Annotated in this window: 44 protein-coding genes (2 of these 44 cut by a window edge); 15 read left to right on the top strand and 29 right to left on the bottom strand. The window is 35.1% G+C overall.

Annotated features, from left to right (window positions below):
• Both Q7C23_RS03000 and Q7C23_RS02995 read left to right on the top strand, forming a co-directional pair.
• Window positions 1–51, top strand: the final stretch of a protein-coding gene (locus tag Q7C23_RS03000) for a hypothetical protein (protein ID WP_375031108.1). Its footprint begins 210 nt before the window's first position; 51 of the gene's 261 nt are visible here — the last part of the coding sequence; the start codon falls outside the window, past its left edge; the stop codon is at window positions 49–51.
• 50 nt (window positions 52–101) lie between these two features.
• Window positions 102–476, top strand: coding sequence for a ComF family protein (locus Q7C23_RS02995; protein WP_375031107.1), 375 nt, complete (start codon window positions 102–104; stop codon window positions 474–476).
• An 89-nt stretch (window positions 477–565) separates the two neighbouring features.
• On the opposite strand, the gene Q7C23_RS02990 is transcribed toward Q7C23_RS02995, so the two are convergent.
• Window positions 566–3,238 (bottom strand): reprolysin-like metallopeptidase, encoded by a 2,673-nt coding sequence (locus Q7C23_RS02990; protein ID WP_375031106.1) that lies wholly within the window; start codon window positions 3,236–3,238, stop codon window positions 566–568.
• A gap of 195 nt (window positions 3,239–3,433) precedes the next feature.
• Between Q7C23_RS02990 and Q7C23_RS02985 the strand changes: the two genes are divergently transcribed.
• The 4 genes from Q7C23_RS02985 to Q7C23_RS02970 all read left to right on the top strand — a co-directional run bounded on the left by Q7C23_RS02985 (window position 3,434) and on the right by Q7C23_RS02970 (window position 7,130).
• Window positions 3,434–4,363, top strand: a complete 930-nt coding sequence (locus Q7C23_RS02985) for a bifunctional riboflavin kinase/FAD synthetase (RefSeq protein ID WP_375031105.1) — start codon at window positions 3,434–3,436, stop codon at window positions 4,361–4,363.
• 118 nt (window positions 4,364–4,481) lie between these two features.
• Window positions 4,482–4,919, top strand: a complete 438-nt coding sequence (locus tag Q7C23_RS02980) for a hypothetical protein (RefSeq protein WP_375031104.1) — start codon at window positions 4,482–4,484, stop codon at window positions 4,917–4,919.
• Between the two features lie 172 nt (window positions 4,920–5,091).
• Window positions 5,092–6,180, top strand: coding sequence for a biotin synthase BioB (gene bioB, locus Q7C23_RS02975; protein ID WP_375031103.1), 1,089 nt, complete (start codon window positions 5,092–5,094; stop codon window positions 6,178–6,180).
• Between the two features lie 83 nt (window positions 6,181–6,263).
• Entirely contained in the window at window positions 6,264–7,130 is an 867-nt protein-coding gene (locus Q7C23_RS02970) for a cupin-like domain-containing protein (RefSeq protein WP_375031102.1), read from the top strand.
• Window positions 7,131–7,190: 60 nt separating this feature from the next.
• On the opposite strand, the gene Q7C23_RS02965 is transcribed toward Q7C23_RS02970, so the two are convergent.
• The 3 genes from Q7C23_RS02965 to Q7C23_RS02955 form a co-directional block, all read right to left on the bottom strand.
• On the bottom strand, window positions 7,191–10,742 hold the full coding sequence (locus tag Q7C23_RS02965; protein ID WP_375031101.1) for a T9SS sorting signal type C domain-containing protein: 3,552 nt from the start codon (window positions 10,740–10,742) through the stop codon (window positions 7,191–7,193).
• Between the two features lie 443 nt (window positions 10,743–11,185).
• Complete coding sequence (locus Q7C23_RS02960) at window positions 11,186–14,116, bottom strand: T9SS sorting signal type C domain-containing protein (protein WP_375031100.1); 2,931 nt, start codon at window positions 14,114–14,116, stop codon at window positions 11,186–11,188.
• Window positions 14,117–15,020: 904 nt separating this feature from the next.
• Window positions 15,021–20,144, bottom strand: coding sequence for a LamG-like jellyroll fold domain-containing protein (locus Q7C23_RS02955; RefSeq protein WP_375031099.1), 5,124 nt, complete (start codon window positions 20,142–20,144; stop codon window positions 15,021–15,023).
• 733 nt (window positions 20,145–20,877) lie between these two features.
• On the opposite strand from Q7C23_RS02955, the gene Q7C23_RS02950 reads away from it, so the two are divergent.
• The gene (locus Q7C23_RS02950) at window positions 20,878–21,348 is read left to right on the top strand and encodes a regulatory protein RecX (protein ID WP_375031098.1); all 471 of its coding nucleotides are present in this window, start codon (window positions 20,878–20,880) and stop codon (window positions 21,346–21,348) included.
• A 105-nt stretch (window positions 21,349–21,453) separates the two neighbouring features.
• On the opposite strand, the gene Q7C23_RS02945 is transcribed toward Q7C23_RS02950, so the two are convergent.
• The 15 genes from Q7C23_RS02945 to Q7C23_RS02875 all read right to left on the bottom strand — a co-directional run bounded on the left by Q7C23_RS02945 (window position 21,454) and on the right by Q7C23_RS02875 (window position 39,706).
• Entirely contained in the window at window positions 21,454–22,623 is a 1,170-nt protein-coding gene (locus tag Q7C23_RS02945; RefSeq protein ID WP_375031097.1) for a beta-ketoacyl synthase N-terminal-like domain-containing protein, read from the bottom strand.
• 187 nt (window positions 22,624–22,810) lie between these two features.
• Window positions 22,811–24,082, bottom strand: a complete 1,272-nt coding sequence (gene bioA, locus Q7C23_RS02940; RefSeq protein ID WP_375031096.1) for an adenosylmethionine--8-amino-7-oxononanoate transaminase — start codon at window positions 24,080–24,082, stop codon at window positions 22,811–22,813.
• Between the two features lie 98 nt (window positions 24,083–24,180).
• Window positions 24,181–24,798, bottom strand: a complete 618-nt coding sequence (gene bioD, locus Q7C23_RS02935; RefSeq protein ID WP_375031095.1) for a dethiobiotin synthase — start codon at window positions 24,796–24,798, stop codon at window positions 24,181–24,183.
• A gap of 70 nt (window positions 24,799–24,868) precedes the next feature.
• A complete protein-coding gene (locus Q7C23_RS02930; protein ID WP_375031094.1) occupies window positions 24,869–25,483 on the bottom strand; it encodes a hypothetical protein in 615 nt (204 codons plus the stop codon).
• Window positions 25,473–25,976, bottom strand: coding sequence for an RNA polymerase sigma factor (locus Q7C23_RS02925; protein WP_375031093.1), 504 nt, complete (start codon window positions 25,974–25,976; stop codon window positions 25,473–25,475). Before Q7C23_RS02925 ends, Q7C23_RS02930 begins: the two co-directional genes overlap by 11 nt.
• A 7-nt stretch (window positions 25,977–25,983) precedes the next feature.
• A complete protein-coding gene (locus tag Q7C23_RS02920) occupies window positions 25,984–26,847 on the bottom strand; it encodes a TraB/GumN family protein (RefSeq protein ID WP_375031092.1) in 864 nt (287 codons plus the stop codon).
• A gap of 57 nt (window positions 26,848–26,904) precedes the next feature.
• Complete coding sequence (locus Q7C23_RS02915) at window positions 26,905–27,099, bottom strand: hypothetical protein (RefSeq protein WP_375031091.1); 195 nt, start codon at window positions 27,097–27,099, stop codon at window positions 26,905–26,907.
• Window positions 27,100–27,306: 207 nt separating this feature from the next.
• Window positions 27,307–28,449 (bottom strand): aminotransferase class I/II-fold pyridoxal phosphate-dependent enzyme, encoded by a 1,143-nt coding sequence (locus tag Q7C23_RS02910; protein ID WP_375031090.1) that lies wholly within the window; start codon window positions 28,447–28,449, stop codon window positions 27,307–27,309.
• Between the two features lie 113 nt (window positions 28,450–28,562).
• Window positions 28,563–28,844: a F0F1 ATP synthase subunit epsilon gene (locus tag Q7C23_RS02905; RefSeq protein ID WP_072970561.1), complete on the bottom strand. Its 282-nt coding sequence runs from the start codon at window positions 28,842–28,844 to the stop codon at window positions 28,563–28,565.
• Between the two features lie 96 nt (window positions 28,845–28,940).
• Entirely contained in the window at window positions 28,941–30,452 is a 1,512-nt protein-coding gene (gene atpD, locus Q7C23_RS02900; protein ID WP_072969875.1) for a F0F1 ATP synthase subunit beta, read from the bottom strand.
• Between the two features lie 234 nt (window positions 30,453–30,686).
• Window positions 30,687–32,171, bottom strand: coding sequence for a G-D-S-L family lipolytic protein (locus tag Q7C23_RS02895; protein ID WP_375031089.1), 1,485 nt, complete (start codon window positions 32,169–32,171; stop codon window positions 30,687–30,689).
• 82 nt (window positions 32,172–32,253) lie between these two features.
• Window positions 32,254–35,100 (bottom strand): TonB-dependent receptor domain-containing protein, encoded by a 2,847-nt coding sequence (locus Q7C23_RS02890; RefSeq protein ID WP_375031088.1) that lies wholly within the window; start codon window positions 35,098–35,100, stop codon window positions 32,254–32,256.
• 304 nt (window positions 35,101–35,404) lie between these two features.
• Window positions 35,405–37,252: a glutamine--fructose-6-phosphate transaminase (isomerizing) gene (gene glmS / locus Q7C23_RS02885; protein WP_375031087.1), complete on the bottom strand. Its 1,848-nt coding sequence runs from the start codon at window positions 37,250–37,252 to the stop codon at window positions 35,405–35,407.
• 9 nt (window positions 37,253–37,261) lie between these two features.
• Complete coding sequence (locus Q7C23_RS02880; RefSeq protein WP_375031086.1) at window positions 37,262–38,878, bottom strand: DUF4270 domain-containing protein; 1,617 nt, start codon at window positions 38,876–38,878, stop codon at window positions 37,262–37,264.
• A gap of 21 nt (window positions 38,879–38,899) precedes the next feature.
• Window positions 38,900–39,706 carry a glycogen/starch synthase gene (locus Q7C23_RS02875; protein WP_074660269.1) on the bottom strand — a complete coding sequence of 269 codons (807 nt, stop codon included), beginning with the start codon at window positions 39,704–39,706 and terminating at the stop codon, window positions 38,900–38,902.
• A gap of 78 nt (window positions 39,707–39,784) precedes the next feature.
• Between Q7C23_RS02875 and panC the strand changes: the two genes are divergently transcribed.
• From panC to radA, 4 genes are all read left to right on the top strand, one after another.
• Window positions 39,785–40,663, top strand: coding sequence for a pantoate--beta-alanine ligase (gene panC / locus Q7C23_RS02870; protein WP_375031085.1), 879 nt, complete (start codon window positions 39,785–39,787; stop codon window positions 40,661–40,663).
• 14 nt (window positions 40,664–40,677) lie between these two features.
• Window positions 40,678–41,028, top strand: coding sequence for an aspartate 1-decarboxylase (panD, locus tag Q7C23_RS02865; protein WP_026984155.1), 351 nt, complete (start codon window positions 40,678–40,680; stop codon window positions 41,026–41,028).
• 203 nt (window positions 41,029–41,231) lie between these two features.
• Entirely contained in the window at window positions 41,232–42,386 is a 1,155-nt protein-coding gene (locus Q7C23_RS02860; RefSeq protein WP_375031084.1) for an alpha/beta hydrolase, read from the top strand.
• A complete protein-coding gene (radA, locus tag Q7C23_RS02855) occupies window positions 42,386–43,747 on the top strand; it encodes a DNA repair protein RadA (protein WP_194659189.1) in 1,362 nt (453 codons plus the stop codon). Before Q7C23_RS02860 ends, radA begins: the two co-directional genes overlap by 1 nt.
• 81 nt (window positions 43,748–43,828) lie before the next feature.
• Here radA and Q7C23_RS02850 read toward each other — a convergent pair whose 3' ends face one another.
• Window positions 43,829–44,305: a hypothetical protein gene (locus Q7C23_RS02850; protein WP_375031083.1), complete on the bottom strand. Its 477-nt coding sequence runs from the start codon at window positions 44,303–44,305 to the stop codon at window positions 43,829–43,831.
• A gap of 256 nt (window positions 44,306–44,561) precedes the next feature.
• Here Q7C23_RS02850 and Q7C23_RS02845 point away from each other — a divergent pair, with 256 nt between their 5' ends.
• Window positions 44,562–46,526: a transglycosylase domain-containing protein gene (locus Q7C23_RS02845; RefSeq protein ID WP_375031082.1), complete on the top strand. Its 1,965-nt coding sequence runs from the start codon at window positions 44,562–44,564 to the stop codon at window positions 46,524–46,526.
• A gap of 126 nt (window positions 46,527–46,652) precedes the next feature.
• Here Q7C23_RS02845 and Q7C23_RS02840 read toward each other — a convergent pair whose 3' ends face one another.
• The 3 genes from Q7C23_RS02840 to Q7C23_RS02830 form a co-directional block, all read right to left on the bottom strand.
• On the bottom strand, window positions 46,653–47,690 hold the full coding sequence (locus Q7C23_RS02840; protein WP_375031081.1) for an aldo/keto reductase: 1,038 nt from the start codon (window positions 47,688–47,690) through the stop codon (window positions 46,653–46,655).
• 168 nt (window positions 47,691–47,858) lie between these two features.
• Window positions 47,859–48,803, bottom strand: coding sequence for an OmpA family protein (locus Q7C23_RS02835; protein ID WP_375031080.1), 945 nt, complete (start codon window positions 48,801–48,803; stop codon window positions 47,859–47,861).
• Window positions 48,804–49,012: 209 nt separating this feature from the next.
• Window positions 49,013–49,774: an exodeoxyribonuclease III gene (locus tag Q7C23_RS02830; RefSeq protein ID WP_375031079.1), complete on the bottom strand. Its 762-nt coding sequence runs from the start codon at window positions 49,772–49,774 to the stop codon at window positions 49,013–49,015.
• A 120-nt stretch (window positions 49,775–49,894) separates the two neighbouring features.
• Here Q7C23_RS02830 and Q7C23_RS02825 point away from each other — a divergent pair, with 120 nt between their 5' ends.
• Window positions 49,895–51,697, top strand: coding sequence for a GNAT family N-acyltransferase (locus Q7C23_RS02825; RefSeq protein ID WP_375031078.1), 1,803 nt, complete (start codon window positions 49,895–49,897; stop codon window positions 51,695–51,697).
• A 59-nt stretch (window positions 51,698–51,756) separates the two neighbouring features.
• On the opposite strand, the gene Q7C23_RS02820 is transcribed toward Q7C23_RS02825, so the two are convergent.
• The 4 genes from Q7C23_RS02820 to Q7C23_RS02805 all read right to left on the bottom strand — a co-directional run bounded on the left by Q7C23_RS02820 (window position 51,757) and on the right by Q7C23_RS02805 (window position 53,984).
• Entirely contained in the window at window positions 51,757–52,020 is a 264-nt protein-coding gene (locus Q7C23_RS02820; protein WP_375031077.1) for a TM2 domain-containing protein, read from the bottom strand.
• A gap of 83 nt (window positions 52,021–52,103) precedes the next feature.
• Entirely contained in the window at window positions 52,104–52,382 is a 279-nt protein-coding gene (locus Q7C23_RS02815; protein WP_375031076.1) for a TM2 domain-containing protein, read from the bottom strand.
• Window positions 52,383–52,398: 16 nt separating this feature from the next.
• Entirely contained in the window at window positions 52,399–52,824 is a 426-nt protein-coding gene (locus tag Q7C23_RS02810; protein WP_375031075.1) for a DUF805 domain-containing protein, read from the bottom strand.
• Window positions 52,825–53,036: 212 nt separating this feature from the next.
• Window positions 53,037–53,984, bottom strand: a complete 948-nt coding sequence (locus Q7C23_RS02805) for a 2-hydroxyacid dehydrogenase (RefSeq protein ID WP_375031074.1) — start codon at window positions 53,982–53,984, stop codon at window positions 53,037–53,039.
• A 255-nt stretch (window positions 53,985–54,239) separates the two neighbouring features.
• Between Q7C23_RS02805 and nhaA the strand changes: the two genes are divergently transcribed.
• Both nhaA and Q7C23_RS02795 read left to right on the top strand, forming a co-directional pair.
• Entirely contained in the window at window positions 54,240–55,412 is a 1,173-nt protein-coding gene (nhaA, locus tag Q7C23_RS02800) for a Na+/H+ antiporter NhaA (RefSeq protein WP_375031073.1), read from the top strand.
• Window positions 55,413–55,430: 18 nt separating this feature from the next.
• A complete protein-coding gene (locus Q7C23_RS02795) occupies window positions 55,431–55,604 on the top strand; it encodes a hypothetical protein (RefSeq protein WP_375031072.1) in 174 nt (57 codons plus the stop codon).
• Between the two features lie 244 nt (window positions 55,605–55,848).
• Here the strand turns inward: Q7C23_RS02795 and proC are convergent, their stop codons facing one another.
• Together proC and mgtE are read right to left on the bottom strand one after the other, a co-directional pair.
• A complete protein-coding gene (gene proC, locus Q7C23_RS02790) occupies window positions 55,849–56,625 on the bottom strand; it encodes a pyrroline-5-carboxylate reductase (RefSeq protein WP_375031071.1) in 777 nt (258 codons plus the stop codon).
• Window positions 56,626–56,829: 204 nt separating this feature from the next.
• On the bottom strand, window positions 56,830–57,671 hold the 3' portion of the coding sequence (gene mgtE, locus Q7C23_RS02785; RefSeq protein ID WP_375031070.1) for a magnesium transporter. Its footprint extends 508 nt past the window's final position; only the last 842 of its 1,350 coding nucleotides appear in the window; its start codon lies beyond the right edge, outside the window; the stop codon is at window positions 56,830–56,832.

Genomic DNA, 57,671 nt, shown 5'->3' with positions numbered 1-57,671 from the left:
AGAGGAATGGTTCAGGAACTCATTCACAATCTAAAAATACAAGGGTCATGAAGAAATTGGTTTTCTTTTAGGAAATTAGTAATGTAGAAAATCTAAAAGAATTGTATTTAGAAATTCCATTTGATGTTGTCATTCCTGTCCCGCTGCATAAAAGAAAATTCAGGGAAGGCGGTTACAATCAAGTTACTACTTTTGGAAAAGCTCTGGCCGAAGGTTTAAACATTACTTTTGATGATGCTGTTTTATATCGAAAGAAATACTCCAAAACACAATCTAAAAAGAACCTATTGGGAAGATCTGAAAATATCGAAAATATATTTGACGTTCATTTTTCCGAAGAAAATCAAAACAAACATTTTCTAATTGTTGATGATATACTTACAACCAGCGCTACGCTAGAAGCCTGTTCACGGGCATTATTAAAAATTCCGGGAGCAAAAATTAGTATTGTTTGTATGGCGGTGGCGAACTCATAATGTGTTAAATTCCAATAAAAAATTCCAAATTCCAAAACCTCAGCGAAAGTTTTGGAATTTGGAATTTTTTTATTGTTTTTTTCTAAATTTTAGTTGACTATTATTTTCTTAACTGTTCTTCTCTCTCCATCGATAACTGTTACCAGATAGATTCCGGCAGAAACATTTTGCAATTGAATATTTTGATTAAAGTTTGATGTACTTTCAAAAGTGTTTTCATAAACTTTCTTCCCTAAGATATCATGCACAAAAACTTTAACTCCGGTATTAGATTTACTTTCAAATTGAATAATAAAACTCCCTTTATTTGGATTTGGAGACAATACAAAATCAATATTTTCAAAATCAGGTGTTCCCAAAGTATAATTTTGGCCACAAATATTTATGGAAGCTGAATTTACAGTCCCGAACATTCCTGTCACAGCATCACGAACTCTTAAGGTCCAGGTTCCCTCAGGACTCTGACCACTAAAAACACTTAACAAATCAACTGGTAAAACGATTTGCTCTGTTGTTTTATTACAATCTAAAGCATTACCGGCATCATCAAATTGCATGGCTAAAGTTGAATTTGTTGATCCACAGTTTTTATTAAACAATCGCACAATAGTACCTTGTGGATTTACAATTTGAATTTCAATATCAGAAAATCTGGCGTGTGTTACATTAACCGAAACATTTACATCTGAAACTGTTGCTGTAGTTGCTGGAACTGTAATGGTTTTTGTAACAAATGTCGTGGTGTTTGGAATAGAGAAAGAACTTCCAAAACTATAGGAATCACAAGTTGTTGTCGAAGTATATCCTACCGCAAAAGGCTTAAGATTTAATGCATAATAGATATTACCAGTTGGTTCGATCAGGATTCTGCAATTTTTAGAAGAAGGAACACTTGTTGGAAGCGTAATCACTTCAGAACCATCATTTGGTGTATTTGATGCCAGAACTATCGGAAAAGTCAAACCACCATCTGTAGATAATTTAATATTAACCGCTGTTGAACCCTCCAGTGTATTGGTGTTATTAACACTCCATGTTACCGTTTCACTAAACCCCTGCCACCAGCTTACATTATCATTTAGGTGTGATGTTACGGTAAATGGGCCGGCAAAAGAAGCAACAGTTACAATCTTCTCAGCTGTATTAGTCTGGGCTTTCCCTAAAGCTGCATTGTCTCTGGCTGTTAATGTAAAATGCAATGTCCTTGCTATAGAAGAAACGGATTCCCATTTTGTCGTTAATTGATTCTGAATAACAGAATTCAGTTCCGGCATATAACGAACCGGACTTGAATTAGGAATTACTGATCTAAACAAAGGTCCGTCTGGTTTTGTAGGGTAGGCTATACTGTTTCCACCTGTAGTTGTTGTGGCACTATCGTATTGCTCCCAATTATACGTTATGGAATCACCTTCAGGATCAGAGCCTGTCCCTTTTAGTACAAAAGCTGTACTTATTGGTATGGTGAAATCTTTGCCAGCATCAACTGTAGGTGGGTTATTTATTATTGCTGTATTTACCGGACAACTCTTTGTGGCAAGATTATTTTGAATTTGAATTATACTGGCATACGCAAAATAATCATCTGAATTATTCTGAACATCAAAATCTGTTATCCCTGCATAACCCATAATAGTTGATCCGCTTCCCGGCTCGACATGAGTTCCCGATCCCTCCATTTCTTCAGAAGAAAAGGTATGTGTCGCACCTAATTGATGCCCCATTTCATGGGCAACAAAATCAATATCAAATGTATCTCCCTCAGGTCTTTCATTTGAAGGTGAAGTATAAGCACTTCCCTTACCAAGAGGTTCATCACTTGTTGGATTTGTACAAACACAACCAATACATCCAGCATTTCCACCACCACCCGAAGCACCAAATAAATGCCCAATATCATAATTAGCATTACCAATGACAGCTGTCAAATTCTCTTGCAAATCTTCGTTCCACTCGCCGTCATCAACTCCTTCTTTCGCATTTGCATATGGATCTGTTGCAGCATCTGTATAAATTAAAGCTTCAGTATTGGCAATTAACACCAATTTTACTGCCAGGTCTTTATTAAAAACACCGTTTACTCTTGTTAGTGTTGCATTCATTCCGGCTAATGCAGCTGCTTTTGTGCCTCCAAAATAAGTAGTATACTCTGCTGTACATGATAATGCCAGGCGCATTGTTTTAAAAACTTTTGTATTTGATTGCACTTTGGCTGTTTTCGCTGTCGCCTTAGTATTTGCGATATCATTAGTTGTCGCGCAAATCAACTTTTTAGAACTCAACCCATTTTTAGCAAATAGCACATATTCGGTTTTGTCGTCAGGATTCACTTCAATAAATTCAGTTACTTTATTGGCACGAAAAACCATCGTTTGTACTCCCAATGGCGAAACACTAAAATGAATTTTTGCCGATTTATCATCCAATCCGCTTCCTTCATAAGCTCTGATTTCAGGATATTTTGCTTGTAATTCCGGTTCGAAATTAGATGACTCCCAAACCGCAAAGCGCTCTAAAACACCATCCGGGTTTGGAATTGTAATTTCTGAATTAATTTCTCCGGAAGTCTTTCCAGTTGTGGCAGCAAGTTTGCTTTTTAAGAAATCCGAATTCAGCTTATAATATAACCTTCCGGAATCGGATGAATTTGCCCTCTTATTTAAAATAGAATTTGAGGTTGTTCTTTGCCATAAATCATCATTTTGAGCGTGAATTTCAACACAGCAAAAAATAACAAATAAAAAAAGTAGTAGTTTTTTCATACTCAACGGTATTTGAAAAATCAAAATTAAGAGAATTAAATTAAATTCTTACATATAAAAGACATTTAATCGTTTTTAGTCGACCAGTTAACCATTATTCACAAAAAGAAGCCAAATCTCTTCAAAAAATCAATTGTGGGTAGTATAAAATTTCAAATAGATAGTATAAATTTGCACCATCTTAAATTATTTGTTTTGAAGCTCTTTCATTCTATAAACGATTTCCATTCGACCAAGAAAACTATTTTAACTCTTGGCACCTTTGACGGTGTGCATATTGGTCATAAAAAAATATTGGAACGAATCACTCAAAACACTGAAAACGGAAAATACGAGAGTCTGGTTCTTACATTTTTTCCGCATCCCAGAATGGTTTTACAAGAGAAATCAGAAATAAGACTTTTAAATACAATTTCTGAAAAATCAAAACTTCTAGAACAAACAGGAATCGAAAATTTAGTAATTCATCCTTTTAATGAAAGTTTTTCAAGATTAACTGCCGAAGAATTTGTGCATTCTATTTTAGTCGATCAATTTCACATTCAAAAAATAATTATTGGTCATGATCATCGTTTTGGAAGAAACAGAACGGCCAACATTGATGACCTTATTGCTTTTGGAGCTGAATATGGTTTTGAAGTCGAGCAAATTTCAGCACAGGAAATTCAGGATGTTTCAGTTAGTTCTACCAAAATCAGAAAAGCCTTAAATGAAGGAAATATGAAATTGGCAAACGATTATTTGGGTTATAATTATTTTTTAACCGGTGAAGTTGTAAAAGGAAAACAATTAGGACGAACTATTGGTTTCCCAACAGCCAACATTCAAATTGCGGAAGATTATAAATTAATTCCGGAGAATGGTGTTTATGTGGCCAAAGCCTTAATTGGTCAAAAAGAAGTTTTCGGAATGATGAATATTGGTTTTAATCCGACGGTAAACGGTGAAAAACAAACAATCGAAGTGCATCTTTTTGATTTTGATGCTGACATTTACGGCGAAAAAATCGAAGTTTCATTATTACACTATCTTCGTGACGAACAAAAATTTGGCTCAGTTGATTTGCTAAAAGCGCAATTAAATCAGGATAAAATTGATGCTTTAGCTTTTGTTTCTCAGCTTTAGAAAGCTTTCAAACATACTTTTCACCAAATTTAAATCATCGTAGTTATTTTTTTAGTAAATTTGATATACAACTCTGTTTGTCAATCATTTGCTATTAACTTCTTTAAAAATAACCACTATGAATTTACCTAAAGAAATTACCAACGGTTTTTTGATTTTCCTCGGAATAGGAATTTATTTTTTATTGATGAATCTATTAGGACTTGCAGACTTGTTTTATCTGCGTACACTAAATGTATTCTTTATATTTTATGGCGTAAACAGAACCATGCAAATGAATCTTCGCGAGGGTGAAACCAACTTTGTATCTAATGCTGTATCAGCAATGACAACCTCTGTGGTTGGTGTATGCATGAGTGTCTTCGGATTATTAGTTTACAGTTATGCAAGAGGTGGAGACGCTTATGTGCAAGGCTTATCTGAAACGTTTATGTTTGGAGGAAATCCTTCTGTACCAACCTATTGCATCTGTTTGCTTTTTGAAGGAATTGCATCGTCCGTAATTGTAACCTTGATGATGATGTTATATTGGAATAACAAATATGCAGCTGATTAATTTTTTTTAAATAAATCTCTAATTTAAGCACTCTAAAATCATGAAAAAGTATAATTCTATGATTTTAGAGTGTTTCTTTTTTGAAAATACCTGTCAAATATTCATTTACAGAAATACACATTGGTTGATTAGAACAATTTAACTACTTTTGAAGCATCAAAAAATTGCATCGATGAGCATTACAAAACACAATTGGACAAAAGACGAAATAATCGCCATATATAACAAACCTATGATGGACCTGCTTTATGAGGCAGCCACAATTCATAGAACAAAACACGATCCGAACGTAGTTCAGGTATCAACTTTACTATCTATTAAAACCGGAGGCTGTCCTGAAGATTGCGGTTATTGCCCACAAGCCGCACGTTACAACACTGGTGTTGAAGGAAATGACTTAATGAGCGTTAGTCAGGTAAAAGCTCAGGCTTTGCGTGCTAAATCAAGCGGATCTTCTCGTGTTTGTATGGGAGCTGCCTGGAGAAACGTAAAAGATGGTGAAGAATTTGATCAGGTTTTAGAAATGGTGCGAACTATCAATAAACTTGACATGGAAGTTTGTTGTACATTGGGTATGATTACTGAAAACCAGGCTCAACGTTTGGCAGAAGCAGGTTTATATGCTTACAATCACAATTTAGATACGTCTGAAGAATATTATAAAGATGTAATTTCTACTCGTGGTTTCGAAGACCGTTTACAAACTATCGAAAATGTTCGTAAAACGAATGTTACGGTTTGTAGTGGAGGAATCATTGGAATGGGAGAAAGTGTTGAGGACAGAGCAGGAATGCTTGTTGCCCTTTCTACTTTAAATCCACAACCAGAATCAGTGCCGATTAATGCCTTGGTTGCTGTTGAAGGAACTCCGATGGAAGAAGAAAAACCAGTTGAAATCTGGGAAATGATTCGTATGGTAGCCACTACCAGAATTGTTATGCCGGATACACAGGTACGTTTATCTGCAGGAAGAACGAACATGAGTCGTGAAGGACAGGCAATGTGTTTCTTTGCAGGTGCCAATTCTATTTTTGCAGGTGATAAATTGCTTACAACTCCAAATCCGGATGTACACGAAGACATAAAAATGTTTGAGATGTTAGGATTGATTCCACAAAAACCATTTGTTAAAGTTTCACAACCTCAGACAGTTGAAGCAGAAGATTCTCAGTTCGCTCCATTAGGCGAAAAACCAAAATGGTCAAGACCGGGACACACTATTGAAAGAAATCTGGAGGCTTCGATCAAGTCAAAAATTTAAGCTAAAGAGTTAATAAATCTCATTAAATATTTTTAAATTGCTTCTTGACTTAGTGTCAGAAGCAATTTTTTTATTTATCAAAGATGAAGTTAAAACAAATCGAAAGGGTAAAAAAAATCTCAAAATCTGATTTTATTTCCCAATATGTCAAAAAACAAATTCCCGTTGTTATTGAAGAACTGACCGAAGACTGGCCAGCTTACCACAAATGGAAATTATCCTATATCAACGAAATCGCCGGTGATGTTACCGTTCCTTTATATGATGACAGACCTGTAAATCACGAAGATGGCTTTAACGAGGCACACACTAAAATGAAAATGAGCGATTATATCACTCTTTTACAATCCAAACCTACTAACTATCGTATTTTCCTTTATAATTTAATGAAGGAAGTCCCAGTGCTAAAAAATGACTTTTTATGGCCCGATATTGGACTAAAGCTTGTAAAGCAAATGCCGATGTTGTTTTTTGGTGGAGAAAATTCAAGAGTCTTTATGCACTTTGATATTGATTATTCGAATATTCTGCATTTTCATTTTCATGGAGAAAAACAATGTATGATCTTTCCTCCTGATCAGTCAAAATACATGTATAAAGTACCTCACGCATTAATTTCAAGAGAAGACATTGATTTTGATGATCCTGATTATGAAAAATTTCCTGCCTTAAAAAATGCCGAAGGCTATATTACCAATCTCAAACATGGTGAGATGTTATATATGCCTGAAGGATATTGGCATTATATGAAATATTTGACTCCGGGATTCTCTATGAGTTTACGTGCTTTTCCAAAAAATATTACCAATTTATCCAAGGCCGCCTATAATGTTTTCATTATGCGCCATTTTGATATTATGATGAGAAGGTTTAAAGGCCAGAAATGGATTGATTATAAAAATCAAAAAGCGATTGAAAATACCCATGAGAATTTAGCAAAATCTGCTTAATAGAATTAAAAAGCGGTTAAAACTGAAATTTCAACCGCTTTTTTATTTACTGAACTACTATTAAAAAACCACTTTCTTCAAAGTACTATACCCATTTTCTAATGTCGTTTTTACTAGTAAAATCTGATTCGTTGATTGCAAATTAGCTATTTGCAATTCTGTTGCATTAACTTTTGTTTTATTATAAAGAAGCTTTCCGCTAACATCAAAGACTGAAACCTCTTTAATATTTTCCTTCGCTGAATTCACTTTGATAATTTTATCTTTTACAGAAATCACAACGGTTTGTTCAGTGCCTTCAATATCCTCTGTCCCCAAAGATTTATTGACATAATGTAATACAAAGCGGTCATCGAAAGTTCCGACGGCGGTGGTAAAATTATAATTACTAGTTTTTAAATTATGCACACTTTTAGCTAATTTATCTTCTAAATAAATATCATGGGTGCTTAAATCACCATTGGCATGATCAATAGAAATTGTAAACTCACCCACAATTATCGATCTATACCCTAACGGAACAACATCAGTTTCAAGGAAAGGAAGGCTGCGTCCCTGAATTACTAATTTCATCATTTCATTAATACTGTAAAAGTCCAAGTATTTATTGCCGTCCATTGTAAGTCCGTCATAATTATTATCCCATGAATTGGTTGCTCCTTCCACATATCCAATTAATAATTGCTTAAAAGCTCCCTGCGTATTAGTAAGATTGAGCCAAACTCTGTGACCGGTATCATTTCCTTTTCGGACAGCATTATTTTTAAAAAACTGGCTATTATTACCCGGGACACGCATTGAATTCGTAAACACTGCATTTAATGCCGTTTTTGATGTCACAAAAAAGGACTGCCCTGCGGCAATATAGCCATATGGTGGTTCCTGATAACCAGGTGTATCGGCCCCATCTCCTTCCATATCACCAACAGTAGTGCTGCCCGTTAAATTATAAATAGCATAATCATCGAGCGTATAATTGTATTTTGCATCTCCATCAACATCATCACTTGGAGGGCTGTTATGCGTCCAAAAATATAACGTACCATATAAATTAGCCGCATTATCAGCTATAAACCTATCTGCATATATTGCCGAAGGATAAGGGTTTCCCAGTAAATATGATTTTTCGGCAGCGGCTAACGGTATCGGAATCGTACCATTATTAGGAATTCCGATGAACCTCGCGTTAAAAACGGATGGCTCAATTATGTCATAATTTTGCGGTGCTCTTATGATATAACCTCTTCCTGCTTCCATAGCTTCATCACCTCTGTAAATTACAATCCAGCCTATTACCGGATCGTATTTATAATATTTATCCCCTAGCGTATCGGGCGATAAATCATGTAATGTAAAAGAAGTACTTTCTTTAATAGGTGAAGACCAAAAAGTAAAATCATAACGTCGTACCGGTGCTGTATAACGTTTGTAAATAATATTTCCAGTGTTAACAGCCTCATTCGTTTGTAATAAACTTGCGTTATTTTCGAATGTTAATGTTCCTCCATTATTATTTACAGAATTTGCAATTGTTAAGGTATGATCAGAATTCACCACAACATTTACACCTGAATTTATAATGCAGGAACAACCATTTAAATCCTGATTGATTTCATAATCAGCGGAGAATACCAAAATGTCGTTATCATTTGTTGGCAGGCTTCCCTCAGACCAGCTATCGCCGTCCCAGGTATTGGTAACAGGAGCTATAATAGTAACATTGGAAGTAGCCAATGAAGGACAACCTGTGATGTCCTGTATTGTAAAAGTATAGTTTCCTGGTACCAAATCAGGAACTGTAAAACTAGTTCCTGTACCATAGTACATATTATTAACCGTTCCTGTTTGAATTAGTGTCCATGACCCTGTGATCAACCCACTTAAAGGCAGGCTTCCCGTTGAAATAACGCAGGTAGGCTGAACAACAGTTCCTACTATTGGCGTTGATGATTGTGCATTAACCGTTATGGTTGCAGCAGAAACTGTAAACCCCGTATTCCTTGTACAGTTATTAGCATCTGTAACCGAAACCAGCGTGTAGTTTACAGAGTTGTTTACCGGGGATGTAAAAGCAGCAAAAGCTATCCCACTGGTTATGTTTGTCACTGTGCGGTCTGCTCCCCCATTTTCTTTATACACAATTGTATAGGGGCCCACACCTGTCGTAGCGGTAAAAAGTAACTGTGGCGATCCACCCGCACAAAATGGCCCATTGCCTGTTAGACTTCCCTGAGGTAATGGATTAACAACTACCGCTGCCTCACCGGAACGCGCAACAGCACAAGCTCCATTTTGCACCACTGCTCTAAATCGGGTAGTTTCCGTAAGTGGTCCCGAAACTAAGTTTGTTGTTACATTTGTTATAGGAAACCATGCCGTAAAAGGGCTCACTGAATATTCCCAATTCAAAACCGAACCAGTATGACCGGTCAATGAAAGTGTACCACTAGTAGAACCGTTGCAAACGGCCGCTGCACCACTAACTGTTCCACCGTTTGTAACCGCAGAAGTGATAATACTGGCGAAATTATTAGAAGTTAAATCCACAAAACAAGCTCCAGAGGTTAATTTTGTAATTGTGATATCTCTTGTACCAACAGCAGTAAGACCCGATAGCACAAAAGTACCCAGACCTGCCGTTGTAATGGTCATTGTAATAGTTAAACTTTGAGCTGGATTCGTGAGATTATAGTTTACGGTATAAACACCAATTGGCAAAGAAGCTGCGCTTCCTGTCAGGGTTATTGTCGAGGTTCCAGCTGTAGTACAAACACCTGTAGCTGAAACTCCTAAAATCCCATATGATGGACAAGTATAGGCAACAATGACCTGACCAGCAGCTCCGGCTCCGCCTAATTGAGCAGCATTCGAGAGAGATTGTACGGCACCACTACCTCCACCGCCAGGAGCAACGCCAACATTCCCGGACTGGTTTTCAAGGGTACCAGGAACAGCCGCACCTCCATCACCTCCCCCAGGAATACCGCCTTTCCCTCCGGCTCCTGAGTTCAGCCCTAATGATAGCAATGCAGTAGCGCCAATTAGGCCGGGACTACCATTAACCGTTGTAGTTCCAGATGAAGCTGAGGCCAAGCCCCCTGCACCACCTGCAGGGACTGCCCCAGTAGTATTTGCTCCACCACCAGATCCTCCAACTGCTTTTATGATATTTTCAAAACCTGCAATAGTCGAAGTCTCCCCAGTTGCTCCAATGCCAGTAGTTGTTCCGGCGACCTGGCGAGCGACAGTTACATTTAAAGTTGTTCCTGGCACCACTGTAATATTAGCAGTAGCATATGCACCACCACCACCGCCTGCACCACCACGGCCAGTTAAAGATAGAAGTGTAGCCCCTGACGCACCGCCACCAGCGCCACCGCCACCCCATGCCTGAACTGTCATTTCAGTAATTCCCGCAGGAACAAACAAAGTACCACTAGTGCCAAAAGTATGTGGTGGAGGTTGTGCCCACAAAGAAAGAGAGACAAAGCATAAGAAAGAAGCCAGCTGTAGTTTTGTAAACAAAACTATTTCTCTTTTCTGCTTCCTACTAAAAGTAGATAATATTAAAAACCTAAAAAAAATCAATACTGGAAGTAAATATTCTTTCATACTGTGGCATTTTAACAATTAAAAAATCAGATTCAACTCAAATGAAAATCATTTCAAAATTTCAAATACCCTATTATTGAAAAGAATCCTAAACAAGCTCTTCAGGCACATAAAAACACACGAAGAGAATCTAAATTTCTTATGCTAGTAAACGGGTATTCAAATTAACAATCTGTATTTTAGGCGGGTAAAAAACTAAAATCTGTATTCAGTTTTTAAACGAAGAAGTAATAAAAAATGCAGTATAACGGGCTTTTATGTGTTTCACCGAAAGTAAACAACAACAAGGTACGATTTTATTTACAACACATCAAATAATTTAACTTGAAAAACAGCACTTTAACATTTTTAAGTAGTAACTCATGATAAAAAAATAAATCTCGGACACAAAAAAACCCATTCCGTTTTTATGGAATGGGTTTTGACTTTTTTTATTTTATTATCTAGAAAATGATCTTGATTGTCGATGTCGTATCATTTCCTAGCGAAACTTTCACCAATAAAACTTGATTTCCAGACTGTATATTGGCTATCTGGAACTCTGTAGAATCTATCTTATCTTTATTGTAGATAACTTTTCCTGTAAGATCAAAAATAGTTATTTCATCAATTATTTCTTTTGTTGATGTCACTTTGATAATTTTATCTTTTGTCGAAACCAGAAGAGCTTGTTCCGAATCTTGAAATTCCTGTTTCGCTAATGTTTTACCAACATAACGTAATACAAAACGATCATTAAAAGTTCCTATAGCCGTTGTGAATTTATAATCACTACCTCTTAAATCATGAAGCGTATTAGTCAGTTTATCTTCGAGATAAATAGCATGTGTATCTAAAACTCCTGTAGCATGATCAATAGAAATCGTAAACTCACCTGCAATTGCCGATTTGTATCCAAGAGGAACAAAATCTGTTTCGTCAAAAGGCAAGCCGCGTCCCTGAACTATAAGCTTTTCACCTTCATTTACACTGTAAAAATCTACAAATTTATTACCATCTATAGTTGGACCATCATAATTATCATCCCATGCATTAGTTGCTCCCTCAACATACCCAATTAATACTTGTTTAAAAGCTCCTTTTACATTACTAAAATTGATCCATACTTTATGCGCTTCGATAGTAGACTTACTTTTTGTTTTAAAAAACTGAGCATTGTTACCGTTAACCCGCATTGAATTGGTAAAAATTGCACTAAGATTAGTTTTAGACGTTACAAAAAAGGATTGTCCCGCTGCGATATAACCTTTTGGACTTGTTGTGTTTGGGCTCGTAGTAGCGCCACTGCCAATAAGATTTCCGACTTCGACACTGCCTGTTAAATTATAAACTGCATAATCATCAACCGTATAATTATAAGTAGCATCTCCATCAACAAGTTTACTTGGAGGGCTGTTATGTGTCCAGAAATATAAGGTCCCATACAAATTACTTGAATTATCAAAGATAAACTCATCTGCATATATTGCCGAAGGATATGGATTCCCAAGTAGATTTGATTTTTCAGCCGCAATTAAAGGAACAGAAATTGGTCCATTATTTGGAACTCCTGTAAAAGAGCCACTATATACAGCAGGTATAGTTATACTGTAATATTGTGGTGCTCTAATAATATATCCTACCCCACTCTCCATTTCTGCCAATCCCCTTCCAATAATAACCCAACCATTCACTGGATGATATTTATAATATTTGTCACCCAGAGTATCTGGAGACAAGTCTTTTAACATAAAAGCTGGTGTACGAGTAACTGGCGATGACCAAAATGTAAAATCATAACGACGAACTGCTGTTGTATTTCGCTTATAAGTGATATCTCCAGTGTTGATCACATCGTTAAGCTGGACTAAACTTGCGTTATTTTCAAATATTAATTTTGCTCCGGTAGCAGACTCGACAACTACCTGATTTTCCACATACAATGTATGGCCTGCATTTATAGTTACAATTTTTCCGGCATCTACCTTGCAGGAACAACTTGCCAAATCCCCTGCTGATTGATAATCTGCAGCAAATTCAATACTTTCGGTTCCGGTGCTTGATGGTGCACTGCCTTTGGACCATCCTAAAACCGGACCTTGCCATATATTAGTTTCAGCGGTTTTAACTTCTACATTATTAATCGATACCGGACAATAATCTCCAAATTCAATTGTAAAATTATAAAAACCCGGAATTAAATTTGAGATTGTAAATGTAGTCGGATCTGCGCCACCACCTCCAGTATATGATTGTGATACTGTACCGGTCTGCTGAATAACCCAATTTGGTATTGTAGGTGTTGTCATTGGTAAATTATTTAACACTATGCTTCCTGTCAATGTAGCGCAGGTGGCGCTAATATTGCTAAAAACACTTGGAAGCGCTAACAAAGGTTTCATCGTAACTGCAGTATTAGCAGATGGTAAACTTTGACAGCCTAATGCATTTGTCACCTGAACAGAGTAATTTCCTGATGTTGTTACAACGATACTTGGTGTCGTCGCACCTGTTGACCATAAATAACTCGACCCGGCGCTAGACGTTAAAGTAACACTACTACCTTCACAAAATGTTGTTGCCCCGCTTGGAGAGATTGTTGGAGTCGCCGCTCTTGGATTAACAGTTGCAAAAATAGTTTTGGAACTAGTATAAGTTGATCCTCCATAAGTAGTTGTATAAGTTAGATTAGCCTCGTAAATTCCTGATACGGCATTTGATAAAGATACTATTGTTTGTTTGTCAGGGTAGGTTGTAAAAGATCCGGCCCCAGGAGCTTTTATGGACCAATGCCAATTTAATCCAGTCCCATCGACACCTAGCTTTGCTGCAGTGAAATCAAGAGTATTACCTTCACAAATCGGTGCATTACTTGTAGGATTAGATTGTATAGTTCCCCCTAAATCATTGAGTTGTTCAAAAGTATAAGTGGCATTATTTCCATTTCCACTTCCAACACAAACTGCAAATTTCAGTGAACCAATGTACAGAGCAACATTATTAGAGCAACCTCCTGACTCATCAATTTTTCCTGAAGGTTTATTAATATTTAAGGTAGTTCCATCCGGAAATCTTATGTCACTTTGATTTGATGAAAAACCAAGCGTACCATTAATAATTACACTAAGAGTATTCCCTGCTGCGGTTGTTACAGTTCGATCACCAGAAACCAATAATGTACCATTTATGGTTAAAGTTTTTGCAGAAACATTTGAGTTAATTGTTATCGTTGATCCGGCAGCTATAATAACATCATCATTTGCTGTTGGTATTATTCCGCCAACCCATGAAGTTGTACTAGACCAATTTCCTGTTCCGGTACTTGTGATAGTGGCACCATTTGCAAATCCAAAACAAAATAACATCGAAAAAATAATAAGTAATTTTTTGTCCATTTTAAGTGATATTTAAATTTAACAATAGATTTTTTGAGCAAATTATTTTCAAAAAAAACCACTTAAAAATCGGCTCTTTTTGAGTTTGCATTTTATCGATTTTTTGAGCTGCTTTTACAACCCTATTTTATCACTAAAATGCCTTAAACAATGTACAATTTTCATCTAACCAAATCTAAATCAACCTCTTATATTTCAGCCAAAAAACGGCAGTTTTATTATTTTAAGTTATTTCTCATAAATAAAAAAAATTCATGTAATTCATCATTTAAAAAATGCAAGTCATCTGATAAATCAAATGCGCTTTTTTTTGTTATTAATTAAAAAATATGATGATTTGAAAAAAAATTATGTTAAAATTAATTTTAACATAAAAAAAAACGTCAGCAAAAGCAAATTGAGCTAAAATTTCTTTCAAAAAAAAGCCATACCGTTTATCGACAAATTGAAATAAAAAATAAAGAAAAAACCTACTTATAACTACCTTGAAAAGTTTTATTATTTACGTTTTTCTACTGTCCTTTTTATTAATAAAATTGATTCCTTGAAGGCAAATTTTGCATCAAAAATTTGCGGTTTTTAATGTCATTTTTTATTGTAAATCTGATTCTCTAAAACATTAAAAAATTATAGTATTTCTTCTGTCCTTTTAAATACTATTTATGAATATGTTTTTATAGTCTACAGAACTTTTTTTTCTTCGTCTACTTTTCCTTGTCTTCATAACTTTAATTTTACTTATGAGACAAACTAAAACTAGGCAAAACATCAGATTAATTAGAAGAATAACCCCGATGTTTATACTGCTTGGTAAATCTTTTAATGCTATTTAACTAGGAATAGCACAAACAAAAAAAGACGTACAAATGGTACGTCTCTCCTTTAATTGATTATTTATTTTTATCTATTGAAAAATAATTTTTTTGGTAGTTGTAAATCCATTTTCCAACATCACTTTCACTAATAAAACCTGATTAGCTGCTTGTAGATTTGAAATCTGTAATTCAGTTGAACCAACTTTCTTTTTATCGTAAAGTAGTTTTCCGTTAATATCAAAAATAGTAACTTCTTTGATAGATTCTTTAGCCGAGGTAATTTTTACCACTTTATCCTTAACTGAAACTAAAAGCCCATTTTCGATATTTTCGAAGTCACCAGTTCCAAGTGTTTTATCGGCATATTTAAGTACAAAACGATCTTCAAAAGTTCCTTTCGCAGTTGTAAACGTATAATTTGCAGCACGCAAATCGACCGTTTTTCCAGTATTTTTATCTTCTAAATAAACAGCCTGAGTATCAAAAAGTCCGTCGGCGTGATCTATAGAGATAGTAAAATCTCCAACTATACTGCTTACATATCCCAACGGAATCAGATCAGCATCACTAAAAGGTAATGCGCGCCCCTGAATGGTTAATTTATCTGTTTCATTAATACTATAAAAATCGACATAGGTATTGCCATCAAGAGTTTCCCCATCATAATTGTAATCAAAATTATTGGTTGCACCATCAAGATAACCAACTAATAATTGCTTGAAAGCTCCTTGGTTATTGATCAGGTTTAGCCAAAGTCGATTTTTCCCCTCATCCTTTGCCTTCGCAGTTTTAAAAAACTGATCATTATCAGTACCAACCCTCATGTCGTTGGTAAAAGCAATTTTATCACTTGAATTGGGTGTCATAAAGAAAGCTGCACCTGCTGCAATAAATCCTGAAGGCGGATCATTGTTTGGTAAAGTACTTGCCCCTGTAGTGCTACCTGTTAAATTATACACTGCATAATCTGAAGTAGTATAATTATATTTATAATCTCCCGGAGTAGAAGTACTTGGAGGGCTATTGTGTGTCCAAAAATAAAGGGAACCTACTTGAACATTCCTAACAAGCTCATTATACTCAATAAATTCCCTAGCATTCAGAGCTGAAGGATATGGATTTCCTACCATAATACTTTCATCTTTTACAGGAGTTATTTCTATAGTTCCATTATTTGGTTTTCCGATAAATGATGCTTCATAGGTTTGAGCAAGTGCTTTAGCAACTGCATAAGTTTGAGGGGCCCTGATGATATAACCCATTCCCGGCTCCATTGGCAGTTCTCCTCTATAACTAACTTTCCATCCTACTGCAGGAATATAACTATAAAACTTATCTGCCAAAGTAAGTGGTGATACATCAGCAAGTGTATATGCTAATGGTGTACGCGTTACAGGCGATGACCAAAAAGTAAAATCATAACGACTCACTTTTGCAGTAATACGTTTGTATGTTATATTTCCAGTGTTGACAGCATTCTCTGTCTTTTGCAATAAACTAGAATCATCTTCGAATACTAAATTTCCATCCGATGCAACTGTTATTCCAGTAACGACCGTTAAAATTGCTTTAGAATTTACTGTCAATAAACCTTGACTGCCTATTGTAAGAGAATAAGCATCGGCACTTGTACCAGCTGCGATTTCAGGTTGTGTTCCTGTAGTAGGTATTACTACGCAGTCAGTATTTCCCGGAACTACATTTGGTGTCCAGTTTCCTGCTTTTGTCCAATCAGTATCTATAGAACCATTCCATACTCTGTCAGAAGAAGGAAGTATTATAGCTGGTTCCGCTGGTGAAATACATCCCGATGAATTTTTAGTAGTAACATTATAAGTAGTATTTTCAGCGACAGTAAAAATTCCTGTTGTATTTGTATAATCACTTCCGTCAATACTATAATTATATCCTGTTCCTGCTGCCGGCGATGTAACTGTAATAACCCCTGTTAATACTGTACAAGTTGGTTGTTTAATTGTTATGGTTGGAGCAACTGTTACTGTATTTACTGTTATTGTTACTGAAGAACAGGCTGAATTATTACATGGAGTGCCGTCTTCATAGCGCCCATAATATGTAGTGGTTACAGATGGACTCACTGAGAGACCATTACCGGTACCCACTGAAGTTCCTCCGCAAGAACCTGTGTACCATTTTATGGTTGCACCTGTTCCGCCGCCACCGCCGTTAAGCGTTAAAGTAGTGCTTACTCCATTACATATTGTTGGTGAACCTGCTGAAGCAGATACTGGATCAGCTGATTTTTGGTTTACCGTTACCAATTGAGAAACACCACCAGTTGTAGCTGCACATGGTGAGGTAGTATTCTCTATTCTTACCCAGTAGGTTGTTGAACTTCCTGGTGTTATCGTTAGTGTTGAACCCGTTTGTCCTGAAAGCGAACTTGTTCCAACTACAGACCCTGTTCCCCATTGGTAATTTGCTCCTGTTCCTAACGTTCCGCCAACCGCTGTTAAGGTTGTCGAACTTCCGTTACAGATTGTTGTTGTTCCGCTTATGCTTGTTGGTGCAACAGATGGTGTATTGACCGTTACTGCTTGTGAAACACCGCCTGTGTTAGCAGTACAAGGTGAAGTGGTATTCTCTATTCTTACCCAATAAGTCGTATTACTATTAAGAGCGCCTGTCACATATGTAATTGAGGTGGCTCCTGAAATTGGATTTGTTCCAACTGTCGCTCCGGTTCCCCATTGGTAAGTTGCTCCTGTTCCCAAAGTTCCGCCAACTGCTGTTAGGGTTGTCGAACCTCCATTACACAGTGTTGTTATTCCGCCTATGCTGGTCGGTGCAGCAGATGGTGTATTAACAGTAAGAACTACTGCATTCGATGTAACCGCCGGAGTACATGTTCCACCAACAATACAACGATACTGATAATTATTCATACCTGCAGTAGCACCTGTAATATTCATCGTTGCCGTAGTCACAGTGCTATAAACGCCACCATTACTTAAAGGTGTAAAAAGTCCTCCTCCATTTGTACTCACTTGCCATTGATAATTTACACCAGTCCCTGCGCCAACAATAGTAAATGAAGCATTATTTGCTACACATGTACTTGTTGAACTTGGTTGCGTTGTAATTGATGGAACCGTATTTGTAGCATTAACTACAAATGAGGCAAAACTTGTACAATTTCTTAGCGATGTTGTAACATTATATGTTCCAGGCAATAAACCTGTTAAATTTTTTCCTGTAGATGTATATCCTGCCGGAACAGAAACCCATGAATAAACATAAGGATCCTTCCACGCAGTAGCAGAAGTGAGGTTAACAAAAGTTCCAACAGGTGCTGAACTTCCTACTCCTGTAAGTGAGTTAGCTGAAGGACCATCATTAAAGCTATATCCCGCTATCAAGTTGCTAAAAGAAGCATCATAATCTACAAATCCTGTTGCCAATTTAGCAACATCAGCGTCAGAAAGTGCTGTACTCCAAAAACCAACTTTAAAAATTTCCCCTGTTAAACCATTGCCTGCAGCATCCATTACCGCATATCCTATTTTTGCCGTATAAGAACTTGAACCATAGTTCGTTGTTGATGCTGTCGTTGTTTTTCTTAGTACTCCATTCAGATAAAGTCTCAAATTTGAACCATCTCCTGTAGCTGCAATATGGTACCAAAGACCAGCAGAAATTTCTGATTTTGGTATGTCTACCGTACCTCCACCGGCAGTATAACATCTTAAATTATCATCTTCAAAGGCAACTTCAATAGCATCATTTTGGCCAAAAATTGACATTCTAGTCACATAATTCAAATTATCAAATTTAATCCAACCCTCTACTGTAAATGCAGCTCTGTTAGATAAAATTGTCTGACCAAGATTTACTCCTTGAGTAGTTGCATCCGTACTGGCTCTCACGAAGCCCAAAGAAGCAGGATTTGAAGCATTTGTTATATCAATTTTTCCCGTTGCACTAGTTGGACAGCCAACATGAGTTACTGTTCCTGTTATTGTTGGTGGTGAACTGTATTTATAAACGGTGATTGGACCTCCCGACATTATTGCGGTACATAATGACGTTCTGATTGCTTTAACGGTATATTTTCCTGTAGTATTAAATGCGCCAAAACTAATAGCCGAACCTGTACCTGCGACAGGTGACCCTACAGCAACGGTTCCTCTGTATAATTGATAATTAACTCCAGATTGTGAACCTGACAAGCCAATTGTTGTGCCCGCCTCAGTACTACAATAGGCCACATTGTCAGTTCCTGTCATAGCAAAAATTACTGGCGGTGTGCAAGATGGAGAGCTTACATTTATTAGTCCTGTTGTTGCAGCAAAAAAAGTATCATTTCTATTATCAGCCGTTGAAGTTGTACTTCCCCAAGATCCTGCAGATGTGGTTGCTCCTCCTAAATTAAGTGTTCCTGCTGTATGTGTAAATGTATTCAAATTCGCAACTACACCAGAATTAATATTTAGGCTACCAGAAATGGCAACCACTGAAGCAGGAAATGTTTTAGTCCCTGAATTTGACAATGTAAGATTATTATAGCTATAATTTCCAATTGTTTGCGAAACAGCATTATTATAATTGACTGTTCCTGATGATGCCGTTAACATCCCTCCAGTAATAGTGCCACCAACATTTAAAGTACCCGATCCAGCAAAAGTGATAACATCATTAGAATCATTCATTGTAATATTATTGGAGACTGTAACTGTACCAGATGATATTAAAATACCCGATTTGCGATTTGCGTTACCTGTAGCTGTCATTGTGATTCCACTACATGAAAATGTACCTCCTGCTACGTCGATATACTTATGATCTCCATTGCCTGTTCCAGCACCAATAGTAACTGCTCCTAGTATGACAAGAGAATTACTACCAACAATTGATATTGTATTTAAATTCCCTCCACTATTAATAGTTAGTGATTTACACGTAGCGGAACTATTAATATTAACTGTTCGCAAATTCGAACTAGAACCATTAGGTATTATTACATCTTGAGAACTGGTTGGAACTGAATTTGTACTCCAATTCGAAGCAGTACTCCACAATCCATCACCGCTTGAACCATCCCATGTATTAGTTGTTTGTGCAAATCCAACAAAAGACACAAAAAACATCCCCAAACAAAGTAACCTTAAACCAGGAGTAAAAGACCTTTCTTTAGAAGAATTAGAAAAATTTAAAAATAAAGAACGAACAAAATAAAGTAGTTTTTTATCCATATAGTAGGTTTTAGGGTTTAAGATTGTTTTGGGATATCGTGGTTTTTGAAAAAATCGATCTGATGTTTTTGACTACAAACTAATTGGGCTGGTTTTGCACTACTAATCAATCAGGCTGTATTGAAAGTTTTAGTGCAATTTGTAATTAGTAGAAAAGTTTACCTCTGTGCAAGAAAATAGTTTTGAAGAAGAATAAAACAAATTAGAAAGTAAAGTTTTTTTCATACTAAATATCATCTATTAAGGTTGTTGCAGTCGTGGCTTTTTTGCTGTACAAATATAAATTTATATGCGAGTTTCTATTTAATAGCAGTTTATAATAAGTATATAATCGTTAAAGCGTATGAAATAATCGATGAAATACATTGCTAAAATCAAGTTTTAAAGTTATTTCTTATAAATCAGACTGTTAAAAACTAAGAAAAATCATATTTTTTTCTTAAAAAAATCTTAATTTTTCGTTTTAAAATTAGAAAAAAGCGAGTTAAGGGAGTTTTTCTCTAAAAAGTAAAAATAAGATCTTTTCATATTTCTTTAAAAAAATTAAAGATTTAGCATTTCTTTTCTCGACTAATAAAAAGAGGTTTTGATAGCATCAAAAGTTTTTCCATTTTTTCAAAAAAAACCTTAACGCTACATAACTACATGCTTTCGTTTTATACCACAGAAAATTCAAATAATTTACAGCTTAATAACTACTTTTGGGGTTTTATAGTCAAAAGACAAAAAACTCATGAACACGATCTGCACTCCAAAAGAAGCTTTACAGAAATTAGAACACTTTTGCGCCTACCAGGAACGCTGTCATGCCGAAGTGGTTACCAAATTATACAGCCTAAAAATGACTACCGATGAAATTGATTCAATTGTTGTTCAGCTAATTGAAGGAAATTTTTTAAATGAAACGAGATTTGCCTGTAGCTTTGCCAGAGGAAAACATCGTATGAAGTCGTGGGGAAAAATTAGAATTACAAACGAACTCAAAGCCAGACAAATTTCTTCGACAAATATTACTCTCGCACTTAAAGAAATTTCAGCTGATGAGTACGAAACTACCTTCAATAATCTTGCTGAAAGATGCTGGAGTGGCATTCAGGAAAAAAACAGCTTAAAAAAGAGAAAAAAGTTCTGCGACTATATGCTGCGCAGAGGATATGAAAGTAATCTGGTTTACGACAAGGTAAAAGATTTAGAAAACAATTAACCTCTCAATTTCTTAAAAAGCAGATTGCATTTTCTCTTTAACAATTACCTCATAAAATCCTCAAATTTGTCAGAAAATTCATTGAGTAGTATTTTAAAAATCTAATTATCTCTTTTCAATCAAAATACTGACTGCATTTCCTCCAAAACCTACCGCATTAATCATTACTTTCTTAATTGGTTTCGTTTGTATTTGCTTTTCTCCAAACGGCACTCCAATAAACGCATCATGCTGCATCATCAAAAGAGCTAATTCTAAACTCAAAATTCCCGAAGCTCCAAAAGTATGCCCGATTTTCCATTTGTTTGTAGTTAACAAAGGCAGTTTTGAACCAAATACTTTTTCGATGGCACGCAATTCTGTTAAATCTCCTTTTATAGTTCCAGGAGCATGCATTACAATTACATCAATATCTTCAAGATTTTCCTCTTTTAATGCCATTTTCATCGATTTCTGGAAACAATCTGCTTCCGCAGAAATAGAAATATTATGCTCCAGAATCTCGGTTGCATAACCAACTCCGGTAATATAAGCGATCGCATTTTCTTTTACTCCGGCCTCTAAACAACAAACCGCTGCACCTTCACCCAAAATCATAGTGTTCTGGGTTTTCTCAAAATCAAAAGCGAGATTTGGCCAGTTTTCTTCTTCCTGATCAATTCTCGAATATATTTTCAACGCTCTCATTTGAGCAATCGTAAAATCAGTCAATGGCGCTTCACTTCCGCCTACCAAAAACTTATCTGCCATTCCGGATTTCAGCCAGGCAACACCATTTAATACAGCATGAAGCGCAGTTGAACAGGTAATAGAATGTGAAATTTCTGGCCCCACACTTTGCAAATCGTGTGCTATCCAGGACGAAATATTACCTAAAGTAGTTGTTGGAGAAGCCAGAGTCTGTGCTTTTCCCGTATCTATATATGCTGCATAATGTTTTTCGAATAAATCAGTAGCACCGCGAGAAGAACCAATATTGATTCCAAAGATGTCATTTGACCCCCAGCCTGCTTGTTGTACTGCTTTTCGTGAAGCCGCTAACGCAAACAAAACCGAATCATCTAAAAATTTATATTTAGGATCTGATTCACGGATTTCAGCAACAATTTGTTTGGATTCAGCACTTAGAGCCGCTACCGAGGTTTTTTGCTGATCCAAGAACTGTTGTGAAAAGCAATGTTGATTATTGAGGTATTTTTCCCAAACTTCATCGATATTATTTCCTAAAGGAGAAATAGAAGAAAAAGCTGTTATGGAGATTCTATTTGTATTCAAAATATTGTTTTTATGCCAGTTGCGTTTTTAACCGCAAAGGTCGCGAAGGTTTACGCAAAGGTCGCAAAAGTTTATAAAATGTTTGAATTAATTGTCTATAAAGTTCGCAAAGCTTTTATCTAAGTAACATTCAATATAGTATAAAACCAAGCTTCCTTAACTTATATCACTTATATGGTAAAAAAAATTAGACCATTTCTATAGCGTCTTCAATTGTTTTATAAACTTTTTGAAGCTGTTCGTCTGTCATTATGTATGGAGGAAGAATGTAAACGATGTTTCCAACTGGTCTCAAAATAACTCCTTTATCAATAAAGAAATTATACAATTTCGTACGCATGGATCCGTAGTAACTTTCTTCAGCATCGGATTTGATTTCAACTGCAAAAATAACCCCCAATGTTCTGGCCGTAATTACTTTTGCATGATTTTCAATCTTCTGTTGAAATGCCAAATGACTTTTATTGATTCTTTCAATGTTAGTCTGCATTTCTTCAGTCTGCAGTAAATCGATACTGGCCAAGGCTGCCGCACAACCTGTTGGATTCGCCGTAAAAGTATGCCCATGAAACAAGGCTTTATTGATGTCGTCATCATAAAAAGCTTCAAAAACATCCTGGGTAAAAGTGGTAATCGCCATCGGGATTGTTCCTCCCGTCAAAGCTTTCGATAAACAAATCATATCTGGATCTTCTGAAACATAATCCATTGCAAAGGTTTTTCCAGTTTTACCAAAACCCGTCATTACTTCATCTGCAATGGTCAACACTTTGTTTTCTTTACAAATCTGAATCAGTTTTGCTAAAGCTTCTGGCTCATACATTACCATTCCGGCCGCGCCTTGCACTAAAGGCTCGAAAATAAATCCGGCGCAATTATGAGTCTTAATCACATTTTTCAATGCTTCAAAACTCGCTTCTTCCTGCCCTTTTACCGGAACCGGAATCCGAACTACATCAATAAACATTCCCTGAAAAGCCTGTGTGTAAAACGAAATTCCGCTTGCCGCCATTGCCGCAAAAGTATCTCCGTGAAAGGCATTTTCAAAAGCAATTATCGTTGTACGTTTTTCATTTTTATTAAAAAAATACTGTAAAGCTACTTTTATAGCCACTTCAACAGCAGTTGAACCATTATCTGAAAAGAAGATTTTCTGTTGATTCTTTGGCAGAATTTCAATCAGCTTTTCTGCTACTTTTATTGCGGGTTCATGAGTAAAACCACCAAACAAAACATGTTCTAAAGTGGTTAATTGTTTGTAAATCGCATCGGCAATAAATTTGTTGCTATGCCCAAATGGGTTTACCCACCAGGATGCTATAGCATCAATATATTCTTTATTGTTTTCATCCCAAAGTAATGCGCCTTCACCTCTTGAAATTGCGATTGGCGTTTGTGAAGTTTTGTGCTGAGTATAAGGATGCCAAAGGTATTGGCTGTCTTTTTCTGTTAAAGTCATTTTTTAGAGAATAGATTATAGAGTCAAGAAGAAAGACTAAACTCTATAGTTTCCGCAAAGATAAGAAAGTCTATTTTCTTTATTCTAAATTCTTTGTTCTATAAATTCAGTAGATTCTCTCGAAACAAATCAGCATATTCGCGAATTACATTTTTATCGAAATACGGTTCTTCGTCAATTCTTCCGATGCATTTTATTCCGGTTTTATTCAGAATCAAACTTTCAGTCGATTTGTTCTCGCTTCCGCTAAAGATAATTCCTGCGACTTCAAAACCTCTATTCTGAATGGCTTCAATAGTCAACAAAGTATGATTGATGCTTCCTAGATAATGTCTTGAAACCACGATCACTTTATAGTCGGACTGAATTAAATCGATAATTGTATCTTTTTCATTCAACGGAACAAATATGCCTCCCGCGCCTTCGATAACCAAATGATTATCCGTTTCTGGCGTCAGGATTTGTTTCAAATCAATTGTAACACCATCAATTTCTGCCGCCAAATGCGGACTTGCTGGCGTATTTAAAGCATAACTATTAGGGAAGAATTGAGATTTGGAATTTGAAACCTGAGCTTTTACTTTATGACTGTCCGAATTGTCTAAATCTCCCGCCTGAATAGGTTTCCAATAATCAGCTTCTAAAGCTTCAACTACAATAGTAGAAGTTACCGTTTTACCAACATCAGTTGAAATTCCTGTAATAAATATTTTCATTTCTTTCTTTTAATGGAGTACAAAAATACCAATAAAAACAGCAAACCCATCAATTACGATGGGTTGTATTTTATTCTTCTTTTAATTCGTCGATCACTTTTCTTATTTCTTTAGCATATTTTCCGTAAAACTTATGAACCCACCACTCCAGTGAAATTCCCATAAAAAGCATACAAAAAACGACAACAGAAAATAATCCTATTAATTGATAATTCGTAAATCCATCGGCAAAAAAACCTGGAATTTTAGAAAGTTCATAGTAAAAAAACCCAATAAAATATAAAATTAAAAAAGGGGTCAAGGCAAATCCGAAGGTTTTATATAATTCCATGTTCAACCTGATATCAAAATAAGTTTCATATAAGCTATCTTTTGTTTTTAACGTAATTGTGTTCAGTCTTTTATAAAAAAAGTAAAACTTGATAAAATAGTAAACACAAACTGCCACAAAAAGGCTAAATAGCAAGTAAAACAAAATCACTCCTTTAGCTGGAAAATGTAATAACAAAGGCGCTAGTCCAATCAAAACAATTGAAATGATTTGATAAATAAATTCGTTTTTTAAGTTTTTCCTGATTTTATCCAAAGGTGTCTTGGCCGATTGTATTTTTTCTAAATTATTTGGAAGAACAACATTTTCAGTTTGTTCGTTTTTCCATGCGTTTTGTATATCGTTAAAATCCATATCCTTGATTTTTAATAATTTCTTTTAATTTTTCTTTTGCTCTGTTTAGTTTCACGCGGGCATTCCCTTCAGAAATCCCGAGATTATCACCAATTTCTTTATGTGAAAATCCTTCCAACTGATAGAAAATAATCGCTTTGTCAATTTTTTCCAACTTCTGAACTGCTTTGTAAAAATGATCAAGCTGGCTTTCTTTGATATGGGAATCGCCCTCATCATCTTTAATATTCTCCGAAGCAATTTCATATTTATCAACTTTACGTTTTTCTTTTCTAAGGAAAACGATAGCCGTATTTACTGCAACCCGATACATCCAGGTAGAAAACTGACTTTCATTCCGAAAAGTATCATACGACTTCCAAAGCTGACAAACAATTTCCTGAAACAAGTCCTGTTGATCATCATGATTATCCATGTACATCTTAGAGACTTTGTACAAAATTCCTTTGTGGTTTTCTATCCGGTTTAAAAATTCTTGCTCTTTTTCTTTCAAAACAATCCTATTTCAATATTGGTTTTACTTTATATCCCGCTTTTCTTAACAAATTAATTACTCCTTCTTCCCCGCCTAAATGCGCTGCTCCAACGGCAAAAAATACACTTTCTTTTTTCATTACTTCGGGCATATCTTTTACCCAATTTTTATTTCGATCATCAAGAATCGCTTTTTTAGTTTTCTCGCTGGTAAATTTTAAATCTGTGGCAAGCGCATAGGCTCCCTCCACATTCTCCGCTTTATAAAGCGACACTAATTTAGTCGTTTCTTCCGGAGTTGACTCGTTTAGCAAATCAATCATTTCATCATTAGAATATGCATTTTCAAGAATTGAAAATTGCGACTTAACAGTTTCGAGGCCGCCTACTTCAATATTTCTTTTTTTAGCCTGTTCAATAAATTCCATTTCGTAAAATTTCAAATCAGTACAGCCAAAACTCTTCATAGAGATCAAACTCATTACGGTCATCAGACTAAAACCATCAACTTGCTGTACTGTCATTCCGGTTTCTTTTTTCAAAATCGCATCTAATCGGGACAATTGTTCCGGGCTTAATTTTTTACTTAAGGGTTCTTTTCCCATAGCCAATTTTTGGATATCACTCATTTCGCTCGGGTCTGCAAAATTGATTTCTAAAACTAATTTATTTGAAGATTCGAATGCTTTTTTTGCTTTTTCTGATAGAAGATAATCACTTCCACAAATCATATGAATGGTTCCATACAAATAAGAAGGCTTTTCTAATCCATTTCCCGAAACTTCCCATAAAAGTGAGTTTTCAAGTTTTGGAGATTTTGTTTGTGCCTGATTTGACAAACTAAAAATAATTGCGATAACTGTGACTACTGATTTGAATAAATTTTTCATTTGATTATTTGATTGATTATTTGATTGATTATTTGATTAATGATTAAAACTCGTCCTTTATTTGAATATTTTTTTTCGTTGCCAAGAGGCTATTGAAGCTACAAACAAGCAAACCATAATGACAAGAAATGAAGTGTTAGATTTATCTAATAGAAATTGATTTACTAAAGCATATCCTGCACCTAAAAAGGTTAAAATGATAAAAACTAAATTAAAAATTTTTTCTCCTTTTGAAGTTGATGTTGTTTTCATAATTTATTTGGTTTATTTGATTACGACTCGTAAGTAATCGAATAATCAAAACGTTACAAAAAAATCTAAACTTTTTTTAAAAGTGAGCAAATACAGGGAATAAGAGAGGCATTTTTTTATTTCACAAAGATTCACAAAAAAAAGCCACAAAGATTCTCCAAAAATCTTCCTGGCTCTCTATGTTATTATGTGTGTCTCTGGAATAATTTAAACTATAAAGACAAAATCTCTCAAAAGCTCTAAAACCTGATTAATTTCTTCTTCAGAATTATAGCTATGAATGCAAAAACGAAGGCGTTCCTGACTTTCCGGAACGGTTGGTGACAGAATTGGTTTTACATCAAAACCTTTATCTTGTAATTGTTGTGCTAATTGCTTAACTTTTTCATTACCTGGAACAATAGCAGATTGTATTGCCGATTTACTTCTAACAAACATCGGTTTTAAGCCTAATAAATTTTTCTGCTGATTGAAAAATACGATGTTTTGACGCAGTTTTTTAATGTTCTCCTTTTCAATTTCTAAATGCTGATAAGCCACCAAAATTGTTGCAACAGAATGTGGAGACAAACCTGTTGTATAAATAAAACTACGGGCGAAGTTTACAAGATATTCCTTAAGGTCGGTGCTTCCTAAAACAACAGCACCGTGACATCCCAAACCTTTTCCGAAAGTCATAATTCGGGCAAAAATTCTATTATGTACATTTAGATATTGCATTAAGCCTTCACCTTTATCTCCAAAAACACCTAAAGTATGGGCTTCATCAACAACCAAATAACAATTATATTTTTCAGAAAGCGCAACCAATTCCTCAAGATTTGGACTATCACCATCCATAGAAAAAACGGTTTCAGTAACTATATAAATATTTGCATCCCGAAATTTTAAGATAAGATGCTCTAAATCTTCAAAATCATTGTGATTGAATTTGTATGATTTCGCATTCGACATTGTAATTCCGTCACGAATAGAAGCATGACTTAGCTCATCATACAAAATAACATCATTTCGCTGCGGTACAGCGCTAAAAAACCCAACATTGACATCGTAACCCGAATTAAAAATTAAAGCCGATTCAGCGTCATGAAATTCAGCAATGAAAGTTTCTGCAATTTGATATAAAGAATGATTCCCCGAAATTAAACGGGAGCCCGTCGCACCATTTTGAATAATCTCGTTTTCGATTAGATAATGATGTGCCAATTTGAAAATAGCTTCAGATCTTGAAAATCCAATATAGTCGTTTGAAGAAAAATCGACAAGATTATTAAAACTTGGCAATTGTCTTAACGCATTATTTTGCTTTCGTGTTTCAAGCTTTTGAATAAGATTTTCTGGTAATTTCATAAAAGCAAAGTTATGAAATTGAAAATAAACGGCATAAAACTTAATCTTTAAGGACTAAAAATAAAAAAAGCCAAACATTTCTGTTTGGCTTTTTCATTTATTTTGAAATTATCTTAGTCAACTAAAACAATTACTTTATTGTCTTTCATTTCGATAGTACCTGACGTAATCTCTAATGTATAGGTTTGGTCATTTACTTTCGTGAATTTATCCGCTACATCTTTAGAAAAATTGAAACTTGACGCTGCAATTTTAATAGTTCCTTTTTCTAAAATAGAAACAATAGGAGCGTGATTGTTCAATATTTGAAAGCTTCCATCAACTCCAGGTAATGTAACTGATGTTACTTCTCCTGAAAATAATTTTGCTTCTGGTGATACTATTTCTAAAATCATAACTGTTTTTTAAAATTCCAAATTATAAAATTCCAAATCCCAATCTTGGAATTTGGAATTTTTATTTTTTTGATTTTATCAAGCTCTGCTTGATTATTATGCTTCAGCTAACATTTTTTCTCCAGCTTCGATAGCATCCTGAATAGAACCTTTCAAATTGAAAGCTGCTTCCGGAAGATGATCCAACTCACCGTCGATAATCATGTTAAATCCTTTGATAGTATCTTTAATGTCAACCAAAACTCCAGGAATACCTGTAAATTGCTCCGCTACGTGGAAAGGTTGAGATAAGAAACGTTGAACACGACGTGCTCTGGATACAGATAATTTATCTTCTTCAGATAACTCTTCCATACCAAGGATCGCAATAATATCTTGCAATTGTTTGTATTTTTGAAGAATCTCTTTTACTCTTTGTGCACAGTCGTAGTGCTCATTTCCTAAAATTTGAGGAGTCAAAATTCTTGAAGTAGAATCTAACGGGTCAACCGCAGGATAAATACCTAACTCAGCAATTTTACGAGACAATACAGTAGTAGCATCTAAGTGAGCAAACGTTGTTGCTGGTGCCGGGTCAGTTAAGTCATCCGCAGGAACGTAAACCGCCTGTACAGATGTAATAGATCCTTTGTTTGTAGATGTAATACGCTCTTGCATAGCTCCCATCTCTGTTGCCAAAGTTGGTTGGTATCCTACTGCAGAAGGCATACGGCCTAAAAGTGCTGATACTTCAGAACCTGCTTGTGTAAAACGGAAGATATTATCAACGAAGAACAATACATCTTTACCCTGGTCTGATCCAGCTCCATCACGGAAATACTCAGCGATAGATAATCCTGAAAGCGCCACACGTGCACGAGCTCCAGGAGGCTCATTCATTTGTCCGAAAACGAAAGTAGCTTTAGACTCTCTCATTCCTGGCATATCTACTTTAGATAAATCCCATCCTCCATTTTCCATAGAGTGCATGAAATCATCACCGTATTTAATAATTCCTGACTCTAACATCTCACGAAGCAAGTCATTTCCTTCACGTGTTCTTTCCCCTACTCCTGCGAATACTGAAAGTCCACCGTGACCTTTTGCGATATTGTTGATCAACTCCTGAATCAATACTGTTTTACCAACACCAGCACCACCAAACAATCCAATTTTACCTCCTTTTGCATAAGGCTCAATCAAATCGATTACTTTAATACCTGTGAATAAAACTTCAGATGAAGTTGATAAATCTTCGAATTTAGGCGCTTGCCTGTGAATAGACAAACCGTTTTCTCCTGTTTTTGGCAAGTTTCCTAAACCATCAATTGCATCTCCAATTACATTGAATAATCTTCCATATACATCTGGACCGATTGGCATTTGGATTGGATTACCAGTTCCAACTACTTCATATCCTCTAGACAAACCGTCTGTAGAGTCCATAGAGATTGTACGAACAGTGTTTTCTCCAATGTGAGATTGTACTTCTAGAACTAATAAAGTTCCATCTTTTTTAGTGACTTCTAGTGAATCATAAATTTTTGGAAGTTCAACATCCTTACCGTTGAAAACTACGTCAACTACTGGTCCAATGATTTGAGCAACTTTTCCTATTACTTTTGACATTACTTATGTATTTATTAAATAGCTATTTAGGTTTATCGAAAATACCTCTTTTTTCAGAGCGCAAAGATAATTTTTTAAAATATAAAATCAATTTTTTTTTCATAAAAAATACTATGATTTTGTTTGATTCCTAAAAGAGAGGCCAAAAATATCTAAAATGGCATTTTTTTATGGAAATAAAAAAAGCCACTGCATTTTAGAAATGAGTGACTTTCTTACTAAAAAAAATTGGCATTATTGTAGTACTTTAGGAAACATAATCGGGTAATTACCAATATTGACCCCGTTTAAATTTGATCCGTACTTAGCATTTATAGCCTCTATAAATTTATTAGCAATCAGAGCATATCCCCTTGGCGATGGATGAACTCCATCCAAAGAAAAAGTTCCTCCTGTTACAAATGTAGATTTCATTGTAAACCCATTAGCTGAAATCCCTGCACCTGCTATTTGTGTCATAAGAATTTCTGTATCTAATATAGCTAAGTTTTTTGCCGTAGCTACTTCTTTAATAGTTTCATTATAGGACTTGGTTGCTTTTGCTACTTCACCAACTTCATCTTTTGTCAACACCCACTTATCTGCTAAAGGCACCGAAACTCCATTTACTTTTGTCGGATCTTCGTTTACAAGTGTTCCAATAAAGTTCATTGCTGTTAAAACTACTAAATCGTCTTTTGTAGCTTGCCTGTAAGAAGGAAGCCCATAAGCAGAAAGATTCGTCAAATAACTATCCTCAACTACTACAGCATTGTTTCCGGCCACAAAATTTACTGTTCTTTTTGCAACTTCATCTGCAGTTAACAAACCTAAGGCTTTCATTTGCTGTAAACCTCCGTTATAAGTCGCATATCCTGCATTCAATTGAGCCGCTTTATCTGCTGGCAAGGCTACAGGATTATAAGGTACAGTTGTAAAATAAGGCAAAGATGTGATATTTGGCAAGTTTGCAATTACACCTTTTGCTCCTTTAGCTGTTAATCCATTTATAATATTGGTATAAACCGTTTTAAATACTGTCGGATCTGTAATATCACTTCCTGAATAAGTTGATGGATCCATATTTCCTGTTTGGTCTTTACCTGATCCTCCAGATGTTGCATACCCTAAAACATCATTTCCTCCAATCCATAAAGAGAAAAAAGTAGGTGATTGCGCAATAGCATCAGCTAAAACTGTCGTATTTGGCGAACTTGCAAATCTTGCAAAATACGGATTAGCTTTCCCTGTTGCCACACCCATTACATTACCATAACCAGCAGCAACTAAATGATAACTTCTGGCACCCGGAACTCCTAAATTATTAAAATTACCAGTAAGATGCGCGGTAACTTCTGTTGTTGGCACTCCCTCTACAGGAACAGGAGCCTTTCCATTAAAATACAAACGTGGCCCACTAATAACATTTCCACCCAACAACAACCCTCCTATATTGTCGTTTGTCAAAGGAGTTTTAAAAGTAGCATTGGTTATTAAAGAAAATTGCTGAGCAATAATATTGGTATACGCTCCTTGCTGTCCTTTAATAAATAAAGCATTATCACTAAAACCAGCCGCGAAGGAATCACCTAAAGCAACATAATTGGCAAAATCAGCAGAACCAGAAGTTAAAGGTAAACCATCAGACGAATCAATAACTTCTGTCGTGGTATTATCATCACTATTACAGGCTGCAAAGGTCAACGAAACCAATAAAAGCCATTTGAAATTTTTTATCATAATTTATATATTTTAAAATTACTCCTTTCTAATTTTACTTAAGAAAGACGAATAACATATTTGTTTTATTTGAAACTTCGAATTACGGATTGATAGTCCAGGAAACAAAATACTGCTGACCGATTAAACCTGCACCAATAACCTGATAATACTCTTTACCTCCAATATTTGCCGCCCCTAATTTTAAAACTGATTTTAGTTTTGGCAATCCATAATTGATTTGCGCATCAATCACAGTAGCTGATTCAATAATACCGTCAGCAAAACCAGCTTGCCACAAATATTCGCTATTCCATCTTGCACTAACATTGAATCCAAAGTTTTCAAATACTTTTTCGTTTCCAATAGATCCTTTAATTCTATGTTTAGGTGTATTAAATCCTGCTTCGAAACTTGGATCTTTTGTCTGATCAAAATCAAACTGAGCATAGTTGTAGTTCAATCCTACCTCATAACCAGCATAAACTTTTTTAGACAATCCTGCTCCAAATCCAAGCGAATGAATCTCTACGTCTGAATTGGTATACAATTGATACGTTCTATATTCACCATTTTGGATTGCACGAACCGATTGAAAACCAGGATCTGTTGTTGGCGGAGGGTTACCCGGTGTACCTAAATTAGGGCTATCCTGAGCTTCTCCATAATAAGTAGAAATTACATTAAGATTACCAATAAAATCATTGTAGATATTGTAATAACCATTAAGATCTATAGAAAACCCTTCAAAAACCGAACGATATCCTAATTCAAAAGCTTTAACTTGCTCTGGTTTTACGTAATTTGCTCTTGCTTTTTTTAACAATGTAGCCGCAGCATATGGATTAGTTCCCGCCATAGCAGCAAAAGCACTTACAGAACTTGCAATATAAGAGTTGTTATACGCATCAACACCTGTCATATTTTTTGTTGTTCTTCCATCACTATACAACTGACCTTCTGCACTTAAATTAAAAGTCTCACTGAATCTCGTTAAGTTATCAGGTGCAGATCCGATCAACACTGCGTTTCCAATATTAAAACCAATATATTGATCTTGTGTAGACGGGTTTCTAAACCCTGTCTGAAAAGATCCTCTGAAATTATGATTTCTCTTTTCTCCTCCAGAATAAACCAGAGACAATCTTGGAGAAATATTCCCGTCGAAATTTTTAGATTTATCATAACGAATAGATCCGGTAAATTTGAAACGGTCATCCATGAATTTTTTCATTAACTGCGTATAGGCTCCATATTCATTATAATTAATTGGACCATCTGCATCTGTATAAATCCTTCCATGAGAATTTAACTCATACAATCTAAAAGACCCTCCAACCTGAATTTCAGCAAATTCGATAATATCTTTAAAATTATAATTAGCATCAGAGTGATATATTCTTGAATTATCAACAAGCTTTGAACCAGTCAATACACTTTCATCATCAATAACCTGATTGAATGCATTTTTAAACTGTTGTGTCCCTGGCATAAAGCGACCTGTATCTGCCGTCGCTCTTCCTGCCGCATGCGCCTGTTGTGGTGTCATACCACCTAAAGTCCCCTGAATATAAGCCCCTGCATATTGACCAAACCAAGTATTATCATCTTTCCATTTTCTATTTACATTAATACCTGTAAATATCATATCATAAGAATGCCCGCCATCCTCGGTTGTTGTATATCCTCTTACGAAAAAATTCTTTCCTTTCAACTCCAGTTTATGCTGCTGCATAAAAAAATCGTTTAAGTAATATCTGTTAGCACCTTGGTATACGGCATTTCCAAAACCAAATTTACTCTGCCAAATAATTTCTAATCTTTCATCCCCAAAAGGTCTTCCATGAATCGAAAAATCAATTTTAAGATTTCCTGCTTTGTTATCTGTAAGATCAGTCTCATTATAACCTGTTCTACTAACATTTGAATTCGGCAATAAATTAGATGCGCCTGCAGGGATTAGCCCCATAGCCTCTAATTTTTGCCCTACTCCCTTAATATTAGTCGAAGCTTCATCACCATAAACATTTATACCATCATAGTTTGGACTTGTCCTGTCTATACCTTCAATTGTTTTGTCATTATAATTTGTAGCATACCAGTCCGTAGCCTGCATATACGTAAAGTTTGCTTTAGCAGCAATATATTTATTAAAAGCTTTAGCAAATCTGACACCAAAATCATAGTAACCATTTGTTCCTGCGGCTTTTTGTGAAGTCACACCATATTTTAAATAAGCAGAGATTCCCTGATTTGTAAACGGACTTTTACTGTTCATGAATAAAATCCCATTAAAAGCATTTGCACCATATAAAGCAGAAGATGCTCCGGGAAGCAATTCGACACTCTGTACATCGATCTCCGAAACACCAATCATATTTCCTAAAACGAAATTCAACAAAGGAGAGGAATTATCCATTCCGTCAACCAATTGCATAAAACGAGTATTGGCAACGGTAGCAAAACCCCTGGTATTTATGGATTTAAAAGACATACTACTGGTATTCATCTGTACTTCTTTCATATTCTCCAATCCATCATAAAAAGAAGGCGAGGCCGTTTTTTTAATATCCTGGATTCCCATTCTTTCGATGGTAACCGGTGATTCTAAAACACGTTCCGGAGTTCTTGAAGCCGAAACAACAATCTCATCAAGCTTATTCTCCTCGTCATTCAAAACTACACTGATCTTTTGGCTTGCCGAAGTAATATTAACCGTTTTTGTTGTAAACCCTACGGCTGATAACTTAATAGTAAAAGGCAATTTTTCCGATGTCGTTAACTTAAAAGAGCCGTCGAAATCAGTCGAGACACCAGTGCGCTCTCCTTCAATAACAACATTGACTCCAGGAATAGGTTGCTTATTACGATCAGTAACAGAACCAGTAATTGTATTCTGCGCAAAGGACGCTCCGCAGAAAAACAACATAATTAGCAAATACACTCTCATGTGGGTTAGTTTTTTGGTTAGTTTATCTAGCCAAAATACAAATATTTTTGAGATTAATAAAAAAACGTTAAAAAAAATTGATATTACGCATCTTTTTAGCAACTATTTTAACTTTTTCACATTGAGATTTATTCAATTAACAGCAACAACAAAGCTTTTCAAATCTAAAATAGTATGCATACATATAAAATTTAAGAAAAAAAATGCGGATATAATAAAAATAGAGGGGTTAGAAAAAAAATTTGACAATAAAAAAAAGCGAGACATAAATCTCGCTTTTTTAACATATAATGAATTATAATCTTTATTCTACTGTAACTGATTTAGCTAAGTTACGTGGCTGATCAACATTACAACCTCTCATTACAGCAATATAATAAGAAAGCAACTGCAATGGTATTGTGGTAATTAGCGGAGACAATGCGTCAGAAGTTTCAGGAATTTCGATTACATAATCGGCTAATTCACGAACCTGAGTATCACCTTTAGTAACTACAGCAATAATTTTACCGCTTCTTGATTTTATCTCCTGAATGTTACTTACAATTTTATCATAATGCCCTTGTTTAGGAGCAATTACAATAACAGGCATATGCTCATCAATTAAAGCAATTGGCCCGTGTTTCATTTCAGCAGCTGGATAACCTTCAGCATGAATATAAGATATCTCTTTTAATTTCAAGGCTCCTTCAAGGGCAACGGGGAAGTTATATCCACGCCCTAAATACAAGCAGTTTGGTGCATCTTTAAAAGCAGCTGCAATTTCTTTTGCTCTATCATTTGTTTCTAAAGCTTCTGCAACTTTTTCCGGAATCAATTCTAATTCTTGCAAATATGCATGAAAATCAGGATTTGACAATGTTCCTTTCGCCTTACCTAATCTCAAGGCAATCATAGTTAAAACTGTGATTTGAGTGGTAAAAGCTTTAGTAGATGCTACTCCAATTTCTGGTCCTGCGTGTGTATAAGCTCCAGCATGACTTTCTCTTGAAATAGAAGAACCTACAACATTACAAACTCCAAAAACGAAAGCTCCGTTTTCTTTAGCCAATTTAATAGCCGCCATTGTATCTGCAGTTTCTCCAGATTGAGAAATAGCGATTACAACATCATCCTTATTTATAATTGGGTTTCTATATCTGAATTCAGATGCATATTCTACTTCTACAGGAATACGTGTAAACTCTTCAAAAATATATTCTGCCACTAATCCCGCATGCCATGAAGTACCACACGCCACAATCAGAATTCGTTTAGCATTTAAGAATTTTTCAAGATTATCTTCAACACCTGCCATTTGAACAATTCCCTCATTTGCATGAAGTCTTCCTCTGTAAGTATCTTTTATAACACTTGGCTGCTCATATATTTCCTTAAGCATAAAATGGTCGTAACCACCTTTTTCAATTTGTTCCAGGTTCATTTGAAGTTCCTGAATATAAGGATCAACTAAAGAGTCATCTTTAATTTTTCTAACCTTAAGAGGCTTGTGCAATCTAATGTTTGCCATTTCACCATCTTCAAGATAAATTGCATTTGAAGTGTATTCAATAAAAGGGGAAGCATCAGAAGCAATAAAATACTCTCCTTCTCCAACACCAATTGCTAAAGGACTCCCTAATCTTGCAGCAACAATTTCGTTAGGATTTTTTTTATCAAAAACAGCGATAGCATAGGCTCCCACAACTTGATTCAAAGCAATTTGTACTGCTTTACCTAATTTTATACCTTCATTTTTTTGAACTTCTTCAATTAAGTTCACTAAAACTTCAGTATCAGTATCTGATTTAAAAGTGTAACCTCTTTTTATTAATTCTTCTTTAAGAGGTGCATAATTTTCTATAATTCCGTTGTGAATAATCACTAATTCACCAGAATTAGAAAGATGTGGATGCGAATTTACATCATTCGGAACTCCATGAGTTGCCCAACGCGTATGTCCAATTCCAATAGTTCCGTTTGTAGTAAAACCATCTTTTGCTTTAGCTTCAAGATCCGAAACTTTACCTTTTGTTTTACAAAGTTTAACGTCTGTGTTATCATACAACATAACACCTGCGCTATCATATCCTCTGTATTCGAGTCGCTTTAATCCTTTTATAACAATAGGATACGCCTCTCGATGGCCGATATATCCAACAATTCCACACATATATATTTATTAATTTGGTTTCGTGTAGTAAATTTCAAGTCTCAGTCTTTGCGCTTCGGGAACAGATGCTTTGCTTCCATACAAAATCGTTCCTACCGGACTCGTAACTGATCCTTTAGGCACATCTGAAATTACCGTATTTTTTGCTTTAAGTTTGTTTGAAGAGATAATATTAATATCCTCAGTTACAGCCAAACCTAACTTTACATTAGTAGCAGTAGCATCTTTTATAAGATTTCTTATATGATTTGTAATTCTAACCTTATATGATTTTCCACGTTTGGTACTAGCATCCTTTTCTAAAATTCCTCCAAAAACATATCTTGTTCCTTTAGGATCACTACCCAAAAACCCGCTAGTCCCATCAGCATAATCAATCACCGGAGTATTATTTGTTAAATCATACAAATACACTCTTTTTGGTTCATCTGCACCAGTCATTTTAGCAGCGTCGATATAAAATACCAGATTTGCCTCGTTAACCATCCACTTATTTTTTCTGATTTCAGCCAACTTAGAACCAAAATCTGAAAGATCAATAACCGCAACTGATCCCTGCCCTCCTTTTAAATAAAGCCTTTCATCACCAGCAGTGTTATTCACATTAGCAGGATTTATTGCACTTGCATAATTGGTGCTTTTAGCATCATTTAAAAAACTGGCTGTAGCTCCTCCACCTAAACTAATCACTAGAGACTTATCTTCTTTAACAGTCTCTAAGTCGGTTTTAATAGCCGTTTTAGCCTTATATTTAATTGTTATCTTGCCTTTTGAAAAATCCATAAGAGCCATACTACTTTTATTGACTCCCGACTTCTCAACCCTAAAATACAATCCTCTGAAATATTCCTGAAAAGTATTGGCATTTGCTAGTTTAGACTCCGGGGCTTTTAAAACTTTGTTTAGAAAAAAGTCTTTATTTAAATTCAAATGCATTTCCGGCACACTGTAGGCATAAGTATACTTTTTTACTGCAGCATTTGCATCAACTACAGTTGAATCTTTTATTTGTATAGGATTAAAAAGAAACTCAGTATTTTCTGATTTATCCGAAGAATCATTCAACAAAATTCCTTTATTCTCAGATGAATTAAAATTTATATCATCCGCACTTGAATCCTGATTTGTGTAATACATTTGTGCAAATTGTGCTCCTCCATCATAAAAAGAACTACGCATTTGAACTTTAGATTCATAAACACTTAACTTAATTCTCCCTTTAGGATCTCCATAAATTGAATCTAATTCATACTTACTTCCTCCTTTGGGATCTGCTTCGGTTACATGACTAAAATAAGGCACACTAAGCACTACACTTTCAATGACAGGCTCCTCACCAATAGTTGGTGCGTAAGCAGCCAATGTAAGCTGAGTAGCAAAATTACCCGTAGTTGTACCCAAAACAGGATTATCATAAATACCTAAACCATTAACTGCCAATGCATTTGACTGTACTGGTGTTACTTCCTGATTATAAGCCAACACATCATATTTTTCACCTTGAAGGTCAAAATGATTATCTCCAATCAAATCATCACCAATCGCATTAAAATCTTTATCGCAAGAATATAAAAGAACAACCGTTGCAACTAATAGAATTTTCTTAATAAAAGAAGTATTATACATGTTTAATAATAAAGTTAAAATTTAAAGACCCATACTTTTATAGAAATTTGTATACGCTTCAGCGAATGCATCTTTCGTGGCGAAAGGTAAAAAAGGTTTTCCTGAAGATTCTATAAATTTTGTTAAACTTGGGGATACGTTTTCAGATGCAATAATAACAGCATCAGAATGCAATATACTGGCCTTTAAGATATTTTCATAATTAGGCGTTTCCAAATCAGCAACAGACTCGTGTGGAACACCGTCAAATTTGACCTTATTAATCATTTCTAAATCTAAATTCTCATCAAAAGATTGTCCGTAAACAGACGTCACGATTTTAGTTTCGGAAAACAACGCTTCATTTTTATAATAATGTTTCATATAAATTGGCAACATAGCAGCCAACCAACCATGAACGTGAATAATATCCGGAACCCAATTTAATTTTTTTACCGTTTCAACAACTCCCTTTGCAAAAAATATTGCTCTTTCGTCATTATCAGGATACAAAACTCCCTCCTCGTCAGCAAAAGTTGCTTTACGCTTAAAATATTCATCATTATCGATAAAATAAACCTGAATTCTTTCTTTCGGAATTGAAGCTACTTTAATAATCAATGGCATATCTAAGTCATTCACTACCAAATTCATTCCTGAAAGTCTAATTACTTCGTGTAACTGGTGTCTTCGTTCGTTGATATTTCCATATCTTGGCATGAAAATTCTTATCTGACCTCCTTGATCATTAATCATTTTCGGAACGTCGTAAGACATTAAAGAAACCTCATTTTCAGCCAAATAAGGCACGACTTCAGATGATACATATAATATCCTCTTATCTTTCATAATAGTATTTTACTTAATTTTTGGTAATAAAAACGTTGCAAAATTACAAAAATTTATGCAGTTTATAACTAATATATTATGTTTGCACTAAATTTTAATAATACCGCCATGCATATTTTCTACGGTAAAGTAGCTTTGATAGCCTATTTAAAAACTATCAAAACCACAAATTCAACTATCGGATTTGTACCAACAATGGGCGCTTTACATCAAGGGCATCTGGCTTTAATGCAACGTTCTCTTAAAGAAAACGATGATACCGTTGTAAGTATTTTCGTAAACCCTACTCAATTTAACAATCCTGAAGATCTTGCAAAATACCCAAGAACCCTTGAAGAAGACGTTAAAAAAATGCGAGGTTTAAGCGACAAAATGATTTTATACGCTCCTTCTGTAGAGGATATTTATGAAGGAAAGACAATATCACAGGATTTTGACTTTGACGGACTGGAAAATCAAATGGAAGGAAAATTTAGACCCGGACATTTTAACGGAGTCGGAACTATTGTAAAACGCTTATTTGAAATTGTTACGCCAACCAATGCTTATTTTGGCGAAAAGGATTTTCAGCAACTGCAGATCGTTAAAAAGATGGTCGAAAAAAATCATATGCCCGTAAATGTTGTTGGCTGTCCTATTTTCAGAGAAGACAATCAGCTGGCTATGAGTTCCCGTAATGAGCGTTTGACTGCTGAAGAACGAAAAGAAGCGGCTATTATTTATAAAACCTTAACGGAAGCCAGAGAAATATTCAAAACCAAAAGTCCTGAGGAAACTGTAGAATTTGTAGAAAATTCTTTCAAAGACAACCCAAGGTTTGACCTTGAATATTTCGTTATTGCTGACGAATCAACATTATTACCTATAGAAAACAAAAGTAAAGACAAAAATTACCGCGCGTTTATCGCAGTATTTGTTAATTCTATAAGACTGATTGACACCATTTCATTAAATTAATTTACCTTTGCAGCATGCAAATTCAAGTTATAAAATCTAAAATTCATCGTGTAAAAGTAACTGGAGCTGATTTAAATTACATCGGCAGTATTACTATTGACGAAACATTACTGGAAGCCTCAAATATTATTGAAGGTGAAAAAGTATCTATTGTAAACATCAATAATGGCGAACGTTTTGAAACTTATGCTATTAAAGGAGAAAAAAATTCAGGAGATATTACACTGAATGGTCCTGCAGCAAGAAAAGTTCAAAAAGACGACATTATTATCATTATATCCTATGCTACCCTGGATTTTGAAGAAGCTAAAACCTTCAAACCATGGATCATTTTCCCTAATGAAAACGATAATTCGTTAACCTAAGTATTCCTTTTACACTTTATCTTCCCAATTATTTGTCAAAATTTATTTTTGTACAAAGAGTACTTCTTTGGTCTAAAATCAAAACAGATTCAGGCCCAAAAGTTCCTATGCCTTTTAAAATCCTTCTGTAAGAAAAAAGCAAATAAAGTATTATATTGCTACCTTATTTCAATACTTTTTAATTTACTGAAATGCCACAAATCATGAAAAAAGCTTACCTACTGTCTATTTTATTGTCAATTTCTTCATTTGCCCAGAAAAAATTTGACAACATTCAATCTGAAAAATTGGGAGAAGAAAGAAGAATAACCATCGGACTCCCTGCCTCTTACGAAGCTAATCCTGAAAAAAAATATCCTGTTCTGTATCTATTAGACGGCGATTATTTATTTGATCCCTTCTCTGGAGCTATAAGTTACGGTAATTACTGGGGAGACATACCAGAAATGATCATTATTGGGGTTCATCAAAATAAAAATGATGAACGCGAAGACGATACAACAATTGACCAGAATACTGGGCTTCCTTTTGAAAAAGGGGCAGAATTTTATGAATTTATAGGTGCCGAATTACTTCCTTACATTGAAAAAAAATACCGAACAGCGCCTTTTAGAATTATTGCAGGACATGATGTAACTGCAAGTTTCATTAATTTCTATTTATATAAGGAGCAACCTCTTTTTAATGCCTACATTTCTTTTAGTCCTGAACTTGCCAATAAAATGGAAGTTAGGGTTCCTGAAAAATTTGCTAAAGTAACTGAGCCTTTGTTTTACTATTTATCCGCAGCTGATGGAGACAATAAAAAAATTAAAGAACCTATTGAAAAATTAGACAGCAACATTAAAATTGCTAATAATCCGTTAGTAAATTATAAATATGATTTATTCAAAGGAACAACACATTACACTCAGGTATTACATGCCATACCAAGCGCTTTATATCAAATTTTTGAAGTTTACAGACCTATAAATTCTGCAGAATACAATGACAAAATCGCTGTTCTTGAATCAGGTTATGCTGATTATCTGGAGAATAAATATAATGTCATGTCTAAAGTTTTAGGAGTTCAAATTCCGGTAAGAATTAGTGATTTCAAAATTATAGAGACTCTTATATTAAAAAAGAACGCTTATGATGAATTAGGAAAAATGGCCGAAATTGGAAATGTAAATTATCCAAAAGCTATGTTGGGAGAATATGAACTAGGATTGATGTATGAAAAAATGGGAGATCCTAAACATGCTTCAAAAAAATATCAAAATGCTTCGCAAATGGAACCAATTGGTGACTTAAATAAGGATTTGATGTATGAGAAAATTGATGAAATGAATACACTTGCCAAAAAAACCAAATAATGTCAAAAGTTAAAACTTCCTTTTTTTGTCAGAATTGCGGAACCCAATACGCCAAATGGCAAGGGCAATGCAATGCCTGCAAAGAATGGAATACTATTGCCGAAGAAATCATTCAGAAGCAGGAAAAAGTGGCTTGGAAAAGCGAACCAACTTCCAACACCAAAGCTCCACGCCCTTTAAAAATAAATGAAATTGACTCGGCTCAGGAAATCCGAATGGATACAACTGATGGAGAATTGAATCGTGTTTTAGGAGGTGGGATTGTCCCAGGATCTTTAACGCTTTTGGGAGGTGAACCGGGAATAGGAAAAAGTACCCTTTTACTTCAAATTTCATTAAAACTACCTTATAAAACTTTATATGTTTCTGGTGAAGAAAGTCAAAAGCAGATAAAAATGCGTGCTGAAAGAATCACACCAAACAGCGACAATTGTTATATTTTAACAGAAACCAAAACACAAAATATCTTCAAGCAAATTGAAGCCATTCAGCCTGAAATTGTCATTATTGATTCCATTCAGACTTTACACACGGATTATATTGAATCGACTGCCGGAAGTATTTCTCAAATTAGAGAAACTACCGCTGAACTGATCAAGTTTGCTAAAGAAACCAATATTCCGGTTATTTTGATTGGACACATTACAAAAGACGGAAATATCGCCGGACCAAAGATTCTGGAACATATGGTAGATACCGTTTTGCAATTTGAAGGTGATCGAAATCACGTTTACCGCATTTTACGTTCCTTAAAAAACCGTTTTGGCTCCACTGCTGAATTAGGTATTTATGAAATGTTAGGAAGCGGTTTGAGAGAAGTCAGCAATCCATCAGAGATCTTAATTTCGCACAAGGACGAAGAAATGTCCGGAACTGCGATTGCTACTACTATGGAAGGTATGCGTCCGTTAATGATCGAAATACAATCGCTGGTGAGTACTGCAGTTTACGGAACACCTCAACGAAGTACTACAGGTTATAACGCAAAAAGACTGAACATGATTTTAGCTGTTTTAGAAAAAAGAGCCGGATTTCGTTTAGGCGCCAAAGACGTTTTCCTAAACGTAACGGGCGGAATTTCTGTGGATGACCCTGCAATTGATTTAGCCGTTGTTGCTGCTATTTTATCTTCCAATGAAGATATTCCGGTAACTAAAGGATTCTGTTTTGCCGGCGAAGTTGGACTTTCAGGTGAAATTCGTCCTGTCAATCGTGTCGATCAGCGTATTCAGGAAGCTGAAAAATTAGGATTCAATACTATCTTTGTATCCAAGTACAATAAAATCGCCTTAAAAAATACCGGAATCAAAATTGAGCTTGTGGCTAAAATTGAAGATGTAGCCAGTATTTTATTTGGTTAATAAATAACGAATTTCTATATAAAAAATGTGCTCATGAAAGATTATATCTTTCTGAGCACATTTATTTAAAAAGTAAGTTCTCTATTTTAAGATTCTAAAACTTCCTTCTGTAACAGTAAATGCTTGTCCTGCTGAAGTTCCTGAAAAAGTAAAAGTTCCTTCAATTTTTTTATCATCTACAGCGGTGATATTCATCGTTCCAGATTTAGCATCGGCATTATTTATTGTCGGCATAAAACTAAAAGACACTTGATAAGTTGTCTCCATATTAGATAAATCATACACGATGTCATGACTCCCTTTTGTAACATTCAAAGGTGTCCATAATGAGATTTTTTTGTATGCATTATCAACTCCTGTACTTCCCATAATGTTCATATTTAATGATGTCATTACGCTTGGTTCGAAATTGTACACAGTACCATTGTATGTAAATTTGATAAATTCCTCTTGAGCTATTGGATCACTATTATCATCAGAATCATTACTACTACATGACGACAAAGCCAATGCACATAGGGCAAAAGACAAAAACATAATTTTTTTAAAGATTTTCATTTAATTGGTTTAAATATTTTTAATAAGATAAATGTATACAGGATAAATTACAAAACTTTACGGCTTTCCTCAATTGAGAAACTAAACCACGAATTCTTTTTTTTACAAAGAAGAAAACACAAAACACAACAATAACAAAATCAAAACTTTAGAACATTATTTAAAATTTAAAAGAAAAATTTTATAACCTGATAAATTTAAATTTAAATTTACGCTAGATTTCAAAAATGAACAATTTCAAGAAGCAACCTACTTTATGAATTTTCCAAAACAAAAAATATATAAAGCACTCTTAATACTTGCCCTGGTATTAGCAGTGCTTTTTTCAGGACTTTACTTTTTTCGTAATTCGCTGTTAAAACAAGCTATTGCCAAAGTAACCCACAAAATGAATGTCGATTATAACAGTACTTTTTCAGTTAAGTCGGCTTCGTTTGACGGCTTGTCTACTATTAAATTATCAGATGTTATTTTGGTTCCAAAAAATGCAGACACACTTTTTCACATTCATAAAATTGAAACCAGTATCAGCTTATCCAATTTATTGATTGGCGATGTTCAGGTTGGAACTTTGAAAATCAACAATGGTTATGTACAATTTGTGAAAAAGGGAAAAGTTCGCAATTTTGATGCTTTCCTAAAAAGAGACAAATCAGAATCGGATACTAATGAAAAACGAAAATATGCGACTTTCGCCTATCGCATAATCTCCCAACTACTGAATTTGGTTCCGACCGACATGAATTTGGAAAATCTGAATTTCAGAATTGATGATAATGGCAAAAAAGCCTCAATTGCGATTAGCAAACTCGTTTTAGACAACAAACAACTCGAAACCAATCTTCATGTGCAAAGCAAGGATTTTGATCAGCGCTGGAACATAAAAGGTTTTGCCGATCCGAGAAACAAAAAAGCAGATATCAGATTCTTTAACCTGGATACCGGCGCCATTCGCGTTCCTTATTTAGATGAACGTTATAATCTAAAAGCGAGCTTCGATTCTATTCGTTTAAACGTTGAAAACATTGATAAAGACGGAAGCGAATTACATATTGATGGCTATACTTCGATTACCAATTTAAAAATCAATCATCCAAAAATCGCGAGCAAAGATGTTGTGATCAAAAACGCTCGTTTTGATTATCGCTTTTTATTGGGAGATGATTTTATTTCGATTGACAGCACTTCCACCATGCAATTGAATAAAATAAAAGTAAAACCTTATGTTTCTTATAATACTGAAAAAGATACGATTTATACTTTGAAAGTGAATATTCCAAAAATGAAGGCGCAGGATTTTATTGTTTCCTTGCCTGACGGATTGTTTACGCATTTTCAAGGGATGGAAGCAACCGGGAATTTCGATTATAAATTGGATTTCAAATTCAATAAAAACAAACCGAATACGCTGGTTTTTGACAGCAAAATGAATAAGGAAGATTTACGAATCACAAAATACGGAGAAGCTAATCTGAACAAACTAAATGGAGAATTTGTTTATCGCGCCATTATTCAAAAAGTTCAACAACGCCCGATTTTGGTTGGAAATGCAAATCCGAATTACACGCCTTTAGACCAGATTTCACCTTATTTAAGGAAATCAGTTTTAACAACAGAAGATCCTTCTTTCTTTTCTCATCGCGGATTTATAAATGAAGCTTTCAAACAATCGATTCTGAAGAATATTAGAACGAAAAAGTTCTCGCGCGGTGCCAGTACCATCAGCATGCAGTTGATTAAAAACGTTTTCCTGACAAGGGAAAAAACGCTTTCACGCAAATTGGAAGAAATTCTCTTGGTTTATATCTTGGAAAACAACCGAATTGCCAGCAAAGAAAGAATGTTGGAAGTATACTTCAACATTATCGAATGGGGACCAAATGTTTACGGAATTGGAGAAGCAAGTCATTTTTACTTCCAAAAAAGCCCTTCAGCCTTAAATGTAGACGAATGCTTGTATTTAGCCACTATCATTCCAAAGCCCCGAAAGTTCATGTATCAATTTAATGAAGAAGGAAATTTGAAAGATTATGCTTTAAAGAATCAGAAATTCCTAAAGAACTTAATGTTTCGAAGAGGACTTTTAGTTCCTGAAGATACAATTGGACAATTACCTGTTTACATTTCTGGAAGTGCACGTTCTTTAATCAGAATTAAAGCACCGGATTCAACAGCAGTACCAGCAGATTCTTTGTCTATTGGAGATGAATTTGATCTTTAAAGATTTGCCACGAAGACACTAAGACACAAAGTGTTTATTTTAATATCATAAAAGCTAAGAAGTCGCAAAGTTTTTCATTTTTAAATAAAAAACTTTGCGACTTCTTAGCTTTGTGGCAATAACTCCTTATGGTGCCGGATCAGGAATAATCGCCTGAACTTTCTCGATCTCATTTAAGATCTCTTTTGAAAGCACAATATCAATTGTATCGATATTTTCTTTTAATTGTTCCAATGTTGTAGCGCCGATAATCGCACTAGTTAAAAACGGTTGTTGCAAAACAAATCCCATTGCCAATTCTGTCAATGTCAATCCGTGTTTTTTAGCAATTTCCTGATACAATATTGTCGCTTGTGTACATTGTTCGCTGGCGTAACGCGTATATTGCGGGAAAAGTTTGATTCTCGCATTTGGATGTTCTTCTCCAGTTAAGAATTTACCTGTCAAAGTTCCAAACCCTAATGGAGAATATCCTAGTAAACCAACATTTTCATGCATCGAAACTTCAGCAGAACCAACTTCAAAAAGACGGTTAAGTAAGTTATATGGATTTTGAATTGTTTTAATTCTTGGCAGGTTTTGATACTTGCTTTCTTCCAGAAAACGCATCATCCCCCAGGCATTTTCATTAGAAACTCCAATGTGTTTTATTTTTCCTTCTTTGATTAAACCATCAAACGTTTCTAAAACTTCTCTAAAATTATCTTCCCAAGGATCATTCTGAACTTTAAAAGCACGTTGTCCAAAAGTATTGGTCTTGCGCTCCGGCCAATGCATCTGATACAAGTCGATATAATCTGTTTGAAGGCGTTTTAAGCTATTGTCTAAAGCATATTTAATACTTGCCGGAGAGAAATCTAATTTTTCGCGCATATAGCCAAAATTGGCATTTGGACCAGCGATTTTTGAAGCCAAAACCACTTTTTCGCGATTTCCTGATTTTTTAAACCAGGTTCCAACGATTTTTTCTGTACTTCCATAAGTTGCCTCGCTTGCCGGAACGGAATACATCTCGGCTGTATCAAAAAAGTTCACACCTCTTTCAAGCGAATAATCCATTTGAGCATGGCCTTCTGCTTCTGTATTTTGCTGTCCGAAAGTCATGGTTCCGAGACATATTTTACTAACTTTTATATCGGTATTGGGTAAAGTTGTGTATTTCATTCTTTTCTTTTTAAGGTTCAAAGTTGCAGAGGTTCAAAGGTACAAAGGTAATATTCAAATGAAAATTCTACAGAAGTTAAAAAAAGAATAAGGTTTTGGAAACCTTGCAAAAAAACAAAAAGGCCCAAAGTTAAAACTCTGAGCCTTGCATCTTTGAACCTGTGTGCCTTAATTTATACTATTAAGCATCTCAGCAATCTCATCCAATCTTGGTGTTAAGATGATTTCGATTCTTCGGTTTTTTGCTTTTCCTTCCGGAGTTGCGTTGCTGGCTAGCGGAGAAAATTCGCTACGACCAGCAGCGGTTAATTTTTGTTTGTTGATTTTAGTGTTTTCACTTAAAATATTTACAATGGCAGTCGCTCTTTTAGTAGATAAATCCCAGTTGTTTGCAATTGGTCCTGAACCCGCATATGGATCGTCATCTGTATGTCCTTCGATAAGAACAGAAAGATCCGGATTGTCTCCTAATACTTTTCCTAATTCAACAACTGCTTTTCTTCCTTCTACTCCAACAGCCCAGCTTCCTGAGTTGAAAAGTAATTTGTTTTCCATAGAAACATATACTTTTCCGTTTTTCTGTTCTACTGTCAAACCTTTTCCTTCAAAACCATTTAGGGCTTTAGACAACGTTTCTTTCAGTTTTTTCATTGCGGCTTCTTTAGCAGCGATCATGGCTTCCAATTCGTTTAAGCGACTTGCTGTTTTATCTAAACGTGCTTGCTCTTCGGCTAATTTTTTAGATTTTGCTTCTAGTTGCGCTAACAATTCACGGTTTTTGGCCATGTTGCTTTCCAATGCATCGTTGCTATTTTTCTCTAATGCATTATAAGAATCCTGTAATACTCTGAACTTTTTTTGCTCAGCAGCTAAATCTGCTTTTTGTTTCGCAAGATCATCTTTTGTGCTGGCTAAATCTTTGGTTAGTTTATCACGATCTAATTCTAGCTGATTTTTTGATTTTTGCAATTCTGCATTTTCATCAGCAATGGAACGATTTTCTTTTTTAAGATCTGAATATTTAGTTTCAAGATCATTGTAAATTTTCTTGGACACACATGAAGTCATAGACATGGCTACAACTAGTAATCCGACTGAGGCCTTTTTAATCATTTTACTTTCTGTTTTTATTTGGAGGGTATTAATAAATTCGAAATTTCTTGTTTAACGGAGACCCCTAGTCCTGATGGGAGGGAAAATCCTTTTATGGTGGGGTTCACCACAAAAGATTTGGAAGGACAACAGGAAATAGCTCCTTGAAATTCCAAATTCCAAAAACCCGCTTTAAACCGCTATTCTCTCAACAAGAACAATACCAAACTTTATTCAATTTCGACTAAAATCGGGCAATGATCTGAGTGAACGGCATCTGGAAGAATTACCGCACGTTTTAATCTGTGCTCCATAGAATCGCTTACCAAATTGTAGTCAATACGCCAACCTTTGTTATTCCCGCGGGCTCCGGCACGGTAACTCCACCAAGAATAATGATGCGGATCTTTGTTGAAATGACGAAAACTATCAATAAACCCAGATTTCATAAAAGCATCCAGCCAGGCACGCTCTTGAGGTAAAAATCCGGAAACAGTTTTATTACGGACCGGATCATGAATATCGATCGCTTCGTGGCAAATATTATAATCACCGCAAATTATCAGATTCGGAATGGTCACTTTTAATTCATTGATATAGTTTTGAAAGTCATCCATAAACATAAATTTATGATCTAATCTTTCAATATTTGTTCCTGACGGAAGGTATAAACTCATTACGGAACAATCGTCAAAATCGGCACGAAGGTTACGACCTTCAAAATCCATATGGTGGATTCCGGTTCCGAAAACGACATTATTGGGTTTTATTTTAGAAAGTATAGCTACACCGCTATATCCTTTTTTTGTTGCGGGATAATAATATTGAAACGGATAGCCTGCCGCCGTGATATCGTCGACCGGAATTTGCTCCTGAGTCGCTTTTATTTCCTGAAGGCAAATTACATCAGGGTTTGCCTGCTGCAGCCATTCGATAAAACCTTTAGTAATTGCTGCACGAATTCCGTTAACATTATAAGAAATAATTTTCATCAGTGTATTTTTTTTAGGATTCCAAATGTAATAAAAAAGTGGAAAGTTTGCGTTTGAATCAACGAAAAGTAGAGTTTTTTGTTATCTTTGTTCGCTGCTCTAATAAATTAAAAATAGTACATGGGTTTAGTTACCGCGAAAGAAGTTGCAAAGGCAATAAATGTTGATAAGTACGGAGTTTTCGGTACTTTTTCTGGCTGGATTCTTATGAAGGTTCTTAAGATCTCTACCCTTAATAAAATTTACGATCACAATAAACACTTAGAGGATGTTGCGTTTTTGAACGGTATTTTGGATGAGATGGAGATTAAATTCGAAATTCCTGAAGAAGATTTGAAACGTTTACCTAAAGACGGTGCCTATATTACCATCTCAAATCATCCCCTTGGAGGGATTGATGGTATTTTGCTTTTGAAATTAATGTTGGAAAGAGAACCAAATTTCAAAATCATCGCCAACTTTTTATTACACCGAATTGTTCCGCTTAAAAAATACATCATGCCGGTTAATCCTTTTGAAAATCATAAGGATGCCAAATCGAGCGTGGTGGGAATTAAAGAAACTTTGCGTCATTTAAGCGATGGAAAACCGTTAGGAATTTTTCCTGCCGGGGAAGTTTCGACTTATAAAGATGGAAAATTAGTAGTTGACAAACCTTGGGAAGAAGGCGCTTTGAAGTTAATCAGAAAAGCAAAAGTTCCGGTTGTACCCATTTATTTTCATGCTAAAAACAGCAAATTATTCTACTGGCTTTCTAAAATCGACGATACTTTGCGTACTGCAAAATTGCCGTCTGAATTGTTAACTCAAAAAGATCGTGTCATTAAAGTTCGTATTGGTAAACCGATTTCGGTAAACGAACAAAATGAAATTGAATCGTTCGAAGAGTATTCAGAATTCTTAAGAAAGAAAACCTATATGCTTGCGAATCCTTTTGAAAAGGACAGCAAATTAATTGATACGGCAAGCTTAAAAATACCAAAAGCACCTAAAAAAATTGTAACACCGGCAAGCGAATCAAAAATGATTGCCGAAGTAGATGCTTTAAGAAACAGTGATTGTCGTTTGTTGCAAAGTAAAAATTACGAAGTATTTTTTGCTACGGCGAAATCTGTTCCGAATATTTTACATGAAATTGGTCGTCTACGCGAAATTACATTCCGTGAAGTTGGCGAAGGGACAAATGAATCTATCGACTTAGATAAATTTGACCAATATTATCACCATATGTTTTTATGGGATGATGAAACCAAAAAAATTGCAGGTGCCTACCGTATGGGATTGGGTTCTGAAATTTATCCTAAATATGGAATTGAAGGTTTTTATCTGAATGATCTTTTTAGATTCGAGCCAGAATTGCACGATATGATGCATAAATCGATCGAAATGGGTCGTGCTTTTATCATCAAAGATTATCAGCAAAAACCAATGCCTTTATTCTTGTTATGGAAAGGTATTATTCATACTACTCTGCGTTATCCTGAACATAAATATTTATTAGGTGGAGTGAGTATCAGTAATCAATTCTCAGACTTCTCTAAATCATTAATGATTGAGTTTATGAAGTCGAATTACTACGATCCTTATATTGCGCAATATATTCATCCGAAGAAAGCCTATAAGGTAAAACTAAAAGATGCTGATAAAGACTTTATTTTTGATGAAGCCGAATCAGACTTAAATAAATTTGATAAAATTATTGACGAGTTAGAACCAGGAAATTTACGTTTGCCTGTTTTAATTAAGAAGTATATCAAGCAAAATGCGCGTGTTGTAGCTTTCAACGTCGATCCTTTATTCAACAATGCAATTGACGGCTTAATGTACATCAGGATTGCTGATATTCCGGAAAGCACAATGAAACCTGTTATTGAAGAATTTCAAATAGAATTAGAGCGCAAATTATCTGAGAAAGAAGATTAATTGCAAATCAATATAAAAAGAAAAAACCGTTAGTAAGTACTAACGGTTTTTTTTATGTTTTAGAACCAGGGTTTTCTGCCAACCTGATACATTTGATAAAATTCTTCATCCGATTTTGTCAGGTAAATGATTCCTTCTATAAGACCAATTAAAGCACCTACTCCGCACAGACAAGTTAAAAGAATCTGAATAATTCCTTCTTTGGTATATCCTAAATAAAATTTATGAACTCCCAAGTAACCTAATAAAATTGCAAAAATCCCTGATACAACTTTTTTATTTTCTGGTTTGGGCGTTCCAAATTCTGATTGTGTATTTTCCATATTCTTTAATTTTAGATTTGAAATTAATTTTTGTTAGAAAAGAGAAATCCCATTCGCGGTGGCGGATGGGATTTTTTTATGTTTTAGAACCAGGGCTTTTTTCCGACCTGATACGTTTGGTAAAAATCTTCGTCTGATTTTGTTAGGTAAATAATCCCCTCTATAAATCCAATTATACCTCCTAGACCACAAGTAACAATACTAATTACTAGTTGAATAATTCCTTCCTGAGTATAACCCAGTATAAATTTATGAATTCCTAAATATCCAAAAATTAAGGCTAAAACACCTGCTAATACTTTTTTATTCTCTTGTCTTGGTGCGGCTGGAGTATTCCAAGCTTCTGGTTTAGTATTTTCCATTTTTATCTATTTTAAATTATTGTAATTCAACGTTTCCGATTTCATTGATTTCTTCAATTTCATTTTTTGGATCAGTTCCATAATAGTTTTCACCTCTATCTCCTTCTGTGAATAACAATACTAAAATCCAAATTGGACCAACTAATGGAATCATAGCAACAAAAATAGTCCAGCCACTTTTACCGATATCATGCATTCTTCGAACTGAAACTGCCAACGATGGAACCATTGTTCCTAGCGCATAAAGCATTAGTAGACCGTAAGCCAAACCAAGAGCCAAAGGACCATTATCAGTAGCTGCATATATAATAACTCCTAAAACAACAAACAATAAAAAGATAATTGTACTAGCCAAACGGAAATACCAATATTCACTTCTTCTTGCTCTTCCTTTAAAATTTGCATAGTTCTCAAAAACTACTTTTTTGTACCATTCAATCATTATTTATAAAATTAGTTAGTTAAACCCTACTCTGTTTAGGATTTTCGGCTGCTCCTGTCTAAAAATTTTGTTAAAAATTTTCCGAACAATATTAGAAAAAAATAATCTTAAAAACTAATTCCGAATGTTACTTTTAAAGAAAAAACTTGTTATTAAAAACAAAACTGATTTCATGCAAAAAATACAACTCGTTAATTATTAACTACATTGCGTTATTTAGCATAAACTGCCTTAATTTTATCTACAATAACCTGCGCCAATCTTTCATGACTTTCAAAAGTCCAGCCTGCAATATGCGGCGTTAACAAAACATTTTTGGCTTGTAGTAAATATTGAAAAGCTTCCGGGGTATTTTTATCCTGAAAAAGCGTTTCAAAAGATAATTTCTCATACTCCAAAACATCCAAACCTGCTCCCAGAATCTTTTTAGCCTTCATAGCTTCAACTAAATCTGCCGTAACGATATTTTTACCACGCGAAGTATTAATAATCCAAAAGGGCTTCGCAAATGCGTTTATAAAGTCCCCATTTACCATTTTGTCTGTTTCTGGTGTCCACGGAAGGTGTAAACTTAAAACATCTGCCCTTTTTTGTAACTCAGCCAACGAAACTTGTACAGCATTTTCATCACCAATGTTTTCTAAAATATCATGAAACAAAACAGCAACATCAAAACCACGAAGTTTTTTGGCAAATGCTTTCCCCATGTTTCCGTACCCAATAATACCGACCGTTTTTCCGTCAAGTTCATGGCCGCGATTACTTTCACGATTCCAATGCCCGGCTCTTATTTCAGCATCAGCCTGGTTCAAATTATTGAAAAGTGATAAAATTACACCCAAAGAATGTTCTGCAACAGCGTTGCGATTACCTTCCGGAGCCGCAATTAAGTGGATTCCTTTTGCTTCTGCATAATCACAATCGATACTTTCTAAACCCGCACCAACTCTGGCAATAAACTGTAAGTTGGCAGCTTTATCCAAAAAAGTTTTATCGATTTTAAAACGGCTTCTGATTACAATCCCATTATACTCGTGAATTTTTGCTTCAATTTCTTCTTTCGAAGATTTGAAATCGGCATGGTTTTCAAAACCGGCGTCTTCAAGTTGCTGCCAAAGGATTGGATTATTGCTGTCGATATGTAGAATTTTTGTGCTCATAGCTAAGATTTTATTATACTAAAGAAAAACAAAAATACAGCTTATTATTTATTACTAAATGTTAGAAAGTTTCAAGTTTCAGGTTTCAGGCTCAAAACTTTGTCAATTAATCTGTTGCGAGATTAATTGACACCAAACTTTAAGCCCATAGTCGTTCCAGAATTTTTTATTGCCTATATTTTTTTTAACTTTGAAAATAACTACGCTGAGAATTCTACCCGATATTCATCTTCAAATCAGCAAAAATTCTCACAAATGATATTGACCAAAACTTTTAAATCTTTTTTTGAAAACGAAAAATCCGGAGGGCTGTTATTGCTTTTCGTTACTATTATTTCGCTTTATCTTGCCAATTCACCCTTCCAGACTGAATATATAGCTTTTTGGGAAAAAGATTTAGGCGGACATTCGATCACGCATTGGATTAATGACGGCTTAATGACGATTTTCTTTTTGTTAATTGGTTTAGAATTAGAACGCGAAATTTACCATGGCGAATTATCAAGTATAAAGAATGCCTCTTTACCCTTAATGGCTGCTTTAGGCGGAATGTTGGTTCCTGCCGGAATATTTCTAGCCTTAAATTTTGGAACTGCAACTCAGAACGGAGCCGGAATTCCGATGGCCACAGACATTGCCTTTGCAATTGGAATTTTGTCATTGTTAGGAAATAAAGTTCCTGCTTCGTTAAAAGTGTTTCTAACGGCACTTGCAGTTATTGACGATTTAGGTGCTATCATTGTTATCGCTATATTTTATACCACTTCAATCTCCTTTATAAACCTTAGCATTGCATTATCTATTTGGGTATTCTTATTTATTTTAAACAGAAAGAAAGTCAATAATATTATTCCGTATTTAGTTGGTGGTGTCCTTATGTGGTATTTTATGTTGAATTCTGGTGTCCATGCAACCATTACAGGTGTGATTCTGGCATTTGTAATTCCGTTTGGAGATGGTGGAGAAAAATCAGTTTCTTATAAATTACAGCATTTTCTACATCAACCCGTTGCGTTCCTCATTTTGCCATTATTTGCCATTGCCAATACCTGTATTGCCATAGAATCTGATTGGCACGAAGGATTAAATCATCCTAATACATTTGGGATTGTTTTAGGATTGGTCGTTGGAAAACCTTTAGGAATTCTGCTTTTTTCTTTTTTAGGAGTAACTGCCGGCCTTTGTGCTCTGCCGAAGAAGTTAAAATGGCCACATATTTTGGGTGCCGGAATGCTGGGCGGAATTGGTTTTACCATGTCGATTTTCATTACCATTTTGGCTTTTAAAGATCCTGAAACCATTGTTTTTTCTAAAATTGCTATTCTAATCGCTTCTGTACTTTCCGGAATTTTCGGATTTGTTTATTTGAAGTATGTTTTGAAGAAAAATTCTAAAAAAACCTTAGTTCCAACATCACATGATAACTAACTTTAAAAACTTATTAGTATGATCGCAAGAATATGGCACGGAAAAACAAAGGTTGAAGATTATGATGTTTACACTGAGTTTTTACAGAAAACTGCTATTCCTGATTATTCAAAAACAGTTGGTTTTATAAAATTATCCTTTTTAAGAAACATCAAAAACAACGAAGGTCATTTTACTTTGATTACGTATTAGAAGAATCTCGAAGTCATTAAAAATTTTGCCGGAGAAGATTTTGAAAAGGCAAAGTATTATCCTGAAGATGATTATTTTCTTTTGGAGTTTGATGAAAAAGTCGAACATTATGAGGTTTTTGGGTAAAAAAAATTCCACTAATTAAATCCCAAATTCCAACTTTCCACAAACTGAACCAAAAAAAATTCCAAACCCCAACGAAAATTGGAATTTGGAATTTTTATTTTACAATTTCTTTTAAAACTTAACCCTTGATCTGTTTCAAAGAGGTTTTAATTCCTTTTATCAAAGAAGAACTAAACCCATTATGCTCCATTTCATTCAGACCGACGATTGTACAGCCTTGAGGTGTCGTTACACGGTCGATTAATTGTTCTGGATGCACTTTTTCCTCTAACAACATTTTTGCGGCTCCTTTTACAGTTTGTGCTGCAATTGCTAAAGCTGTCTGTGAATCAAAGCCAATTTCGATTCCCGCTTGCATCGACGCACGAATGTATCTTAAGGCATAAGCTGTTCCGCATGCTCCAAGAACTGTTGCAGCATCCATTAATTTTTCATCAATAACCGGAGCTGTTCCTAAGTCCTGAAACAAATCTACAATCGACAACGCTTTTTCTCTGTCCTTTTCAGGGAAAGAAATACAAGTCGCTGATTCTCCAAATTGTGCTGCGATATTCGGCATAATTCTAACCACCGGATATTCGTTATTTGTTTTGGATTGAAGCATATCCAAAGACAAACCGCTGACAGCAGAAGCAATTGTTTTCCCTTTGATTACCGGTAAGATTTCAGCAAAAACAGTATCAACCTGATACGGTTTTATGGTTAAAATTACCACATCAGCTTCCTGAATATTGTGTTTATTATCATTAGAAACCGTGATTCCGTATTCAGTTAAATATTGAATACTGGCCGTGTTTCTTCTTGTTACTGTAACTTGGTTGTTTTTCGAGAATTTGGCAATTCCCAAGGCAATAGAAACCCCCAGATTCCCTCCTCCAATTATATGTACTTTCATTTGGCTGCTTTTTTTGGGTTAATTTTAGTTGCGATCAAAATAATTTCTTTTGCCACAGATTAACAGATTGTAAAGATATCTAATCCTTTTAATCTATTAATCTGTTGCAAATTTTTTGAAATCCAGACAGAATTTTTTCAGTTACAAATTACGCAGATTTTTACAGATCTTAAATCACTGTAATCTATTAATTTGTTGCAAAAATTAGAATCCAAGAATCAATTTCGCTACTCCAAAGTAGAGCATAATTCCAAAAACGTCATTGGTTGTTGTGATAAACGGACCTGTAGCAATAGCGGGATCAATTTTATTCTTGTGAAGAAAAAGCGGCACCAGAGTTCCTAAAGTCGCAGCGAACAAAATGACTACAATCATCGAAATTGAAATCGCAAAACCAACTAAATATTGTTGATACATAATGGAATGATATCCTAGCAAAAGCAAAGAAATAATACTTCCTGAAATCATCGAAACGGTAATTTCTTTAGTAAAATAACCTCGGCTAAATTCTTTCAGAGTTCCGTTTGCCAAACCCTGCACAACGATTGCCGATGCCTGTACCCCTATATTTCCGGCTGTAGCCGAAAGCAATGGCACAAAAATAATTAAGGTAGAATGGAGCTTGAAGACATCTTCGTTTCCTTTCAATACAAAAGAAGCCACAATTTCGATTACCATCCCAATTAAAAGCCATGGCAAACGTGCTTTGGTTAACTCCAAAACACTATCGTTTGATTCAACGTCTTGTGTAATACCCGCCGCTAACTGGTAATCTTTATCGGCTTCGTCCTTGATTACGTCTACGATATCATCAATAGTAATTCTTCCCACCAAACGCCCTAGTTCATCTACAACCGGAATGGCTTCCAAATCGTATTTCTGCATGATACGTGCCACCTCAACATCTTCAGTGTCTACGTTTACAAAATTTAATTTTCTAATATAAATATCACCAATCTGCGTTTTGGTTGAAGTAGTCAATAAATCTTTTAATGATAATCTGCCTTTTAATCGGTTTTCATCATCAACAACATAAATCGAATGCA

Source organism: Flavobacterium sp. LAR06 (assembly GCF_041946075.1).
In the GTDB taxonomy this organism is placed as follows: Bacteria; Bacteroidota; Bacteroidia; order Flavobacteriales; family Flavobacteriaceae; genus Flavobacterium.
The sequence above is the reverse complement of the archived record's forward strand: the minus strand, read 5'-3'. Positions and strand labels throughout refer to the sequence as shown.

Excerpts from the sequence above, each read along its gene's own strand:
- Q7C23_RS02990 (WP_375031106.1), bottom strand. The coding sequence starts at position 3,238 with ATGAAAAAACTACTACTTTTTTTATTTGTTATTTTTTGCTGTGTTGAA.
- Q7C23_RS02980 (WP_375031104.1), top strand. The coding sequence starts at position 4,482 with ATGAATTTACCTAAAGAAATTACCAACGGTTTTTTGATTTTCCTCGGA.
- bioB (WP_375031103.1), top strand. The coding sequence starts at position 5,092 with ATGAGCATTACAAAACACAATTGGACAAAAGACGAAATAATCGCCATA.
- Q7C23_RS02970 (WP_375031102.1), top strand. The coding sequence starts at position 6,264 with ATGAAGTTAAAACAAATCGAAAGGGTAAAAAAAATCTCAAAATCTGAT.
- Q7C23_RS02965 (WP_375031101.1), bottom strand. The coding sequence starts at position 10,742 with ATGAAAGAATATTTACTTCCAGTATTGATTTTTTTTAGGTTTTTAATA.
- Q7C23_RS02960 (WP_375031100.1), bottom strand. The coding sequence starts at position 14,116 with ATGGACAAAAAATTACTTATTATTTTTTCGATGTTATTTTGTTTTGGA.
- Q7C23_RS02955 (WP_375031099.1), bottom strand. The coding sequence starts at position 20,144 with ATGGATAAAAAACTACTTTATTTTGTTCGTTCTTTATTTTTAAATTTT.
- Q7C23_RS02950 (WP_375031098.1), top strand. The coding sequence starts at position 20,878 with ATGAACACGATCTGCACTCCAAAAGAAGCTTTACAGAAATTAGAACAC.
- bioA (WP_375031096.1), bottom strand. The coding sequence starts at position 24,082 with ATGACTTTAACAGAAAAAGACAGCCAATACCTTTGGCATCCTTATACT.
- bioD (WP_375031095.1), bottom strand. The coding sequence starts at position 24,798 with ATGAAAATATTTATTACAGGAATTTCAACTGATGTTGGTAAAACGGTA.
- Q7C23_RS02930 (WP_375031094.1), bottom strand. The coding sequence starts at position 25,483 with ATGGATTTTAACGATATACAAAACGCATGGAAAAACGAACAAACTGAA.
- Q7C23_RS02920 (WP_375031092.1), bottom strand. The coding sequence starts at position 26,847 with ATGAAAAATTTATTCAAATCAGTAGTCACAGTTATCGCAATTATTTTT.
- Q7C23_RS02915 (WP_375031091.1), bottom strand. The coding sequence starts at position 27,099 with ATGAAAACAACATCAACTTCAAAAGGAGAAAAAATTTTTAATTTAGTT.
- Q7C23_RS02910 (WP_375031090.1), bottom strand. The coding sequence starts at position 28,449 with ATGAAATTACCAGAAAATCTTATTCAAAAGCTTGAAACACGAAAGCAA.
- Q7C23_RS02905 (WP_072970561.1), bottom strand. The coding sequence starts at position 28,844 with ATGATTTTAGAAATAGTATCACCAGAAGCAAAATTATTTTCAGGAGAA.
- atpD (WP_072969875.1), bottom strand. The coding sequence starts at position 30,452 with ATGTCAAAAGTAATAGGAAAAGTTGCTCAAATCATTGGACCAGTAGTT.
- Q7C23_RS02895 (WP_375031089.1), bottom strand. The coding sequence starts at position 32,171 with ATGATAAAAAATTTCAAATGGCTTTTATTGGTTTCGTTGACCTTTGCA.
- Q7C23_RS02890 (WP_375031088.1), bottom strand. The coding sequence starts at position 35,100 with ATGAGAGTGTATTTGCTAATTATGTTGTTTTTCTGCGGAGCGTCCTTT.
- glmS (WP_375031087.1), bottom strand. The coding sequence starts at position 37,252 with ATGTGTGGAATTGTTGGATATATCGGCCATCGAGAGGCGTATCCTATT.
- Q7C23_RS02880 (WP_375031086.1), bottom strand. The coding sequence starts at position 38,878 with ATGTATAATACTTCTTTTATTAAGAAAATTCTATTAGTTGCAACGGTT.
- Q7C23_RS02875 (WP_074660269.1), bottom strand. The coding sequence starts at position 39,706 with ATGAAAGATAAGAGGATATTATATGTATCATCTGAAGTCGTGCCTTAT.
- panC (WP_375031085.1), top strand. The coding sequence starts at position 39,785 with ATGTTTGCACTAAATTTTAATAATACCGCCATGCATATTTTCTACGGT.
- panD (WP_026984155.1), top strand. The coding sequence starts at position 40,678 with ATGCAAATTCAAGTTATAAAATCTAAAATTCATCGTGTAAAAGTAACT.
- Q7C23_RS02860 (WP_375031084.1), top strand. The coding sequence starts at position 41,232 with ATGAAAAAAGCTTACCTACTGTCTATTTTATTGTCAATTTCTTCATTT.
- radA (WP_194659189.1), top strand. The coding sequence starts at position 42,386 with ATGTCAAAAGTTAAAACTTCCTTTTTTTGTCAGAATTGCGGAACCCAA.
- Q7C23_RS02850 (WP_375031083.1), bottom strand. The coding sequence starts at position 44,305 with ATGAAAATCTTTAAAAAAATTATGTTTTTGTCTTTTGCCCTATGTGCA.
- Q7C23_RS02845 (WP_375031082.1), top strand. The coding sequence starts at position 44,562 with ATGAATTTTCCAAAACAAAAAATATATAAAGCACTCTTAATACTTGCC.
- Q7C23_RS02840 (WP_375031081.1), bottom strand. The coding sequence starts at position 47,690 with ATGAAATACACAACTTTACCCAATACCGATATAAAAGTTAGTAAAATA.
- Q7C23_RS02835 (WP_375031080.1), bottom strand. The coding sequence starts at position 48,803 with ATGATTAAAAAGGCCTCAGTCGGATTACTAGTTGTAGCCATGTCTATG.
- Q7C23_RS02830 (WP_375031079.1), bottom strand. The coding sequence starts at position 49,774 with ATGAAAATTATTTCTTATAATGTTAACGGAATTCGTGCAGCAATTACT.
- Q7C23_RS02825 (WP_375031078.1), top strand. The coding sequence starts at position 49,895 with ATGGGTTTAGTTACCGCGAAAGAAGTTGCAAAGGCAATAAATGTTGAT.
- Q7C23_RS02820 (WP_375031077.1), bottom strand. The coding sequence starts at position 52,020 with ATGGAAAATACACAATCAGAATTTGGAACGCCCAAACCAGAAAATAAA.
- Q7C23_RS02815 (WP_375031076.1), bottom strand. The coding sequence starts at position 52,382 with ATGGAAAATACTAAACCAGAAGCTTGGAATACTCCAGCCGCACCAAGA.
- Q7C23_RS02810 (WP_375031075.1), bottom strand. The coding sequence starts at position 52,824 with ATGATTGAATGGTACAAAAAAGTAGTTTTTGAGAACTATGCAAATTTT.
- Q7C23_RS02805 (WP_375031074.1), bottom strand. The coding sequence starts at position 53,984 with ATGAGCACAAAAATTCTACATATCGACAGCAATAATCCAATCCTTTGG.
- nhaA (WP_375031073.1), top strand. The coding sequence starts at position 54,240 with ATGATATTGACCAAAACTTTTAAATCTTTTTTTGAAAACGAAAAATCC.
- Q7C23_RS02795 (WP_375031072.1), top strand. The coding sequence starts at position 55,431 with ATGATCGCAAGAATATGGCACGGAAAAACAAAGGTTGAAGATTATGAT.
- proC (WP_375031071.1), bottom strand. The coding sequence starts at position 56,625 with ATGAAAGTACATATAATTGGAGGAGGGAATCTGGGGGTTTCTATTGCC.